This is a genomic window from Massilia sp. SYSU DXS3249, assembly GCF_053668055.1.
The window spans coordinates 1-56168 of the sequence record NZ_JBSIPX010000023.1 but is presented as its reverse complement, the minus strand read 5'-3'; the positions used below and the strand labels follow the sequence as shown (position 1 = coordinate 56168).

The window sequence follows — 56168 nt, the reverse complement described above, 5'->3', positions numbered from 1 at the left end:
AGGTTCTCGTCCGTCGATTTGGCTTCCCACATGGCGGCGAACACTTCCTTGCCGGCCTTGTTCGAGATCGTGCCGTCGGCGATACGCTTGATGAGCAGGGCCAGCTGCGAGGCTTCGACCGGGGACTCGGTAATGTCGACGCCTTCGCGGTTCAGGGTCGAGGAGACGTCGCCCATCATCCAGTTGGCAATCGCCTTCGCGTTTTCCTTGCCGGCCTTCGCCACCACGGCTTCGTAGTAGGTCGCCATGCTCTGCGACGAGGTCAGGATCAGGCTGTCGTATTCCGGCAGGCCGTAGTCGCCGGTGAAGCGCTTGCGCATGGCTTCCGGCAGTTCCGGCATGTCGGCGCGCACGCGCTCGATCCATTCTTCGGAGATGGTCAGCGGCGGCAGGTCCGGGTCGGGGAAGTAGCGGTAGTCCTGCGCGTCTTCCTTCGAGCGCATGGCGCGGGTTTCCTTCTTGTCCGGATCCCATAGGCGGGTCGCCTGCTGGACTTTGCCGCCGTCTTCGATCAGTTCGATCTGGCGCCGCACTTCGTAGTGGATCGCCTCTTCCATGAAGCGGAAGGAGTTCAGGTTCTTGATCTCGCAGCGGGTGCCGAATTCCTGCTGGCCCATCGGGCGCACCGAGACGTTGACGTCGCAGCGGAAGGAACCTTCCTGCATGTTGCCGTCGCAGACGCCGAGCCACATCACCAGGCCGTGCAGGGCCTTGGCGTAGGCGACCGCTTCGGCGGCGCTGCGCATTTCCGGCTCGGAGACGATCTCGAGTAGCGGGGTGCCGGCGCGGTTCAGGTCGATGCCGGTCATGCCGGCATAGTCTTCGTGCAGCGATTTGCCGGCGTCTTCCTCGAGGTGGGCGCGGGTCAGGTTGACGGTCTTCGTCTCGAGCTTGCCGTCCTTCTCGTAGCCGAAGGTGATCGTGCCGCCCTGGACCACGGGGTCTTCGAACTGGCTGATCTGGTAGCCCTTCGGCAGGTCGGGGTAGAAGTAGTTCTTGCGGGCGAAAACCGACTGCGGGGCGATTTTCGCGCCGACCGCCAGGCCGAAGCGGATCGCGCGCTCGACGGCGCCCTTGTTCATCACGGGCAGCACGCCCGGCAGCGCCAGGTCCACGGGACTCGCTTGCGTGTTCGGCTCGGCGCCGAACTGGATCGAGCTGCCGCTGAAGATTTTCGAATTGGTCGTGAGCTGGACGTGATTCTCAAGACCGATGACGACTTCCCATTGCATGGTGTTCTCTCTTTTTCTGTTCGGTTCGCATGAGGCGCGGGCCGTTCATGCGTCACGCGTGGACGGCGGAGCCGTCCACCCTACGATTAGACCCCGGCAGGGGCGCGCTGGTGCCAGTCGGTGACTTGCTGGTACTGGTGCGCGATGTTCAGCAGCTTGGCTTCGGCAAAATAATTGCCGATGATTTGCAGGCCGACCGGGCGCTTGCCGTTCTTCTCGCCTTCGCCGAAGCCGCAAGGGATCGACATGCCGGGCAGGCCGGCCAGGCTGGTCGACAAAGTGAAAATGTCGGCCAGGTAGTTGGCGACCGGGTCGTTGGTTTTCGATCCCGCGTCCCAGGCGACCGTCGGCGCAACCGGGCCCATGATCACGTCGCACTTGTCGGCAAACGCGGCCTGGAAGTCGTCGGCGATCAGGCGGCGGATCTTCTGCGCCTGCACGTAGTAGGCGTCGTAGTAGCCATGGCACAGCACGTAGGTGCCGACCAGGATGCGGCGCTGGACTTCGCGGCCGAAACCTTCAGCGCGCGTTTTCTTGTACATGTCCTGCAGGTCCTTGTACTCGGCGGCGCGGTGGCCGTAGCGTACGCCGTCGAAGCGCGACAGGTTGGACGAGGCTTCGGCCGGGGCGATGATGTAGTAGGTCGGGATCGACAGCGCGGTCTTCGGCAGCGAGATGTCAACCAGGGTCGCACCGAGCTTGACGAACTGTTCCAGCGCGGCGCGCACGGCCGCTTCCACGTCGGCAGCCAGGCCTTCGCCGAAGTACTCCGAAGGCACGCCGATGCGCAGGCCGTTCAACGGCTTGTTCAGGTCGCGCGTGAAGTCTTCATGCCGGTTGCCCTGCTCGAGCGTGAGGCTGGTCGAGTCGCGCTCGTCGTGGCCGACCATGTCGTTGAGCAGCAGGGCGCAGTCCTCGGCGGTCTGCGCCATCGGGCCGCCCTGGTCGAGCGAGGAGGCGAAGGCGATCATGCCGAAGCGCGACACGCGGCCGTAGGTCGGCTTGATGCCGGAGACGCCGCAGAAGGCGGCCGGCTGGCGGATCGAGCCGCCGGTGTCGGTGGCGGTGGCGGCCGGGGCCAGGCGCGCGGCGATCGCGGCGGCCGAACCGCCCGAGGAGCCGCCCGGCACGGCGAGCGCGTCCCACGGGTTTTGCACGGGGCCGAAGGCCGAGTTCTCGTTGGCCGAACCCATCGCGAATTCGTCGCAATTGACCTTGCCCAGCGTGACCATGCCGGCCGCGTTGAAGCGGTCGACCACGGTGGCGTCGAAGGGGCTGACGTAGTTGGCCAGCATCTTCGAGCCGGCAGTCGTGCGCCAGCCGCGCGTGACGAAGATATCCTTGTGGGCGATCGGTACCCCGGTCAGCGGGCCGGCCGTGCCTTCGGCGATGCGCGCGTCGGCGGCAAGCGCCTGGGCCAGCGACAGCTCGCGGTCCACGTGCAGGAAGGCGTTGTGGCTGCTCGCCTCGATGCGGTCGAGGAAGTGGCGGGTCAGTTCCGTACTCGATACCTGCTTCGCGTGCAGCAGCGCCGACAGTTCTTTGATGGTTTTGTTGTGCATGGTGCCTAGTGTTCGTGAATGCGTTGTCGTGAAGGCAGGATTACTCGATTACTTTCGGCACCAGGTACAGGCCGTCCTGTGCCTTGGGCGCCGGCGCCTGGTAGTCGTCGCGGCGGTTTTCTTCGGTCACCACGTCTTCGCGCAGGCGCAGCGGCAGGGCCAGGATGGCGGCCAGCGGGTGCGACAGGGGAGCGACGCCGGCCGTGTCGACGGCCTGCATCTGTTCGGCGAGGGCGAAAATGCCGTTCAACTCGCCCAATGCGGTGTCGGCGTGGGCGTCGTCCAGGTCGAGCTGGGCCAGGTTGGCGATCCGTTTTACGTCTGAAAGAGTCAGGGACATGGCAAACAGCGCGGCCGGGGCCGCGTTCAAAATGTGGTTGGACGGATAACGGAATTGTTCTGTGCGGCTGTTGAACGCCTTGCTACAGTCGATAAAAGCTTGTTAATCCCGTCGATCTCGCTTCAGGAACTGGGGGCTAAAACCCCCTGTTTTCGGCGTTTAATCGGTAAATTATAAGGTAGAATGGCGGGCTAATGCGTGGTCTGCGCCGAATGAGCGCGACCCGCATTAGATAAGAGCGCCTAACAAAACTTCCAGGGCAAGGCGCGTCGCCGAAGACAGTACGACTGTACGGCGAGGCGGCGCAACGCAGCCATGGGAGTTTTGTTAGGTGCTCTAAAGACCGCCGGGCGCAGGCAGGGCCGACGCGGCAAGGACACCCGATTAATTTGCTTACGCGCGCCTTCGCGCATCAGGACACACATGTTTGGTTCTTTACGCAGTTACTTCTCGAACGACCTGGCCATCGACCTGGGTACCGCCAATACGCTGATCTATGTGCGCGGCCAGGGCATCGTGCTGGACGAGCCGTCGGTCGTGGCGATCCGCCAGCAGGGCGGCCCGAACGGCAAGAAAACGATCCAGGCGGTCGGCAAGAAGGCCAAGCAGATGCTGGGCAAGGTGCCGGGCAACATCGAGGCGATCCGCCCGATGAAGGACGGCGTCATCGCCGACTTCACCGTCACCGAAGAGATGCTCAAGCAGTTCATCCGCATGGTGCACGACTCGAAATTCTTCCGCCCGTCGCCGCGCATCATCATCTGCGTGCCCTGCGGTTCGACCCAGGTCGAGCGCCGCGCGATTCGCGAATCGGCCCTCGGCGCCGGCGCCTCGCAGGTGTTCCTGATCGAAGAACCGATGGCGGCTGCGCTCGGCGCCGGCCTGCCGGTATCGGACGCAACCGGCTCGATGGTGGTCGACATCGGCGGCGGCACCACCGAAGTGGGCATCATCTCGCTGGGCGGCATGGTCTATAAAGGTTCGGTGCGTGTCGGCGGCGACAAGTTCGACGAAGCCATCGTCAACTACATCCGCCGCAACTACGGCATGCTGATCGGCGAGCAGACCGCCGAAGCGATCAAGAAGGCCATCGGTTCGGCCTTCCCGGGTTCGGAAGTGAAGGAAATGGAAGTCAAGGGCCGCAACCTGTCCGAAGGCATCCCGCGCGCGTTCACCATCTCGAGCAACGAGATCCTGGAAGCGCTGACCGACCCGCTCAACAACATCGTCTCGGCCGTCAAGAACGCGCTCGAGCAGACCCCGCCGGAACTGGGCGCCGACATCGCCGAGAAGGGCATGATGCTGACCGGCGGCGGCGCGCTGCTGCGCGACCTGGATCGCCTGCTGATGGAAGAGACCGGCCTGCCGGTGCTGGTGGCCGAAGACCCGCTGACCTGCGTGGTGCGCGGCTCGGGCATGGCGCTGGAACACAACGACAAGCTGGGTTCGATCTTCTCGTACGAGTAAGCGAATGAAGCAGGGCTAGTGTGGGCGGGCGCAGGCGAGGAGCCGGCGCCTGCCCATGCGTTCATCCCGCCCCCTCATTCTGGCATTAGGCTCCGGCGGCTGCGCCGCCACTACTGATATTCATGGATTACAGTCCTCCGCCGCTTTTCAAACAGGGCGCCCCGGCACGGGTCAAGGTGACGGTGTTTGCTCTCCTGTCGCTGGTGCTGCTGGTGGTCGACGCGCGCATGCACGTCCTGAGCACCGTGCGCCAGGTGGCCGGCACCATCCTCTACCCATTGCAGATGGCCGCGCTGATGCCGCGCGACGCCCTCTCCAGCATGGGCGGCTATTTTTCCTCGCTCTCGAGCCTGCAGAATGAAGTGCGCGAGCTGAAGAACCAGCAGGTCGCGCAGGCCCAGGCCATGCAGCAGGCCCAGTTCCAGATGGCCGAGAACGCCCACCTGCGGCGCCTGCTCGAAGCGCGCGAATACCTGCCGACCGGCTCGATCATGGGCGAGATCCTGTACGATGCGCGCGATCCTTCGACGCGCCGCATCGTCCTCGACCGCGGCACCCGCAACGGCGTGGAGCTGGGCCTGCCGGTGATCGACAATGCCGGCGTGATCGGCCAGGTCACCCGCGTCTTCCCGTTCACCTCCGAAGTCACCCTGCTGACCGACCGCGACCAGGCCATCCCGGTACAGGTGCTGCGCTCGGGCCTGCGCAGCATCGCCTATGGCCGCGGGCACTCGGGCCTGCTCGACCTGCGCTTCGTAGCGCCCGATGCCGACGTCCAGGTCGGCGACGTGATCGTCACCTCGGGCCTGGACGGGATGTATCCGGCCGGGCTGGCAGTGGCGAAGGTGATGCAGGTCGAGAAGGTCGCGGCCGGCGCCTTCGGGCGCGTGGTCTGCCAGCCGCTCGGCGGCGTCGACCGCCACCGCCAGCTCCTGATCGTGAAATCGGGTGCCACGAAGGCGCCAAGACCCCTCGATCCGCCGGCGCCCGGCGCGCACGCCGCGCGCCGCAACCTGCCGAAGATGGAACCGGTGCCGCTGCCGCCGCTGGCGCCGGCGCCGCTGCCGGCCCAGGGTGTGCCGGCCCAGCCCGGAACCGGGCCGGGCGCCGTGGCCGGCGCTCCCGCATCGACTCCTGCATCGACGCCCGCTACGGTGCCTGCAACGGCGCCTGCGACGGCGCCTGCCGCTGCTGCGCCAGGCAAGGTGTCGCCGGCGCCGGCCGGCGCCGCGCCGAACACGGCCGTCCCTGCCGCAAGCCCGCGCCAGGCGCCGTCCACGAATGGCGCCCAGCCGGCCGCCGGCACGAACGCCGTCCCGCCGCCGGCCGCCAGCCGTCCGGCCGCCGTGCCGACTGCCGGCGTCACCACTTCGCCGCCGGCCCAGCCGGCCATCCGGAAGGAGGGCGCGTAATGCCCGGACACCGCGCCAACTACATCCTGCTGCCGGTCAGCCCGCTGTTCATCGCGTTCAGCCTGACCTGCGCCTTCATGCTCAACCTGCTGCCCTGGGGCCGCTGGACCGGCACGCCCGATTTCGTGGCGCTGGTGCTGGTCTTCTGGGGCATCCACCAGCCGCGCAAGGTCGGCATCGGCGTCGCCTTCGGCATGGGCCTGCTGATGGACGTGCACGACGCCACGCTGCTGGGCGAGAACGCATTAGCCTACACGCTGCTGTCCTACGTGGCGACCATGATCCATCGCCGCGTGCTGTGGTTCCCGGTGGGCACCCAGGCCATGCACGTGTTCCCGCTGCTGCTGCTGGCGCAGGCGATCCAGGTGCTGGTGCACTTCTTCGCCACCGGCCGCTTTACCGGCTGGCTGCATTTCATCGAAAGCGCGGTGGCCGTCGCCCTGTGGCCGGTCATCACCTGGCTGCTGCTGGCGCCGCAACGGCGCGCGGTCGACCGTGACCACACCCGCCCGATCTGATGTTCCTCGTCGACGACCGACACGGCAACTGACTGACGCAGTAAATGACTGAACGCAGTAATGACTGAAATCAAAGATAGCGACCGCGAGATCCACCACTTCCGAATGCGCCTCACCGTGCTGCTGGGACTGGTGTTCGTCTGCTTCGGCATCCTGGTCGCCCGTTTCGTGTGGCTGCAGGTCATCCAGCACGACAAATACCATGCCCAGGCCGAGGACAACCGCATCGCGCTGGTGCCGATCGTGCCCAACCGCGGCCTGATCGTCGACCGCAACGGCGTGGTCCTGGCGCGCAACTACTCGGCCTATACGCTCGAGATCACGCCCTCGAAACTGCAGGCGAACATGGAATCGGTGATCGACGAACTGGCCAAGCTGGTGTCGATCGAGCCGAAGGACCGCAAGCGCTTCAAGCGCCTGCTGGAAGAGTCGCGCAGCTTCGCCAGCGTGCCGATCCGCACCCGCCTGACCGACGACGAGGTGGCGCGCTTCACCGCCCAGCGCTTCCGCTTCCCGGGCGTCGAAGTGCAGGCGCGGCTGTTCCGCCAGTATCCGCTGGGCGAGGTCGCCTCGCACGTGGTCGGCTACATCGGCCGCATCAACCAGAAGGAATCGGATGCGCTGGCCGAGACCGACGACGCCGCCAACTACAACGGCACCGAACACATCGGCAAGGAAGGCCTCGAGAAGCGCTACGAGCGCTACCTCCACGGCACCACCGGCTACGAGCAGGTCGAGCGTTCGGCAGGCGGGCGCGCGATCCGCACGCTGTCGCGCCGGGCGCCGGTCCCGGGCAGCAACCTGATCCTGTCGATCGACATCGAACTGCAAAAGGTGGTCGAGGAAGCCTTCGGCGAGCAGCGCGGCGCGCTGGTGGCGATCGAGCCGGAGACCGGCGACGTGCTGGCCTATGTCTCGCGCCCGGGCTTCGACCCCAACCTGTTCGTCGACGGCATCGACACCCAGAGCTGGAACGAACTCAATACCTCGCTCGACCGGCCGCTGATGAACCGCCCGCTGTCGGGCACCTATCCGCCGGGTTCGACCTTCAAGCCCTTCATGTCGCTGGCCGCCCTCGAGCTGGGCCTGCGCCGGCCCTCGGACGGGATCCGCGACCCCGGCTTCTTCATGCTGGGCGGGCACCGCTTCAACGACGACAAGCCGGGCGGCCACGGCTACGTCGACATGTATAAATCGGTGGTCGAGTCCTGCGACACCTATTACTACCAGCTCGGCCACGAGATGGGCGTCGACCGGATGTCCGCCTTCATGCGTCCGTTCGGCTTCGGCGAGCCGACCGGCATCGACCTCGACCACGAAAAGACCGGCGTGCTGCCGTCCAAGGAGTGGAAGGCGCACCGTTTCCGCCGCAACCGCCAGGCCCAGAAATGGGTGGGCGGCGACACCATTTCGATCAGCATCGGCCAGGGCTTCAACAACTACACGATGATCCAGCTGGCGCACGCGGTGGCCAACCTGGCCAACAACGGCGTGGTCATGAAGCCGCACCTGGTCAAACTGATCGAGGATGGCGCGACGCGCCAGCGCACCCTGACCGTGCCGAAGGAAAGCCGCCGCATCCCGCTCAAGCAGGAGAACATCGACTTCATCAAGCAGACGATGGTGGGCGTGACCCAGGAGACCTACGGTACCGGCTACCGGGCCTTCAGGAACGCCGGCTATGTCTCGGCGGGCAAAACCGGTACCGCCCAGGTGATCGGCCTGAAAGGGCAGAAGTACAACGCCAACGCGATCGACGAACGCCACCGCGACAACGCGCTGTACGTCGCCTTCGCCCCGGCCGACAAGCCGCGCATCGCCTTGGCCCTGGTGGTCGAGAACGCCGGTTTCGGCGCGGCCTCGGCGGCGCCGATCGCGAGAAAAGCACTCGACTACTACCTGCTCGGCAAGCGCCCGGCGCCGCCGAAAACCCCCGACGGCGCCAAGCCGGCGCCGGTGGTTCCCGGCGCGGCCAAACCGAGCACGCCGGCGACGCCGGTCGTCACGGCGGCCGCCGCCGCGCCAACCCGCCACTAGGAGCAAACAGATGGCTTATTATCCGGAGCGGCGTTCTCTCGGCCGCCGCCTGAAGCCGTATTTCAACGTCTTCGACTGGCCGCTGGCCATGATCCTGTTCATGCTGGTCACCACCAGCATGATCACCATGTCCTCGGCCGGCACCGAATTCCCGGGGCGGGTCGAAGCGCAGATGCGTAACTTCATCCTGGCCTTCGCCGTCATGTGGGCGGCGTCGCTGCTGTCGCCGCAAATGCTGATGCGTATCGCGGTGCCCGTCTATACGGTCGGCGTCGCGCTGCTGGTGGCGGTGGCGATGTTCGGCATCATCAAGAAGGGCGCGCGGCGCTGGCTGCACCTGGGCGTCGACATCCAGCCCTCGGAGATCATGAAGATCGCCACGCCGCTGATGATCGCCTGGTATTTCCAGCAGCGCGCCAAGGTGGGGCAGTGGAAGTCCTTCGTGGTGGCGGCCGTGCTGCTCCTGATTCCCTTCGTGCTGATCGCCAAGCAGCCCGACCTCGGCACCGCGCTGCTGGTCGGCGCCTCGGGCTTCTACGTCATCTTCCTCGCCGGCCTGCCCTGGAAAGTGCTGATCGGCCTGGGCGTGGCGGCCGCCGCCAGCATGCCGGTGGCCTGGTCGATGCTGCACGACTACCAGCGCGAGCGGGTGATGACGCTGATCGACCCGACCTCCGACCCGCTCGGCAAGGGCTTCCACATCATCCAGTCGGTGATCGCCATCGGCTCGGGCGGCGTGACGGGCAAGGGCTACCATCAGGGCACGCAGGTGCAGCTCGAATTCGTGCCCGAACAGACCACCGACTTCGTGTTTTCGGTCTATTCGGAAGAATTTGGACTGGTCGGCAACCTATTTCTTTTGGTAATCTATCTGTTGCTGATCGGGCGCGGGGCGATGATTGCCGCCAACGCACCGAACATGTTCTCGCGCCTGCTGGCCGGCGCGATCACGATGATTTTCTTTACGTATGCCTTTGTCAACATGGGCATGGTGAGCGGGATCCTGCCGGTGGTGGGAGTTCCGCTGCCTTTCATGAGCTACGGCGGTACGGCGTTCATCACGCTGGGCCTCGGCGCTGGTATATTGATGAGCATACAACGGCACCGAAAGCTGGTGCAGACCTGAAATGGAGGAGGAGGCAATGACCGCTCCGAGACATCTCCCAGCGGTCATTGCCTTAGCGGCATTGATGACCGGTTGCGGATCGACTGGCGAACACAAAAGCCTGATTCCGCTCCCCTGGAAGCACAAAGCAACAAACCATGGCCCGGTGCTGCCGGCGGCGGGTTCCGGCCGCGGCGGCTACTACAAGGATGACGGCCCCGGCCGCAATATCCCGCCGGGCCTGGAACTGGTCCCCGACGCCGTCGTGCGCGCCGAGCCTTATCACAAGTGGGCAAACCGTCCGTACGAGGTCTTCGGCCGCACCTACACCCCCTTCCTGCACGAGGAACCGTTCACCCAGCGCGGCGTCGCTAGCTGGTACGGGGTCAAGTTCCACGGCCAGCGCACCTCCTCGGGCGAGCCCTACGACATGTACAAGATGACGGCCGCCCATCCGACGCTGCCGATTCCCTCGTACGCCCGCATCACCAGCGTGGCCAGCGGCAAATCGGTCGTGGTGCGGATCAACGACCGTGGGCCCTTCCACGCCAGCCGCGTGGTCGACGTCTCCTACACGGCGGCGTTGAAGCTGGGCCTGCTGGGCAAGGGCAGCCACGAAGTCCAGATCGAGCGCCTGTTCCCGAACGACCCGATCCGCCTGGCCCGCGAACGCCGCGCCGCTACTTCCGAGGCGCAGGCCTTGCCGGCGTCGCCGGAAATCGCCGCGCTGATGCTGGAAGACCGCGTGCAGACCGACAGCGCCGCCGTCGCGCAGGCGCTGCCCCAAGCGGCGTCGACCTCCGCCGCGGCGGCCGGGTTCTACCTGCAGCTGGGCGCCTACAGCCGTGCCGACAAGGCGCGGGAAATGGGCCGCCAGCTGGCTGCTGCGGGTATTGCGCTCGGCAACCTGGAGGTGGCGCCTGCCGGCTCGGTGCACCGCCTGTACGGCGGGCCGTTCGGCTCGCGTGCGGAAGCGCAGCAGGCGGCGAAGGCCTTGCCGTCGCAGTTGGGGTTGAAGCCGATTGTGGTGAGGCGGTAGGGGTTATTGCGGGCGGTGCGGCTGCTCTGGCGATGGCTGAACGCGTGGACGGGAGACCCGTCCACCCTACGTCCCTTCGGTTAGCTTTTGTAGGGTGGGCACTTGTGCCCACGCTGTGCCAACCCAAGCTCTGAACGAATCTCTTATCTGCAAACGTGCAGCACCGCCGCCGGCATCCCGCGTCCGGCGTCGACGATGCGCCGGCGCAGATCGGTATCGATGTCGCGGAAGCGGTAGGCGAAGCGCTGCGATTGCGGGCCGCGCGGCAGGATGCGCACGCCTTGCACGCCCTGTTTCGCCAGCGTCGCCGCATGCACGCGCGCGGCCGCTTCGGTCTTGAAGACGCCCAGCGAGATCGCCCAGCGCAGCGGCGATTCGCCCTGCATCACGAAAAAGCTCGCCACGCCCTGTGCGCGCAGTTCGGCGCTGCGGCGGTCCGCGCCTTCCTTGCCGTTTTGCGGGGGCAGGTAGACCAGGTGGCTGGTCACTTCCTGGAAGGGCACCGTCAGGCGGGTCTGGCGCGCGCCCAGGTCGAGCCGGGCCAGGCGGGTTTCGAAGCGGCGCGCGTCGCCCGGTGCGAACGCGTCGGTTTCGACGCAGGCGACAGGGGGGACGGCCGGCGCGGCCGGCGGCGCCTCGGGTGCGGCCTCGACGGGGGCTTCAGGCGCGGGGGCGGGGACGGCACTGGCCACGGACTGCGCCTGCTCGCCGCTGAGCAGCACCAGCTTGTCGGCGGCGAGCTGGTTGCGCAGGCGCGCCGGCTCGCGCACGCCGGCGTCGAAGCTGCCCAGGAAGCCCCGGCCATACGCGAACACGATCAGGTTCGCGCACAGCAAAGCCCAAAATACGAATCTCACCACGCTTTATTCTCCACTGAGTCCCACCGCGCCCGCTGGCGCCGCCCCGGACAGCAGCACCGCGTGCAGCCCGACCAGCACGATATTATCGGCCATCCGGTGCGCAAGCTTGAGGGCTGGCGCAACATAAGGCGCTGCGCCGCCCGAGACGACGCAGATGCAGTCGCCCCAGGTTGCGGCGTGGCTCGCCACCGCGCGTTCGATCGCCCCGGCCTGGGCCGACAGGCAGCCCGAGACGATGGCGTCGTTGGTGTTGTCCGCGAACAGGGGAGGGAGGGCTGTTCCCGGCGCCACCTGCGGCAGCTGGGCGGTATTTTTCGCCAGGGCGCCAGCCATCAGCGCCAGTCCCGGCAGGATCATGCCTCCCACGAAGCGGCCGTCGGGACTGACCGCGTCCACGGTGGTGGCAGTGCCGCAGGTCGCCACCACCAGCGCCTGGCCGGGCACCAGGGCGCGCGCGCCGATGGCGGCGGCAAAGCGGTCGCAGCCCAGGCGTTCCGGCTCGCGGTAGCCGTTGACCAGCCCGGCGCGCGCCGCGCTGGACGCGAACCATTCGGTGTCGACGGTACCGAGCAGGGCGGCCAGGCGTGCACGCATCTCCGGGCCGGCTACGTTCGAGACGATGGCGCGGGTCACCCCGGCCTGCCGCCAGCCGGCGCCGGCCGCATCCAGGTCGGCGTGCAGGGCCGCGCCCAGCGCGGTCCAGTCGCCCGGCGCGGCGCGCTCGCTTGCCAGCGCCCACTTCACGCGGGTATTGCCCGCATCGACCAGCAACAGCATCAAATCCCTTTCACGCGCAGCGAGACGTCGCCGGCCAGCACCGTGACGCGGCCGTCCGGCGTATCGAGCAGCAGACGGCCGGCATCGTCCACCCCGGCGGCCACGCCTTCCTGCAGCACCGTTCCCCGGTCCAGGATGGTAACGGTCTCGCCCTGCCAGGCATGGCGCAGGTTCCAGCGCGCCACGAAGGCGGGGAAGCCGCCGCGCTCGAATTCGCGCAGGGCCGCCGCCAGGCCGTCGAGCAGGGCGGCCATCAGCGAGTCGCGGTCCATGCGCGCCAGCCAGGGCAGCGAGGCCACGCTGCGGCCGATCTGCGCTTCCAGTTCGTCCGGCATCAGCAGGTTCAGGCCGATGCCGATGACGGCCCAGGTGCCGCCGCTCGGGGCGGCTTGGGTTTCGATCAGGATCCCGGCCAGTTTATCTCCATCGCGCAGCACGTCGTTCGGCCACTTCAGGCCGACCTGCACGCCGAGCCGCTCGAGCGCTTCGGCCAGCGCCACGCCGACCGCCAGCGGCAGACCCGCGAGGCGCGGCAGGCCGCCTTCGACATGCCAGGCCAGGGAAAAGGTGAGCGAGCCTTCGCTCGAGGACAGCCAGCTGCGTCCCGCGCGTCCGCGTCCGGCGGTCTGCCTGCGCGCCACCAGCAGCAGCGGCTCGCGCAGGCCGGCCGCGCGCGCCAGCAGGTCGGCGTTGGTCGAGCCGGTCTCCTCGACCACCTCGACTGCGACGCGCGCATTCGACAGCGCGGCAATCGTCCCGGCGTTCATGCGGCCTCCTTGCGTTCCTTGGTCGGCGCGCGCGAGAACAGCAGGTCGAACAGGGCGTTCGGCAGCACGGCCAGGAGGCGGGCGACCCAGCCCATCTGCCAGGGCAGCACGCGGTAGCTGTCGCCGCGCGCGATGGCTTTGGCGGCTGCGGCGGCGAAGCGTCCGGCGGACATCAGGAAGGGCATGGGAAAGCGGTTGTTGCGGGTCATGGGAGTATCGATGTAGCCGGGGGCGATGGTGACGACGCGGATGCCGGAGCGTTTGAGTTCCAGCCGCAGCGATTCGCAGTAGACGCGTACCGCCGCCTTGGAGGCGCAGTAGGCGCCGGCGCCGCGCATGCCGCGCACGCCGGCGACGCTGCCGATCGCCACCAGCCGGCGCGCGCCGGCCTGCTCCTTCATCGGCGCTATGAAAGGTGCGAAGGTGGCGGCCAGGGCGTTGACGTTGGTGGCGAAGACGGATTCGAAGACGGGCAGGTCGCCCGGCCGCTCGGTCAGGGTGCCGTAGGAGATGCCGGCGCTGGCGATGACGATGTCGGCGCCGCCCGCGGCCAGCAGGAAGTCCCTGGCCGCCGCAGCGAGTGCCGCATGGTCGAGGATGTCGACCGCGTAGGTGCGGTGGCGCTCGGGATGGGGCAGGGTGCGCACCAGCGCCTCCAGGGCTTCGCCACGCCGCGCGAGCAGGCCGAGGGTGGCGCCGCGCGCCGCATATTCGCGCGCCAGCGCCTCGCCTATGCCGCTCGAGGCGCCGGTGATGAAGACCCGTTCGGCGCGGGCCGCTGCCGTCATTTCTTGTCTGCGCTCTTGTCCGACTTCGCTTTCGCCACCAGCGCGTCCATCACCTGCAGCGCATTGGTCTGCAGTTCGGCCTCGTTATGGCCTTGCGAGTGGTCGTGCGACTGGCCCTCGCTCGCCATCGACGGCGAGGTGATGAAGCGGCCGTCGACGGCGACCAGCGGCCAGTGGTCGACCTTGTACTCGTTCATCATGACGGCCGCACGGCGCACCTTGGCCTGGACGCCGAAGGAGTTGTAGGCGTCGACGAAGCGGGCGCGGTCGATGCCGTTCTGGGCAGCCCAACCGATGACTTCTTCGTCCTCGACGAAGCGCAGGCGCTGCTGGTGCATCGCGGCGAAGGCCCTGGCGTGGTACTGGCCGAGGAGGCCAAGGGCGTCCAGCGTATAGAACAGGCGCTGCTGCGGCATGGCGCGCTGGCCGGCCGCGACGTGCACGCGCTTGAAGACGATGTTGGCGCCCTGTTTCTTGACCCAGGCTTCCAGCAGCGGCTCGAAGGCATTGCAGTGCGGGCAGGCGTACGAGAAGAATTCGATGACTTCGACCTGCTTGCCCTCGGGGGTGTCGGCCTTTTGCGGCAGTACCTGGTACTGCACGCCTTCCTTGGGCGCGGCGGCGGGGGCGGCGAAAGCGGCCGCCGACATGCTCAGCAGGGCGGCGGTACATAACAGGCGGCGAAGCGGTTGCATCAGGGTCTCCCTATGAGTTTATTTTTGGTTGCGAACGATTGCTACGTCTATACCGCTGTCGAGCAATTTTGCGCGTGCCTTGTTGACGGCTTCGACCTGGCTGAACGGACCGAGGCGCACGCGGTGCAGCGTGCCGCTGTCGCTGGCGCGGTCGCTGATGGCGGCCTCGAAGCCGAGCAGGGCCAGCTTGGCGCGGGTGGCTTCCGCGTCCGACATCTCGCGGAAGGCGCCGGCCTGCAGGTAATAGATGTACTTGTCGTCGGCGCCCGCTGCCGATGCAACTGCGGGCGCGGCCGGGGCACCGGCCGGCGCCGCAGCCGGGGCCGGGGCAGGGGCGCTGGTCGCCGCCGGTTTCGGGGCGGCCGCTTCGGTCATGCCGGCAATCGCCTGGCCGAGCGGGTCGGACTCGGTGGCGGCGGCCGGGGCAGGTGCCGGGGCGGCAGCAGCAGCCGCGGCGGCAGCGGCCTTGGCGGCTTCGCGGTCGGCGATCTGCTTGTTCGCTTCGCGCGCGGCTTCGCGGTTGCCGTACATCGGCTTGTTCGGGTCGCTCGCCAGGCTCGGCTCGAGGTCGGCCGGGCGGCCCATCTTGTTCGAGCGGTCGGTGAAGGGCGAGGCGCCCTTGGTGATCATCAGCGCGACCACGACCGCAATCCCGAGGCCGATGATCAGGCCGAGGATGAAGCCGGTCAGGGTGCTGCCGCGCTGGCGCAGGAGTGAAGGAGAACGAAGGATCGCGGTCATGGTTGCTTGTTTATGCTTGTGCTGCGTTTTGTGGTTCGGTAGGAGCGCGTTCCATCTTGGCCGGAGCCGACACGCCGATCAGGGCCAGGCCGTTGCGCAGCACCTGGCGGGTCGCCAGGGCCAGGGCCAGGCGCGCCAGCTTGAGCGGCTCGTCGTCGTCGAGCAGCCACTTGTGCGCGAAGTAGTAGCTGTGCAGCTCGCCGGCCAGTTCGCGCAGATAGAACGCGACCTGGTGCGGGCCGAGTTCGAGCTTGGCGCGTGCGAGCATTTCCGGGTAGGCCGCCAGCTTCGACAGCAGGCCTGCTTCGTGCGGCGTGGTCAGCGGCGACAGATCGACGTTCGCCAGCTGGGCTTCGTCGCCGCCCCAGTTCGCCAGCGCCGAGCAGATGCGCGCGTGGGCGTACTGCACGTAGTAGACCGGGTTTTCTTCGCTGGTGGCGAGCGCGACGTCGACGTCGAACACGAATTCGGTGTCGGCCTTGCGCGAGATGAGGAAGAAGCGCACGGCGTCGCGGCCGCGCGTGATGTCGCCGTTGCCCGACCATTCGATCAGGTCGCGCACGGTGACATACGAGCCGGCGCGCTTCGAGATCTTGACCTCTTCGCCGTTCTTCATGACGGTGACCATCTTGTGCAGCACGTAATCCGGGTAGCCCTGCGGGATGCCGATGTTCACGGCCTGTAGGCCGGCGCGCACGCGGGCGATGGTGCCGTGGTGGTCGCTGCCCTGGACGTTGATGGCCTGGTCGAAGCCGCGGCGGAACTTCTGGATGTGGTAAGCGACGTCCGGCACGAAATAGGTGTAGGTGCCGTCGGACTTGCGCATCACGCGGTCCTTGTCGTCGCCGTAGTCGGTGGTCTTGAGCCACAGCGCGCCGTCCTGCTCGTAGGTGACGCCGGCGTCGACCAGGGCCTGCACTGCCTGTTCCACCTTGCCGTCCGCGTACAGCGAGGACTCGAGATAATAGTTGTCGAACTTGACGCCAAATGCTTGCAAGTCCTGATCCTGCTCGTTGCGCAGGTAGGCGACCGCGAAGCGGCGGATCGATTCGAGATCATTGGCGTCGCCGCTGGCGGTGGCCGGCTCGCCGTCGCTGGCGGACACGGTTTTCCCGGCCAGGAAATCGGCCGCGATGTCGGCGATGTAGTCGCCGTTGTAGGCCGACTCGGGCCATTCGGCATCGCCCGGCTTGAAGCCGCGCGCGCGCGCCTGCACCGAGTTGGCGAGGGTGGCGATCTGCACGCCGGCGTCGTTGTAGTAGAACTCGCGGGTCACGTCGTGGCCCTGCGACTCGAACAGCGAGGACAGGGCGTCGCCCAGCGCGGCCTGGCGGCCGTGGCCGACGTGCAGCGGGCCGGTCGGGTTGGCCGAGACGAATTCGATGATCGCATGGTGCCCGGCGCCGGCCGTGCCGCGGCCGAAGGCATCGCCTTGTTCCAGCACCGTGCGCACCACCGACTGCCTGGCGCTCGCGGCCACGCGCAGGTTGATGAAGCCGGGGCCGGCGACGTCGGCCGACTCGACCAGGCCAGCGGCCTGCGGATCGGCCAGCAGGGCGGCGACCAGGCGCGTGGCCAGCTCGCGCGGGTTGGTTTTCAAAGGCTTGGCCAGCTGCATGGCGATGTTGCAGGCGACGTCGCCGTGGCTTGGATCGCGCGGGCGCTCCAGGAGGACGTTGGGGGCCAGGCCGGTGCCGGCAACGATCGGCGCGAGGGCGGCCTCGAAGAGGGCAACGATCTGCTGTTTTTGTTGGGCGAGCATAGGGTGCGTTCGGTAAGTTCGGTGAGGCGGTGGCGCGCGGCCACGGCAGACAGGAGGCCATTATACTGGTTTGCTGCAGCGCCGAATACGCCCCGGGCCGGCCTGCGCAGTCAGGGTTTAAGCCCGGCCAAAGGCGTTACCGTTACAATGTGCCCCTTTCCCGTATTGACCCGCCACCATGACCGACAAGCGCCGCACGCTCACCATCAAGCCCAAGGCCGCCAGCGCCGCCAAGACCCCGGCCAAGCCGGCGAATCCGGCTGCGCAGTATGCCAGGCCGGCAGCGCAGGGTGCCCAGGCGCGGCCGCAGCCGGCGGCCAGGCCGGAAGCGAAGCGCGCGCCGACGTTCGAGCAGAAGCCTGCCGCACCGCTGCCCGACCCGAAGCGCGAGCCGAATCGTGAGCCCAGGCCGGCCGCGCCGGCGCGGCCCAGCCATGAGGTCAAGCCCCACTTCCAGCACGACTACCGCCCGGACCTGCCGGGCGACTCGCTGGCGCTGGCGCTGGCGGGAGCGGCCGCCGCGGTGGCCGCCGTGCGGGCCGGCACCGCGCTGCCGCAGGCCTTGTCCAACGTGTTCTCGAGCTATGACGCCTCGCCCCAGACGCGCGGCGCGATCCAGGACCTGGCCTACCGCACGCTGCGCGGGCTGGGCCGGGCCGATACGCTGCTGGGCCTGATGACGACCAAGGCGCCGGACGTGCCGATGCTCGTCGGCCTGCTGTCCTGCGCGCTGGTACTGCTCGACACCCCTGAAGGCGAGCGGGCCGCCTACGAACCCTTCACCGTGGTCGACCAGGCCGTCACCGCGGCCAGCCGCCATCCCGACCTGGCGCACGCCAAGGCGATGGTGAACGCCGTGCTGCGCCGCTTCCTGCGCGAGCGCGAGGTCCTGGTGGCCGAGGCCCTGACGCAGCCGCTGGCGCAGTGGAACTACCCGCAGTGGTGGATCGACGCTACCCGCGCCGCCTATCCGCGCGACTGGCAAGCCATCCTCGCGGCCGGCAACGGCCACCCGCCGCTGACGCTGCGCGTGAATACCCGCAAGACCACGGTCGAGGACTACCTGCGCCGGCTGGAGGAAGAGGGCATCGGCGCCGACCGGCTCGGCCCCACGGCCCTGCGCCTGAAGCAGGCGGTCAACGTGTCCCAGGTGCCAGGCTTCCACGACGGCCTGGTGTCGGTGCAGGACGCCGGCGCCCAGCTGGCCGCGCCCCTGCTCGACCTGCGGGACGGCATGCGCGTGCTCGACGCCTGCGCCGCCCCGGGTGGCAAGAGCGGCCATATCCTGGAGACGGCCGATGTCGAGCTGACCTCGGTCGACGCCGAGCCGCAGCGCCTGGCGCGCGTGGGCGACAACCTGGGCCGCCTCGGCCTGTCGGCGACGCTGGTGGCGGCTGAAGCCCAGACGAAAGAATGGTGGGACGGCCGTCAATACGACCGCATCCTGGCCGATGTGCCGTGCACGGCGTCGGGCATCGTGCGCCGCCATCCGGACATCCGCTGGCTGCGCCGCAAGACCGACACGCGCCAACTTACAACACTTTCCGCGCAGATACTCGACAATCTTTGGCAGATGCTGCGGCCCGATGGTAAATTGTTGTTTGTGACATGTTCGCTCTGGCCCCAGGAATCCGAGGCGCAGGCGGCCGCGTTCGCGGCACGCCACGTCGACGCCATTCGCCTCGATGCGCCGGGCCAGCTGCTGCCGATGAGTGGCGCCGAGATCGACCATGACGGTCTGTTCTACGCCCTGTTCCAGAAGAAGAAAGGGGCCTGACGTTCCCGCACACCACGAGCTTGCGAAAAAATCCTCCATGGCTGCGTTGCATTCGTCTCGCCGTACAAGGGTACTGTCTTCGACGATGCGCCTTGCCCTGGAGTTTTTTTCACAAGCTCTACGCTCCATTAATTTAGGTTCCGGCCCACCTGTGACTTTACGATTTTTCCGCCTCCTCGCCTGCCAGTTGCTGCTGGTCTTCGCGTGCGCAACGGCGCAGGCGGCCGACGGGATCGACATCACGCTGGCGAAAATCGAAGCCACCGAGGAGGGCTACCGCCTCGCTGCGAACTATTCGTTCGACCTGAACCGCGACCTCGAGGAGGCCCTGCAGCACGGGGTCAAGCTCTACTTCACGACCGAGATCGAACTGGTGCGCCCGCGCTGGTACTGGCGCGACGACCGCGCCGTGGCCGCCAAGCGCACCGTCAGCATTTCCTACGACGTCCTGCTGCGCCAGTACTACGTGTCCGTCCAGGGCAGCGTGCAGCAGACCTACCAGACCCTCGACGAGGCGATGTTCCAGATCCGGCGCCCAAGCCGCTGGCTGATCGCGCCGCGCGGGGCGCTCAAGCATGGCGAGACCTATGAAGTGTCCCTGCGCATGTACATGAACCGCGAGCTGCTGCAAAAGCCGCTCCAGGTCAACGCCTTCAACAATTCGGACTGGCAGCTTGCCTCGAACCGGAAGACCTTCAATTACCGTGCGGAGTAAGGCGTGAACCAGGCCATGCGCTACGCGCTGGTAGTCGGCGGGGCGGTCGTCTCGATCCTGCTGTTCCTGCTCGCCGCAGCCTCCGACAACTCCGGTTTCTTCGACCGCTATTACTCCTGGCTGCTGGGGCTGAACGCGACGATCGCGTTCCTGCTGCTGATCCTGGTGCTGGTCGCCCTCGGGCGCCTGTATTCGCGCTACAAGGCAGGGCGCTTCGGCTCGCGCCTGATGGCGAGACTGGTGCTGCTGTTCGCCGGCATCGGCATCCTGCCCGGGCTGGTCATCTTCATGGTCTCGGTGCAGTTCGTGTCGCACTCGATCGAGTCCTGGTTCGACGTCAAGATCGAGTCCGCCCTGCAGTCGGGCCTGAACCTCGGCCACGCGGCGCTCGACGAATCGCTCGCGGAACTGAGCGCGCGCGGCCAGACCGTGGCGGCCACGCTCTCCGGCCAGGACGACATCGGCACCCGCATGGCGCTGTCGCAGCTGGTCAGCGAAACCGAGGGCATGCAAAGCGCGATGCTGCTCGACGCGAACGGCAGGCTGATGGCCAGCGCCAGCGAAGACCGCCGCGCCGACCTCACCGGCGACCTGCCGAACCAGCAGATGATGCGCCAGGCCGGCATGCCGGGCGGGTATGCGCGTGCCGAGGGAGGCATCGAACTCGACTTCCGCGAGGCGCCCGCCGGCCAGTCGAACGCGCTCGACGCCGTCACCGGCCTGCGCCTGCGCGTGGTGCTCGCCGTGCCCGAGCCGCCCGGGGCGTCGCCGCGCTACCTGCAGCTGATGCAGGCGGTGCCGGTCAACCTCGCCTCGAATGCCGAGGTGCTGCGCAGCGCCTTCTCCGAATACCAGCAGCGTTCCTGGGCGCGCGAGGGCCTGCAGCGCATGTACATCGAAACCCTGACCCTGACGCTGCTGCTGGCTATCTTCGGCGCCATCGGCAGCGCGGTCCTGATCGCGGGGAACCTGGCGCAGCCGTTGCTGGTGCTGGCCGAGGGCACGCAGGCGGTGGCCGAAGGCGATCTGTCGCCGCGCCCGATCGTCGAGACCAGCGACGAACTGGGCACGCTGACGCAATCGTTCAACGCCATGACCGGCCAGCTGTTCGAAGCCAGGAGCGCGGTCGAACGCAACCGCGCGGCCCTGCAAAGCGCCAAGGCCCACCTCGAATCGGTGCTGGCCAATATGTCGGCCGGCGTGCTGGTGCTCGACGCCGAAGGCACGGTCGTCAACTCGAACGAGGCCGCCTGCCGCATCCTGCAGATGGAGCAGTGCCACCTGACCGGGCCGCTCCCGAAGATCGAGGGCCTGGAAACCTTCGCCAACGCGATCACGCGCGCGTTCTCGACGCAAAGCGCGCAGTCGGCCGCCGGCACCTCGCGCCAGCGCACCCACTGGCAGCTCGAGATCGAGATCCCGCGCCGCAGCGGCGCCGCCGGCGCGGACGACCACGACACGACCCTGCTGGCGCGCGGCTCGCGCCTGCCGGTGGGGGTGGGCAGCGGCTTCATCGTGGTGTTCGACGATATCTCGGACGTGATCTCGGCCCAGCGCTCGGTGGCCTGGGGCGAGGTCGCCCGGCGCCTGGCGCACGAGATCAAGAACCCGCTGACGCCGATCCAGCTCTCCGCCGAACGGCTGCAGATGAAGCTCGAGGGAAGGCTCGAAGCAAGCGACGCGGCCCTGCTGGCGCGCGCCACGAGCACCATCGTCAACCAGGTCGACGCCATGAAGCGCATGGTCGACGACTTCCGTGACTACGCGCGCACGCCGCCGGCGGTGCTCGAACCGCTCGACCTGAATGCCCTGATCGAGGAAATCCTCAGCCTCTACCTGGCCGAGGACGCCTCGGACATCATCCACGCCGCGCTCGACCCCGCCTTGCCGCGGGTGATGGGCGACCCGACCCAGCTGCGCCAGGTGATCCACAACCTGCTGCAGAACGCCCAGGACGCGCTGGCCGACCGCGGCGCGGAAGGGGTGACGCCGCGCATCGACATCGCCACCGAGATCATCCACTACACGGGCGCCGACGGCAGGGCCGGCACGGCGGTGCGCCTGGCGATCCTCGATAACGGTCCCGGCTTCGCACCGAAAATCCTGGCGCGCGCCTTCGAACCCTACGTCACCTCGAAAGCGCGCGGCACCGGTCTGGGCCTGGCCATGGTGAAAAAGATCGTCGACGAGCACGGGGGACGCATCGATGTCCAGAACCGTCCGGACGGAAGTGGCGCATCAGTCTTCATTTTGCTGTTAAAGTTAGCACAAGAGGCGAACTTGGCCGAAGTGTAAATCAGGCATAGAATCACGGCTGAAAGCACACTGTGAATCACAACTGTTAAGTCGGGTGGAGACGGAAGGCAACGATGGCAAACATACTCGTAGTCGATGATGAAATGGGCATCCGCGAGCTGCTCTCGGAAATCTTGGGAGACGAAGGCCACGCAATCACGCTGGCAGAAAACGCGCAGCAGGCACGCGAAGCGCGCGCGGCCGGCGCCCCCGACCTGGTCCTGCTCGATATCTGGATGCCCGACACCGACGGCGTCACCCTGCTCAAGGAATGGCAGCGCGACGGCATGCTGACCATGCCGGTCATCATGATGTCGGGCCACGCCACCATCGATACCGCCGTCGAGGCGACCCGCATCGGCGCCCTGAACTTCCTCGAAAAGCCGATCGCCCTGCAAAAGCTGCTGAAGGCCGTGCAGCAGGGCCTGACCCGTGCGCAGGAAGTGGCGCGCGCCCCGAGCCCGCCGCCGCGGCCAAGCATGCCGCCGCCGAACGTCGAACCGGCGCCCGTCTCGAGCCCGATGTATGCGGCCCAGCCGATGCCGGCGCCGCTCAACGGCGCGCGCGTGGGCGTGGTCGGCCATGGCGAGACCCAGGGCTACACCCTCTCGTTCGACCTGCCGCTGCGCGAGGCGCGCGACGCCTTCGAGCGCATGTACTTCGAACACCACCTGGGCCGCGAAGGCGGCAGCATGACGCGCGTGGCCGAAAAGACGGGCCTCGAGCGCACCCACCTGTACCGCAAGCTCAAGCAACTCGGCGTCGAACCGGGCAAGCTCGGCAAGCGCGGCGGATAACACCATGAACGGGCAGGTTCCCCGCTCGCAGGCGGACGGGGAACTCGCCACTCCCGGCTCTTCTACATCTTTCTCATCCGGCTCTTCTTTGCGTCATCCGATTCCTACGACGCTCGTGACCGGCGCTCGCGCAGGCGCGCGCGAAACCGCCATCGCAGGCGCAATCGCAAGCCAGGTTTCCCCTGCTACGCCCCGTAGCGGGCCGGTTGCCGTCATCCTCGAAGGCCTTCCCGATGGCCATGTTGCACTGGAAAATTCCGCAAATCTCATGATCTCGCGCATCGCACCGGGTTGCCTGTGCTGCGCGGGAAATCTGGTGATGCGTGTTACATTGAATCGTCTGCTGCGCCAGCGGCCCACACGCCTGTTCATCGGCGTTGCCGACACGGCGCATCTGGATCAGTTGCGATCATGGTTAAGCAGTGCGCCATACGATCAGCTGTTGGCTCTTACGCCCGACCTCGGTACTTGAAATCGGTCCGGCGAGCCCCACCTCTTCACTGAAGTCGAAGCCAGTCGCCCGCCGCCGCGCGGCTGTCCCGACACTTGATCAAGAGAAGGAGTCATCATGAACATGATCTACAACAGCGAGCAGTACAGCGTGGTCGAATTTGGCGTCGATCGCGACCTCGAAGCCCTGCGCTTCGGCGGTTACGAGATCGTCGACAAGGCCGGCCGTCGCGAAGCATTCATCGGCGGCAAACTGGCACAATCGTTCCGTCGCGACGTCAACAACCTCATTGCGAGCGAGCCGACCATGGAAGAAATCGACGATTTCCTCGGCTCCTACGACACGCTGATGAGCCAGCCGGTGGTGCTGCACTAAGCCCACCCCAGTCAGGCTGGAGGATCACGCTCACGAGCGCCAGGGACGACAACGGGATGCAGGCACCAGCATAGGCCGGTGCCGCGTCCGCCCTGCGCCTCACCCGCTTTACCGCATTACCGCATCTTCGCTTTACCCCTGCATCCATCTCCCTTCCTCTCGCGGCTGCGTTCCATCCGATCGGCATGGTAAGCTGCGCGCCATGTGCCAACTTCTTGCCATGAACTGCAATGTCCCGACCGACATTGTGTTTTCCTTTACCGGTTTCGCCCACCGCGGCGGCCGTACCGATACCCACCACGACGGCTGGGGCATCGCCTTCTTCGAGGGCGCCGGCGTGCGCCACTTCGTCGACCACCAGGCCGCGATCGTCTCGCCGATCGCCGAACTGATCAAGCGTTACCCGATCAAGTCCACCAACGTCATCGCCCACATCCGCAAGGCGACCCAGGGCCAGGTGGCGCTCGAGAACTGCCATCCCTTCGTGCGCGAACTGTGGGGCCGCTACTGGGTGTTCGCCCACAACGGCGATTTGAAGGAATTCCGTCCCCAGCTCGATGGCGCCTTCCGCCCGGTCGGCAACACCGACAGCGAAACGGCCTTTTGCTTCCTGCTGCAGGAATTGCGGCGCCGCTTCGGCGACACGCCGCCCGGCCTGCCGGCGCTGCGCGCAGCCCTGGACGAACTGGTGCAGGAGATTTCAAGCTACGGCACCTTCAACATGATGCTGTCGGACGGCACGGCCCTGTTCGCGCATTGCTCCACCAAGCTCTGCTATGTGGTGCGGCAATACCCGTTCACGGCCGCCTGCCTGTCCGACGAAGACCTGTCGGTCGATTTTTCGCAGGTCACCACGCCGAACGACCGGGTCGCCATCATCGTTACCGAACCGCTGACGACCAACGAAACTTGGACCCAGTTTGCACCCGGCCAGTTGATGCTGTTCGTCGACGGCAGCCCGGTTTCACAGTAGCCGTAACTTCCCGGCATCTTTTTTGTTTCAAAATGATGCCAGCAAGCCACTAATTGCCGGGAATGGGGTAGAGTGGGCGGCTCCACTGTGACTAGGGACCGCGATGACCGATACCGCCAGCCTCGACCAGGCATCCCAGCCTCTGCAACTGCGCAATTTCTACCTGGCGCGTCAGCCGCTGCTCGACCGCAACCAGGCACTGTTCGGCTACGAACTGCTGTTCCGTAACACGCCTGCCAACGCGGCCGAGATCGACTCCGGCCTGGCCGCCACGGCCGACGTGCTGGCCCACGCGGCCCAGCTGGGCCTGCCGCGCGCGATCGGCGACGCGACCGCCTTCGTCAACGTCGACACCGAGGTGTTGATGAGCGATATCTTCTCCTTCCTGCCGCGCGAGCGCACCGTGATCGAACTGGTCGGCTCGGTCGAGGCCAGCGAGCAGGTGATGTGGCGCCTGGCCGAGCTGAGCGGTCACGGCTTCCGCTTCGCCGCGGAGGCAGGGGCCCACGGCAGCCGCCTCGGGCGCCTGCTGCCGCTGCTCGACTTCGTCAAGGTCGACCTGCGCACGATGCCGGTGGTGACCCTGTTAGGTTTGGTGCCCCGCTTGCGCGGCACCGGGAAGCTCCTGATCGCCGAAAAGGTCGAAAGCCAGTCCGAATACAAGACCTGCCTCGACCTCGGCTTCGATTATTTCCAGGGCTTTTATTTTGCGCGGCCCTCGGTGATCGCCGGACGCAAGCTGTCGCCCTCGCAACTGGCGGTGGTCGAGCTGATGAACCTGGTGACCTCGGACGCCGACAACATCGAGGTCGAGCGCGCCATCAAGCGCGACGTGACCCTGTCGATCAACCTGCTGCGCATCGTGAACACCCCGGCGGCCGGCCTGCGCCAGCGCATCGACTCGCTCAGCCAGGCCCTGATCATCCTCGGCCGGCGCCAGTTGCAGCGCTGGCTGCAGATCATGCTGTACGCGGAACCCGGGACGCGCGGTCATGCGAACTCGCCGCTGCTGATGCTGGCCAGCACCCGTGCGCGCCTGCTGGAGATCCTGGCCGGGCGCCTGCGTCCGGCCCAGCCGCGCGTCGCGGACATCGCCTTCACGGTCGGCATCATGTCGCTGATGGACACGCTCTTCTGCGTGCCGATGGCCGACCTGGTCGAGCAGATCCCGGTGGGCGAAGAAGTGAGCAATGCGCTGCTGCACCGCACCGGCTTCTTCGGCGAACTGCTGCGCCTGGCCGAGTCGATCGAGCAGATGGAAGACGGCGCCAGCGCGATGCTGCCGGCCCTGCACGAACTGGCCGACAGCGGCGACGACCTGGTGGAACTCGAAATGGCCGCCTTCGAGTGGAGCGACAAGGTGGTGCGCTACGCGCTATAAATCGTAAGCCAGGCGCGTGAAGGCGCTCAGGCCAAACCCGCCCATTGCTGGTGCAGGTCGGGGTCCGAGCGCAGCTCCCACAGTGCGAACACGATGGTCGCGATGCCGACCACGAGCATGCTGGTGCTCATCGCGCGGTCCGCGACCACGTCCACCAGCCAGGGCGAGGCCGCCACCCAGGCGCCGAGGACGATATTCACGAGCACCGCCCATACATAGGTTTTATACAGGTCGAACACGGCGAGGACCGCGATGATGGTGCCGGCGATGAAGGCGTTGAGCGCCGGCGGCGAGTCGTTCGGGTAGCCCAGCGCCCAGGGCGACACGAAGAGCCAGATGCCCAGCAGCAGGATCGCCCCGTCCTGCCAGCGTTTGGACGATAGATGCCTTGCCATGATGTGTCCCTCCTCGTGCGGGCAGCCCCAGGAACTTGGACAGGCGCGCCAAGGCTTGGTTCAGGAAGTGGTGGCCAGCACCTTGCCTTCCTCCCTGCCGGTCGCGGTGCACGATGCGGCGGCGGACCCCTCGGCCGGGTGCGCCGGCTTGCGCGCAAAGATCCATCCGACCAGGCGGTTGCCCGCGGCGTTGAGCAGCATCGCACAAGGGACGATCAATGCCAGGCTGATCGCGAAATCAGCCAGCGACACACCGGTCGGGCGCACGAACAGGTAATTGTGGATCAGGTAGATCTCCAGCAGGCAGGCTTCCAGCGGTATCAGGAGGCGCAGGGCCACCAGCGGCTTGCCGGGGATGGTCAGGCGCAGCGACAGCGCCAGCGCGAAGACAACCAGCAGGGGCATGTTCAACACATCCAGGCCGGGGCTGAAGCGCGCCGCGACGAGCAGCAACGGCGCGGCCAGCAGCACCGCATTTACCGAGCGAGTGTGCAACGTCAGCTGGTTCACGCCGGCATGGATCCCGAGGACGAAGCCCAGCATGGTCACCCACAGCGCAAAGCTGATCCGGACAAATTCGTTCAGCAGCAGCATGCCGGCGAAGACCATCGCAAGCGCGGCCGTGGTGCGTTTCGACGCCACCAGCATCGGCGCCAATATCGGGTACAGCGCGTAGAAGAAGAGCAGCAGCGTGAAGAACCAGAGTCCGTTCCCGAGCGCGCTTCCGCTAGGACCGAGCAGGTTGAGGATGCCCGACATGCCGGCCACGTGCACCAGGGTATGCCAATGGAGGATGTCGCGGCCTTGTGCCACCAGGAGCAGGGCCAGCACGGCCAGGATGAACCAGTAGCGCACGCCCAGGCGCTGCAGCTTCTTCTTCCAGAAGGCGCGGATGTCCACACTTTCGCCGTAGATGCGCCCGGTGAAGAAGGAGGAGGAAAAGCCGAACAGGAAGAGCGCGACGGTCGCCGCTGGCCACAGGGGCACATCGACGAACCAGTGGCTCGTCACAACCGTGAAAATGGCGATGACCTTGGCTGCCGAAAAATGGAGGCTGACGGAGTTGTCCATGGATTAGGCGCGTAAGGTAGCACGGCATCCACAACCCGTGCGACTTATGCGATATTCATATTAATCAGCCGCTCATTCTCGCACCAGATCGCAGTGTAGTAACGAGCACATTGCTTTATTTCTACATATGTGTCCTTGTTGCAACGCTGGCTAATCGTAAAAAGCCCGGCAACGGGGAGGCCGGGCCGGGCGGACATTAGCATGCTCTTACGCTTACGACAGGTTCGGCGCCAGGTGGCGTTCCACCTCGGCCTTGTCCATGCCGCGGCGGTTGGCCATGTCCGTTACCTGGTCGTCGCCGATCTTGCCGACCACGAAATACTTTGATTCCGGATGGGCGAGATAGAAGCCCGACACCGCCGCGCCCGGATACATGGCATACGACTCGGTCAGCTGCATGCCGATTTCCTCGGCCTGCAGGGTCTCGAACAGCTCCGCCTTTACCGTATGCTCGGGGCAGGCCGGGTAGCCCGGCGCCGGGCGGATGCCGGCGTATTGCTCGGCGATGAGCTGGGCGTTGTCCAGGTCTTCGTTCGCCGCGTAGCCCCACAGGTCGGTGCGCACGCGCTCGTGCAGGTATTCGGCAAAGGCTTCGGCCAGGCGGTCGGCCAGGGCCTTGAGCATGATCGACGAGTAATCGTCGTTCGCCTCTTCGAAGCGCTGTTCGTACTTCTCGATGCCCAGGCCCGCGGTGACCGCGAACATGCCGATGTAGTCCGCCACGCCCGATTCCTTCGGGGCGATGAAATCGGACAGGCACTGGTTCGGGCGCTGCACGCCGTCGACCACCGGCTTCACGCCCTGCTGGCGCAGGCCATGCCAGGTGAAGGCGACCTTCTCGCGGGTTTCGTCGGTATAGATCTCGATGTCGTCGTCGTTCACGCTGTTGGCCGGCAGCAGGGCAATCGCGCCGTTCGCCGTCAGCCAGCGGCCTTCGATGATCTTCTTGAGCAGGGCCTGGCCTTCCTCGAACACCTTCGAGGCCGCCTCGCCCACGATTTCGTCGGTCAGGATGGCCGGGAAGGGACCGGCCAGGTCCCAGGTCTGGAAGAAGGGGCCCCAGTCGATGTAGCGCGCCAGGGTGGCGAGGTCGACGTTCTTGAATACGCGGCGGCCGATGAACTTCGGCTTGACCGGCGCATACTCCAGCCTGGCCTTGTTGGCGCGCGCGTCGCTCAGGGGCAGCATCGGCAGCGCCTTCTTGTTGGCGTGCTGCTCGCGGATGCGCTCGTAGTCCGCCTTGATCTCGGCCATGTACTGCTCGCGCGACTCGCCGGTGAGCAGCGACTGGCCGACCGACACCGAACGCGAGGCGTCCGGCACGTAGACCACCGGGCCGTCGTAGTGCGGCGCGATTTTCACGGCCGTGTGGGCGCGGCTGGTGGTGGCGCCGCCGATCAGGAGCGGGATGCCGCGCTCGCGGAACCACGGGTCGCGCTGCATCTCTTTCGCCACGTGCGCCATCTCTTCCAGCGAAGGCGTGATCAGGCCCGACAGGCCGACGATGTCCGCATTCTCGGCCTTGGCCTTGGCCAGGATGTCGGAGCAGGGCACCATCACGCCCATGTTCACGATCTCGAAGTTATTACACTGCAGGACCACCGAGACGATGTTCTTGCCGATGTCGTGCACGTCGCCCTTCACGGTGGCGATCACGATCTTGCCCTTCGGCTTGGCGACGACGCCCGTACGCTCTTCCTCCCGCGCCTTTTCCTCTTCGATGAAGGGGATCAGGTGGGCCACCGCCTGCTTCATGACGCGCGCCGATTTCACCACCTGCGGCAGGAACATCTTGCCCTGGCCGAAGAGGTCGCCGACGATGTCCATGCCGGCCATCAGCGGGCCTTCGATGACGTTGATCGGGCGCCCGCCCGCATTCAGCACGCCCAGGCGCGCTTCCTCGGTGTCCTCGACGATCCACTGCGTGATGCCGTGCACCAGCGCGTGCGCCAGGCGCTTTTCGACCGGCGCGTTGCGCCATTCCAGGTTCTGCTCCTGCTTGCCGCCGCCTGCCTTCAGGCTGCCGGCGAATTCGATCATGCGTTCGGTCGCGTCTTCGCGGCGGTTCAGCACCACGTCCTCGACGCGCTCGCGCAGCTCGGCCGGCAGGTCGTCGTAGACGCCGACCATGCCCGCGTTGACGATACCCATCGTCATGCCGGCCTGGATCGCGTGGTACAGGAAGACCGTGTGGATGGCTTCGCGCGCCGGGTCGTTGCCGCGGAAGCTGAACGAGACGTTCGAGACGCCGCCCGAGACTTTTGCGTGCGGCAGGTTCTGGCGGATCCAGTGCGTGGCGTTGATGAAGTCGACCGCGTAGTTGTTGTGCTCTTCGATGCCGGTAGCAATCGCGAAGATGTTCGGGTCGAAGATGATGTCTTCCGGCGGGAAGCCCACCTTTTGCACCAGGGTGTCGTAGGCGCGCTTGCAGATCTCGGTCTTGCGCTCGAAGGTGTCGGCCTGGCCCTGCTCGTCGAAGGCCATCACGATCACGGCGGCGCCGTAGCGGCGGCACAAGCCAGCCTGGCGCAGGAATTCCTCTTCGCCTTCCTTCAGCGAGATCGAATTGACGATGGCCTTGCCCTGCACGCATTTCAGGCCGGCCTCGATCACGCTCCATTTGGAGGAGTCGATCATGATCGGCACGCGCGAGATGTCGGGCTCGGAGGCGATCAGGTTCAGGAAGCGCGTCATGGCCGCCTGCGAGTCGAGCATCGCCTCGTCCATGTTGATGTCGATGACCTGGGCGCCGTTCTCGACCTGCTGGCGCGCGACCGACAGCGCCTCGTCGAACTGCTCGTTCAGGATCATGCGCGCAAAGGCTTTCGAACCGGTGACGTTGGTGCGCTCGCCGACGTTCACGAACAGCGAGGTCTCGTCGACCGTGAACGGCTCCAGGCCCGACAGGCGCAGGGCGACCGGCACTTCCGGCACGGCGCGCGGGGTGGCGGTCGAGAGCAGGTCGGCGATCGCCTTGATGTGCTCGGGCGTGGTGCCGCAGCAGCCGCCGGCGATGTTCACGAAGCCGGCGTCGGCGAATTCGCGCAGCAGGGCGGAGGTGTCGGCCGGCAGTTCGTCGAAGCCGGTGTCGCTCATCGGGTTGGGCAGGCCGGCGTTCGGGTAGATGCAGACAAAGGTATCGGCGATCTGCGACAGCTCTTCGGCGTAGGGGCGCATCAGGGCGGCGCCCAGTGCGCAGTTCAGGCCGATGGTGAGGGGCTTCGCGTGGCGCACCGAATTCCAGAAGGCGGCGACGGTCTGGCCCGACAGGATGCGGCCCGAAGCGTCGGTCACGGTGCCGGAGATCATGATCGGCTTGCGGGTCGTTTCCGGATGCGCGTCGAAATACTGGTCGATCGCGAACAGGGCCGCCTTGCAGTTCAGGGTGTCGAAGATGGTTTCGACCAGCAGCACGTCGACGCCGCCGTCGACCAGGCCGCTGACCTGTTCGTGGTAGCTGGCGACCAGCTGGTCGAAGGTGATGTTGCGCGCGGCCGGGTCGTTGACGTCCGGCGAGATCGAGGCGGTCTTCGGCGTCGGCCCGAGGGCGCCGGCCACGAAGCGCGGCTTGTCCGGCGTGCTGTACTTGTCGCAGGCGGCGCGCGCCAGTTTGGCGGACTCGACGTTCATTTCATAGGCCAGGTGGCCCATGTGGTAATCGTCCTGCGCGACGCTGGTGGCGCCGAAGGTGTTCGTCTCGATGAGGTCGGCGCCGGCGGCGAGGTAGCGCTCGTGGATCTCCTGGATCACCTGCGGCTGGGTCAGCGTCAGCAACTCATTGTTGCCCTTCACGAAAAGCTCACGGGTGCCGCTGCCTTCCGGCGCGGCAAAGCTGACAAAGCGCCCTTCGGGGCCGCCCCGGTAAGCGATCTCGTCCAATTTGTATTGCTGGATGATGGTGCCCATCGCTCCATCGAGGACCATGATGCGGCGCGACAGGATCTCGCGCAGCTGGGTTTCGATCGGGGAGAGGGAAGAGGTCGGGGCAGTCATCGGTAGCTTTCAAAGGCGTGCACGCTCGCATGGCAAAGCGGCGCTGCACGGTTGGGGCGGTCTGAAATTATACGTCAATGCAGGGAGTGCGCCCGGCGAGCCCCCGCATTGGCGGCAGATTGTATCGTTATGTGTTTATGCATTTAATTGTTACACGACGTTACAAATCACGCCGCTTTCGCAATCTTATGGATACATACAGCGACGACAATAAACACATGCCATGAACAAACATGGCACGGAATCAACACAGGATGGATAGCATGAACAAAGAGTACGAACCCGATTGGGACCAGCCTGCACTGCACAGCCATGTGCCGGACGCAGCACAGAAACATCAGATGGCCGGTGCAAAACAGATCGTGACGATCCGTCTCGACGTCGATATGCTGGATTGGTTCAAGGCAGCCGGTCCAGGTTACCAGACCCGCATCAACCAGGTCCTGCGCGAACATATGGCAGCGCATCGCGCCGCCGAGACGTTCGGTGAGTAAGCAAGCCTGAAACGAATACGCGCCCGTCGGGCGCGTTTTTTTATTTAGGCAGTGTAGAGCGTTGCACCTTGACCCCGTAGGGTGGACGGGTTCCCAGTCCACGCGTTCAAACAGTGCGGGATAAAAGTTGCGCGTTTATTCTTCTTGCAGTTGAACGCGTGGACGGGAGACCCGTCCACCCTACTTTACTCGAAGCTCATCCCCGCCAGCGGAAAGCTCTTCAAAAACTCCGCCGCCGCCAAACGCTTGCCACCAGGCTTTTGCAACTGCTGCAGGCGCAGGGCGCCCGTGCCGCAAGCCACGACAATCCCCGCCGCATCGGCCGCCAGCACCTGGCCAGGAGTGCCCTGGCCCTCGGCCAGTTCGGCCTGCCAGATCTTGACCGCCGTCCCGTTCACCGTGCCTTGCGCACCGGGGAAGGGATTGAAGGCGCGCACCTTGCGCCACAGTTCAATGGCGGGCAGGGCGAAGTCGAGCTTCGCCTCGTCCTTGCTGATCTTGGCCGCGTAGGTCACGCCTTCCTCGGGCTGTGGCGTGGCGGGCAGGTCGCCCCCTTCCATGCGGTGCAGGGCGTCGACGATCATCGTGGCGCCCAGCGCGGCCAGCTTGTCGTGCAGGCTGCCGGTGGTATCCGCGTCTTCAATCGGGACGCGTTCCATCAGCATCATCGGGCCGGTGTCCAGGCCTTCTTCCATGCCCATGATGGTGACCCCGGTGTCGACGTCTCCGCTTTCGATCGCGCGATGGATCGGCGCGGCGCCGCGCCAGCGCGGCAGCAGGGAACCATGGATATTGATGCAGGGTGCGATGTCGAGCGTGCTGCGCGGCAGGATCAGGCCATAGGCCGCCACCACCATCACGTCGTAGTCCAGTGCTTGCAGCCGCTCAAGGGCCGCCTGGGCCTCGGCGGCGCGCTGCGCGTCCTTGCTGTCGGTGCGCAGCGACAGCGGCTGCAGCACCTCGATGCCGTGCTCGAGCGCCACCTGCTTCACGCTGGAAGCCTGCAATTGCATGCCGCGCCCGGCCGGACGGTCGGGCTGGGTCAGTACCAGCGGGATCTCGAACCCGGCGCCGATGAGGGCGCGCAGGGCGACAGCGGCAAACTCCGGCGTGCCGGCGAAAACGACTTTCATGCGCGCCGCCTCAGTAGCGACGGCCGGCAGCTTTCAGGGCCGCTTCGCGTTCCATGCCGCGCTCTTCCTTCTGCAGCTTGGCCTTGATGCGGTTGCGTTTCAGGGGCGACAGGTATTCGACGAAAACCTTGCCCATCAGGTGGTCCATCTCGTGCTGGATGCACACGGCCAGCAGGCCTTCGCAGTCGAGTTCGAAGAACTCGCCCTTGGCGTTTTGCGCGCGCACTTTCACGCGTGCCGGACGCTCGACGCCGTCGTAGATGCCCGGCACCGACAGGCAGCCTTCGTCGTAGACCTGTTTTTCGTCGCTGGCCCAGGTGATCTCGGGATTGACGAAGACCAGCAGCTCGTCATGCGTCTCGCTGGTGTCGATCACGACCACGCGCTCGTGCACGTCCACCTGGGTGGCGGCCAGGCCGACGCCGGGTGCGTCGTACATGGTCTCGGCCATGTCCGCGACCAGCTTGGCGAGTCGCTCGCCGAATTCGGTGACCGGCTGGGCAACCTTGTGCAGGCGTGGATCGGGGTAGCGCAGGATCTTCAGGAGGGCCATATCGGGTGTTCAGTAATAGATTGATATAAGTATTGTCGCAAGCACAAACATGACCTTGGCGCGAGCAGGAATGCAACACATTGCCCCGTCAGCAGGACGCGGTTTGTCTTGCTAGTTCAAGGATTTGTGTGCAGAATTTGATTCAGTTGGGCAACCTTTTGATCCGCTGGTGCGGTAAGGGAGCTTCAGATCAAAGCTTCAACCCGTGCTGTCTCTTGCGCCGCGGCTGGCCGAGGTGATGAGCGCAGCCCGCAATTCCGTTGTCAATGCCGCACTTTACGGACGTCTTCAATGAAAAATTTTAGCACAGTCGTGACCCGCGCTGCTGCCGCAGCCCTCGTCGCGTGTGTCGTGGCCGGCCCCGTCCAGGCTGCCGAATGCAGCTTCAAGCCGAATGCCCCGGACCAGCATGTGGTTGTCAAGGGCGATACCCTGTGGGACATTTCCGGTACCTTCCTCCAGCATCCGTGGTGCTGGCCGCAAGTCTGGGGCCTGAACCGTGCCGAGATCCGCAACCCGCACTGGATCTATCCGGGCCAGATCGTCTACTTCGACCGCGCGCGCGGCCGCCTGTCCCTGAACCGTCCGGGTGGCGATGGCGCCGGCGACGCTCCATTACTTCGCCTGTCGCCGCAGGTGCGCAGCGAAGCGCTGGGCCGCCAGGCGATCGATGCGATTCCCGCCGGCGTCATCGAACCCTATCTGACCCAGCCGCTCGTGATCGAGAAGGACGCGCTGGCCGGCGCGCCGCGCATCGCCGCCTCGGAAGAGGGCCATTTGTACCTGGGCAACGGCGACCGCGTGTATGTGCGCGGCGACCTGCAGGGCGCGACCGAGTTCCAGGTGTTCCGCCCGGGCGGTCCATTGAGGGATCCGCAGACCGGCGCCGTGCTGGCCCATGAAGCCAGCTACCTCGGCACCGTCAAGCTGGCCAAGGCCGCCGCGCCCGGCGTCGACGTGCACACCTTTACCGTCTCGAGCTCGGTGCGCGAGATGGGCGTGGGCGACCGCCTGATGCCGACCCCGCCGGCCGCCGTGCGCAACTACGTGCCGCATGCGCCGGAGACCGCCATCGATGCGCGCGTGATGTCGATCTACTCGGGCGTGAGCTACGCCGGCCAGAGCCAGGTCGTCACTGTCAACCGTGGTTCGATTGACGGGCTCGATGTCGGCTCCGTTTTGCAGCTCTATCATCTCGGGAAGACGGTGGTCGATCCGGAAGCGAAGGGCTTCCTCGGCTTTGGCCGCGCAAAGATGAAACTTCCCGATGAGCAGTATGGCAGCCTGTTCATCTTCCGAGTGTTCGGGCGTGTTTCCTACGGCCTGATCATGCAAGTGACGGCGCCGGTGCAAGTCGGCGACGTGGCGAAATCACCGGAGTAATTTCACCGTGCAGGACACGGACCCTATCCCCACCAGACGCATCGACGAGCTCACCGACTGGCTGCGCCTGGAAAGCGCAAGCGGGGTAGGGCCGCGTAGCGCTCAGGCGCTGCTGGCCGCCTTCGGCTCGCCGCGCGCCATCTTCCAGGCCGGCTACGCGGCGCTCGCCGCCCACGTCAGGCCGGCCATCGCGCGCAGCCTGTGCGCGCCGCCCTCCGCCGAGATCCGGGCGCAGGCCGAGGCCACGCTGGCCTGGACCAGTATTCCTTCGCAGCACCTGCTGGCGCTGGGCGACCCCGCTTATCCCGAAGCGCTGGCCAACATTACCGATCCGCCGCTGCTGCTCTATATAAAAGGGCGCATCGACCTGCTGGCGCATCCCGGCCTCGCCATCGTTGGCAGCCGCAACGCCACCGCGCAGGGCAAGGCGAATGCGGCCGCCTTCGCGCAGGCGCTCTCAAGCCAGGGCGTGTGCGTGGTCTCCGGCCTCGCGCTCGGGATCGATGCCGCCGCCCACGAAGGCGCGCTGCGCGGCCCGGGTTCCACCATTGCCGTGGTCGGCACCGGTGCCGACCTGTCCTATCCGGCGCGCAACCGGGCGCTGTCCGAACGCATCGCCGTCGAGGGCGCCATCGTCAGCGAATACCCGCTGGGTACGCCGCCCAACGCCGGCAACTTCCCGCGCCGCAACCGGATCATCAGCGGCCTGGCGAGCGGCGTGCTGGTGGTCGAGGCGGCGGCGCAGTCGGGGTCCCTGATCACCGCGCGCGTCGCCGGCGAACAGGGGAGGGAAGTGTTCGCCTTGCCCGGTTCCATCCACGCGCCGCTGGCCAAGGGTTGCCACAAGCTCATCCGCGACGGCGCGCGCCTGGTCGAAACCGTGGACGAGGTACTCGAAGCGATGCGCATCTCGCCGCTGGCCGCGCTGCCCGCGCCCACGACGGCGGCCGTGCCCACCGAAACCGACTGCACCGGACTGCTGGCCCAGCTCGGGCACGATGCGCTCGAGGTCGACGCCCTGCTGGCACAGACCAACATGAGCGTCGGCCAGCTGAGCATGGGCTTGCTGGCGCTGGAAATGGCGGGGATGATCGAGAGACTTCCGGGCGGCAAAGTACAGCGCGTGATTGCTTGATGGAGCGATGCGCGATGCATATCGGGCAGGCCTTGAAAAAAGCACGTCACATCGATAATTACTTACCAGCCTATATGAACCGATAAGGCCGAAAAACGACGAAATCCGTTCGCCGGATGCGCACGCGCGCAGCAAGCTTGTACCAGTGCGAGCTTAGCTGCTACAGTAGCGTCACTATGTTCGACATCCTGGTCTACCTCTACGAGACGTACTATCGTCCCGAAGCCTGCCCCGAGCCGGCAGCACTGGCACGCAAGCTCTCCGCCGTCGGCTTCGACGACTTCGAGATCTGCGAGGCGATCGATTGGCTGACGGGCCTCACCGAAATGGCCGGCGAAGAGCTGGCCGACGTGACGGCCTCCACCGGCACCCGTTATTACGTGGACGAGGAATACAACGAGCTCGGTAGCGCCGCGATCGGTTTCATCCAGTTCCTGGAAAGCGCCAAGCTGCTCACGCCGGTGCAGCGTGAAATCGTCATCGAACGTGCGCTCGCGGTCGACGAGTCGCCTGTGACCCTCAGCAAGCTGAAGATCATCATCCTCATGCTGATGTGGAGCCAGAACAAGGAGCCGGATGCGCTCATCTTCGACGACCTGTTCGGGTCGGACGACGAGCAGATTCCCCGCTGCCTGCACTGAGATCAAGGACGAACCTCGCTTCGACAACCTGCCGCAATTGCGGCAGGTTGCATTTCAGGGGTAGGTCCTCCTCTGCTTAACTGAGACGGCCTGTTTCAGTTCCTATCCTCCCGACTTGCGCGACTTGTAGTCCGACGCCGGCTGTTCCGGATGGCCGCGTCCGCTCGAACCGGCTGCGCCCGACTGGCGCGCATTGCCGGCCAGTGGAGACGCTTCCGAACCGCCGTGCTGTCCCTGCTCGAGTCCGCCGTAACCGGACTGCTGCGACATGCCGAGCCGTTCCTGCTCGGCGCGCGCCCGCATGCGCTGGGCCTGCTGGCGCGCGCTGCGTCCGCCCAGCTGCGAACCCGGTCCGCCGCGCGAACCGGCGTCGCCGCCCTGGCGGGCACCCAGCGCCGCGGCACTGGCCTGGCGGTTGCCGTTGCCGTTGCCGGGTCCCGAGCCGGGCGCGCGGCCCTGCTGGCTGCCCGGGGCCACCGGCACCATTTTTTCGCGCGATACGCTGCGGCCGTGCTCGTTCACCATGCCCTTGTGTTTGTCGCTCATGTCATTGCTCCCGTAACGGCGCGTCAGCACGCGCCAACAGGGCGATCATGCGCGCCCCGCAGCCCGGCCTGTATCGGAATGCCGATGGTTGCGTTGTAGGAAAGCGCCCACTTTCAATGATGGGCCAAAGCGGGGCGCGGCTGGGGCAAACGCCCGGCAAACTTTCTTGCACTGCACAACAAAGGTGCAGAGGCTACTTGCGAACAGCGCGATAACGCGCTTATCATTGGCCGCTCATTCAGGACTGTTACCAACAAGACACTAAGCATCGTGAATTGCCGTCGCGCCATTCGACAGGAAGTCGACGGCTGATGCGATAACTTGCAATTCAGAACACGCCAGACCACGGTCCGGCCGCGAAGCCTGTATGATGCGCAGGCCTTACACCTAATATAAGTACGACGAGAATTTTTATGACCAAAACCCTCATCATCGCCGAGAAGCCCTCCGTCGCGAATGATATCGCCAAGACGCTGGGCGGCTTCACCAAGCACGATGAGTACTTCGAGAACGACGAATACGTCCTCTCGTCCGCCGTCGGCCACCTGCTGGAAATCGCGGTGCCGGAGGAATACGACGTCAAGCGCGGCAAATGGAGCTTCACCCACCTGCCGATGATTCCGCCTCACTTCGCGCTCAATCCGATCGCGAAGACCGAGTCGCGCCTGAAGGTGCTGAACAAGCTCATCAAGCGCAAGGACGTCACCACCCTGATCAACGCATGTGACGCCGGGCGCGAAGGGGAACTGATTTTCCGCCTGATCGCGCAACATGCGAAAGCGAAACAGCCGGTCAAGCGCCTGTGGCTGCAATCGATGACGGCCAACGCGATCCGCGAAGGTTTCAAGCAGCTGCGCAGCGATGAAGAGATGCTGCCGCTGGCCGACGCCGCGCGCTGCCGCTCGGAAGCGGACTGGCTGATCGGCATCAACGGCACCCGCGCGATGACCGCCTTCAACTCGAAGGAGGGCGGCTTCTACCTGACCACCGTGGGCCGGGTGCAGACGCCGACCCTGTCGATCGTGGTCGAGCGCGAAGAAAAGATCAAGAAATTCGTGCCGCGCGACTACTGGGAGGTGCGCGCCGAGTTCGTCTGCGCCGCCGGCGTCTACGAAGGCCGCTGGCTCGACCAGAATTTTAAAAAGGACGAGAACGACCCCGAGAAGCGCGCCGAGCGCCTGTGGAGCAAGACGGCCGCCGACTCGATCGCCGCCGCCTGCCGCGGCAAGCAGGGCGTCGTCACCGAGGAATCGAAGCCGACCACCTCGATGGCGCCGGCCCTGTTCGACCTGACCTCGCTGCAGCGCGAGGCCAACGGCCGCTTCGGCTTCTCGGCCAAGAATACGCTGGGCCTGGCCCAGGCGCTGTACGAAAAGCACAAGGTGCTGACCTACCCGCGTACCGATTCGCGCCACCTGCCGGAAGACTACATCGGCACCGTGAAGTCGACGATGGAGTCGCTGGCCGAGAACCACAACTACCACCAGTTCGCCAAGCAGGTCAGCAAGAACGGCTGGGTCAAGCCAAATAAACGCATCTTCGACAACACCAAGATCTCGGACCACTTCGCGATCATCCCGACCGGCGTCGCCCCGAAAAACCTGACCGAGCCGGAACAAAAGCTCTACGACCTGGTCACGCGCCGCTTCATGGCCGTCTTCTTCCCGCCGGCCGAGTTCCTGGTCACGACCCGCTTCACCGAAGTGTCGGGCCACCAGTTCAAGACCGAGGGCAAGGTCATGACGAATCCGGGCTGGCTGGCCGTCTACGGCAAGGACACGACGGGCGACGACAAGGATGGCGCCACCCTGGTCCCGGTTGCGAAGGGTGAGAAGGTCCTGACCGACAAGATCACGGCGAACGGCCTGGTCACGAAACCGCCCGCGCGCTATACCGAAGCGACGCTGCTGTCGGCAATGGAAGGCGCCGGCAAGCTGGTCGACTCCGACGAACTGCGCGACGCCATGGCCGGCAAGGGCCTCGGCACCCCGGCCACGCGCGCGGCCATCATCGAGGGCCTGCTGACCGAGAAATACCTGATTCGCGAAGGGCGCGAACTGATCCCCACCGCCAAGGCGTCGCAGCTGATGACGCTGCTGCGCGGCCTGGGCGTGAACGAGCTGACCGCGCCGGAACTGACCGGCGAGTGGGAATACAAGCTGTCGCAGATGGAGAAGGGCAAGATTTCGCGCGAAGAATTCATGCGCGAGATCGCCCAGATGACGCAGATCATCGTCAAGCGCGCCAAGGAATACAACAACGACACGATTCCCGGCGAGTACGCGACCCTGAAGGCGCCATGCCCGAATTGCGCCGGCGTGGTCAAGGAAAACTACCGCCGCTTCGCCTGTACCAAGTGCGACTTCTCGATGAGCAAGACGCCGGGCAGCCGCCAGTTCGAGATCGCCGAGGTCGAAGAGCTGCTGGAAAAGCGCACCATCGGTCCGCTACAGGGCTTCCGCTCGAAGATGGGCCGTCCGTTCGCGGCCATCCTGCGCATCGTACGCGATGAAGAGATCAGCAACTTCAAGCTCGAGTTCGACTTCGGCCAGGACCAGGAAGGCGGAGAAGACGGCGAGGGCGTCGACTTCACCGGCCAGACCGCACTCGGACCCTGCCCGAAATGCTACGGCGGCGTCTACGAGATGGGCCTGGCGTACGTGTGCGAGAAGAGCGTGGCCAAGCCGAAGACCTGCGACTTCCGCAGCGGCCGCATCATCCTGCAGCAGGAAATCCTGCCCGAGCAGATGGCCAAGCTCCTCAACGACGGCAAGACCGACCTGCTGCCGGGCTTCGTGTCGCAGCGCACGCGCCGCCCGTTCAAGGCCTTCCTGACCCGCGCCAAGGACGGCAAGATCAGCTTCGAGTTCGAGGAGCGCAAGGCCAAGCCGGGCGCCAAGACCAAGGCGGCCGCGAACGACGAGGGCGAGGGCGACGTCGCGGTGGCGGCCAAGGTGGCGAAGAAGCCGGCGGCGAAAGCGGCGGCGAAGACGGCTGCAAAACCGGCTGCCAGGAAGGCGCCCGCCAAGCGCGCGTCGGCGGCGAAGAAGTAAGCCGGCGAAGTCAGCCGGCGAAAAAAAAACCGCAGCCATCGCGCTGCGGTTTTTTTATGCTTTACTGAATATTCTGTTTATACGGTTAACGAAAAACCGTCGACGCCCTTACCCGGCAAGCATGGCCATCGTTGCGCCAGCGCGCAACGTATGGTGCGGCGGGAGATTATTCCTGCCAGTCCTGCAGCGCGCGGATCGCCGCTTCGCCGTTGCGGATCGCCTTCACGCGGCGGATGACTTCTTCGCGCCAGGCCTCGTCGGCATCCCGGCCGTCCGCATCCACATCCTTCAGCAGCATGCGCAGCACTTCGTGCTTTTCATCAGCGTTCAAGAGCTGAATTTTCTCGCAGACTTCGGCAAACAGGGTCGACATTATAAGCCTCACTGATAATAGTGTTTTGATGATATCGCGAGTTTTAACGATTGTCGACAATAACCATGTTATCAGTTGGTTTCTTGTCAATCAGCTTGTGATCGGGGTCGATCCCGGCGCGCGCCGGGCGGCCGTCGACGACGAAAGTCAGGCTCAGCTTCCCGTCGCGCACGATGCGGCGCTCGCGCAGCAGCGGCTTGCCATCGCGGTCGTCGACGCCGAATTCGATGCTGTCGGCCAGCGGCATCGGCTGTTCGACCGGGCCGCCGGCGCGCAGCTTGGCGGCGCTGGCGCGCAGCGTCACCTCGTATTTGCCGTCGGCGCGCAAGCGTGCGGCGGCGTAGTCGGCGCGGTTTTCGTAGAACACAATGGCATCGAACAGGTCGTCCACCAAGTAGGCCTGGGCCGGTGCGGCGACGGCGCGCAGGGCGGCCGCCAGCTCGGGCATGCCTGGCGCCCGGCCTCGCATGCTGTCGCGCAGCAGCCCGCGCAGCACCGCGTTCACCCGCTCCTCGCCCAGCACGTCCTGCAGCAGGTAGAGCGCCATGCCGCCCTTGCGCTGGCCCAGCCAGGCTTCGTCGGTGCGCGCCTGCGCCAGCGGCAGTTCGCGCCGGTTGGCCAGCGCGCGCCCCATCAGGTAGGCGTGCAGGTCGTGGCGCAGGTAGCGCCGCATGGCCGGCGCGCCGAGGCTGCGCCGTACCGCCATCAGCGCCGTGTACTCGGCCAGGCTGTCGGCCAGCACGCCGTCCGGCAGCTGCTGGCCCCACCACTGGCGCGCCGTGGTCCATGCGCCCATGTAGAAGGGATAGTCGATGCCGCGCTGGGAGGCCGCCTCGAAGCGCGCGATGAAGGCGCCGTCCTCGGGCAGCGCCAGCATGCCGGGGAAGGCGCGCGCCTCGCCGCTGGCGCGCGGCGTCTCGACCAGGCGCAGGTCGTGCAGGCCGTAGGGGCCGAACTGGCGCGTGCCGTAGTCGAGCACCGTGCTTGCGCCGCGCAGCATGCGGTCGACGTTGCGGTCGTGCCGGGGCTGGAAATAGGCGTCGATGGCGACGTCCTGCCAGCGCTCGTGGCGCACCGCATAGCGGCTGGAGGCGACCGCGTAGTCGCCCAGGATCGGGGCCTCGGCCCGGTAGCGGAAGTGGCGCCGCCCCTGCGCGATCCACTCGCGTTCGAGCGCGCCCGGGGCCACCGCGATCTGGTCGACCGCCGTGCTGATGGTGGCGGAGAAGGCCATGGGATAGGAGGACTGCTCCGGCACGCCCGCGTGGCCGCGGCCGTCCTGCGCAGTCGCTTGCGTGCCGAGCCGGTGGCGGCGGCGGTCGCGCGGGTCGCGCAGTTCGACCGCGCGCTGGTAGCCGATGCGCGGCAGCGCCTCGTGGGTGAACCAGGTGGCGTTGGCGCCGACCGGCGTGTCGCTGCCGATGCCGAGCAGCCCGCCGGGCGCGGCGCTGAGGTCGAAGTCGAGGACCAGGCGAGCGCCCGGCGCCAGCGGCGTGGCCAGCCGGTAGTGGAAGAAGCCGTGTACTCGGTCGGCGGTGACCAGTTGCGCGGGCGCCGACAGGCGGCTGGCGAGGTCGGCCCCCGGCGGCTGGTACAGGATCAGGTCGCGCATCGGCGCCTGGCTTCGGTTCACGAGTTCGTAGCGCCCCTTGATCGCCAGCGTGCGCGTGCGCGGATGGATGTCGACCTGCAGCGCCACCGCCGCCGGCAGCGGCTGGGGCAGGCCGGCAAAGCGCCGGTAGCGCGCCTCGTACTCGGCGCGCACTGCCTCGGCGCTGCGCGTCATGCGGTAGTTGCCGGCCACGTCGAGCTCATACCACAGCAGCGCGCCGCTGCCCGCGAACAGCAGCAGGCCGGCGCCGAAGGCGGCGAGGATGGGCAGCGTCAGCTGCTGGCGCGCCATGCGCAGGCGGCTGCGCAGCTCGGCGTTCACGCCGCGCGGCCACAGCACCACGCTCGCCACCAGCAGCATCAGGGCGGCGCCGCCCCAGTACAGCTGCAGCACGCGCTCGCGCAGCAGGTGGTGGCCGAAGCCGTTCATGCTCGAATAGTCGAGCTGCGGGAAGATGCCCAGCAGCGGGTGGTCGATGCCGCGGCCCTGGGCGGCGATGATGGCAATCTGGGTCGCTGCCAGCAGCGCGTAGCCCAGGTATTTGCGGCCGCACAGCGCCTGCAGCGCGATGGACAGTACCGCCAGCAGCGCGTATTGCGGCAGCAGGATCGTGAACAGGAACTGCAGGTACAAGCCCGGTTCGAGCGCGAACCAGCCGCGAAACACCTGGCTCAGCATCGTGCACAGCATGGCCAGGAACAGCAGCAGCGCCTGCATGGCCACCAGCGCCAGGGTCTTGGAGAGCGGCGCCAGCCAGCCCGGCAGCGGCAGCGCGTCGTACAGCTGGGAGGTGCGGGCATCGCGCTCGCGCCACACCAGCTGGGCGGCGTAGAAGGCGGTCACCAGCGGGACGAACAGCCCGTAGGTGTCGCGGATCAGTTCCAGCATCTGGTACGTCACCGGATGGGTGATGGCGCCGTGCAGCAGGCCGGTTTCGGAGGTGCCCATCACGACCAGCGCCATGCCGCTCAGGGCGATCAGCGCGAAGGGCAGCGTGGCGATCGACTGGCGCAGGTGCAGGACGCTTTCGCGCACCAGGAGGCGCCCCAGGCTGCGGCGCGCGAAGTCCGGCTTTTCGCGGGTGTTGACGGCCGCCTGCGACAGGCTGGGCGCCGCCTCGCTGTCGCCGCGTGGGTCGCGCGCGCGCGCTTCCAGGATGCCGACCAGGTGCAGGCGCCAGTAGCCGAGCAGCAGCACCGCCAGCCCGAAGCCGCCCCAGATCAGGCGGTTCGCCAGGTACACGCCGTCGGGCAGGACCGGCCGCGTGTTGCGTGCGGCGATCGGCCAGTACTCGGTCAGCTGTACCAGCGCCGTGGTGCCGAAGGGGTCGATCAGGGAGGCGAGCAGCTTGTAGTCGAAGTCGCGCGCCAGCGAAGGCGCGATCGTGTAGCCGATGGTCAGCACGATGCTCGCCACGTACACCGGCAGCATGCGCCGCGACAGCGCCGCCAGCACGAAGAAGGTCGCGCCGAAGATGAAGACGTTGGGCAGCAGCGTGAACAGCCAGGGCAGCAGGTAGTGGCTCAGCTGGTTCGGACCGAGCCGGTCGGGATCGATGCCGGGCACGAAGCTGCCCAGCCATTCGCCGAGCGGGATGCCGGCGAACACCAGGGCCAGCACGGCGAAGGCGCCGAGGAAGCGCCCGAAGACGTAGGCGCTTTTCTTGATCGGCGCGCTGAAGAAGAAGTGGTGCATGCCGTGCTCGAAGTCCTGCTGCACGGCGCGGCCCATGATGGCGGCCACCACGATCACGCCGGCGCAGCCGAGGAAGGCGCTCGACAGCGCCAGTTGGCGCGGTCCGTTGATGAGCACGCGCGCGCCGAAGGCCACCACCGTGTCCTTGAACACGCCGCCGGCGGCGGCCGTCCACAGCATCGCCAGCGCGATGAAGGCGGCCAGGCAGACCCAAGTCGACAGCATCCGCGCACGCTGGCGCAGCTCGAACCCGGCGACGACGAGCAGCGCGTTCACGTCAGCAGTTCCCGGCTTGGTAATTATGGCGCCCGGCGATGGTGGCGAAATACACGTCCTCCAGGCTGGCGTGGGCCGGCTCGAAGCCCATGCCCGGGTCGCCCTCGGCATACACGTGGATCAGCGTGCGGCCGGCGCGCAGGCGCGTCGAGATCACCGCGTGCTGCTTCTGGAACAGCGGCAGGTCCGCCTTGTCGACGAAGCGCGCCCAGATGCATTCCTCGATGCCTTCGATCAGGCGCGCCGGCTCGCCGCACAGCAGCACATGGCCCTTGTTGATGATCGCCATGTTGGCGCACAGGTCGGCCACGTCGGACACGATGTGGGTCGACAGCAGCACCGTCTTGTCGGCGCCGATGTCGGCCAGCAGGTTATGGAAGCGCACTCGCTCCTGCGGGTCGAGGCCGGCCGTCGGCTCGTCGACGATGATCAGTTGCGGGTCGCCGATCAGGGCCTGCGCGACGCCGAAGCGCTGGCGCATGCCGCCCGAGAAGGTGCCCAGCTTCTGGTGGCGCACCTCGAACAGGTTGGTTTGCTGGAGCAGGCCGTCGACGACCTCGCGCCGCCGGTGTTTATTTGCGATGCCCTTCAGCTGGGCGAAGTGGTCGAGCAGCTCCCAGGCCGTCACGCGCGGGTAGACGCCGAAGTCCTGCGGCAGGTAGCCGAGCATGCGGCGCACCTCGTCCTTCTCGTCGAGCACGTCGATATCGTCGAGGAAGACCGAGCCGCTGTCGCACTCCTGCAGGGTCGCGAGGATGCGCATCAGGGTCGACTTGCCGGCGCCGTTCGGCCCCAGCAAGCCGAACATCCCGGGCGGGATGTTCAGCGTGACCTTGTCCAAAGCCACCACGCCATTGGCGTAGGTCTTGGACAGATTGCGGATGCGTAATTCCATGCGGACTCCAGGTGAACTTGGCAGGGCGTTTACTTTCATTTCCGCCAAGCCTTTTTGACGCTTGCATTGTATGCGCTAACGGCTGACTCAGGCGGGCCGATGCGACGCGCGGCGCATACCGCCGCCCAGAGTGCGCAAAAGCGGGAGTGGGAGGAGGGAAGACGATGCGGAGAACTCGCGCGCGGCGGGCGGGCGACCCGGGGCATATAATGTCGTTTTTCCATGCATAACTGGAATCCTATGTCAGCGAACCGTTTTATCAGCCCACTCGACGACCTGATCGTCGGCTTCGACAAGGCGCTGCGCGTGGTCGGCGGCGTGGCCGCGTCCTCGCGCCCGAACCCGGCCGCCCATGCGCTCGACTGCGAACTCGACGAGCGCGAGCAGCGCCATAGCGCCGGCCTGATGCGCGTGAACCACGTCGGCGAAGTCTGCGCCCAGGCGCTCTACGACTCGCAGGCGCGCCACGCGCAGACCCCCGGCATGCGCGCCCAGTTCGAGCAGGCCGGCCGCGAGGAAGAGGACCACCTGGCCTGGACCGCGCAGCGCCTGTCCGAACTCGGCTCGCAGCCGAGCGTGCTCAATCCGCTGTGGTATGCGGGCGCCTACGCGATGGGGACGGTGGCCGCGAAGCTCGGCGACGCACGCAGCCTCGGCTTCGTCGTCGAGACCGAGCGCCAGGTCGAGGCCCACCTGAACAGCCACCTCGATTCGCTGCCGCTCAAGGACGCGAAATCGCGCGCGATCGTCGAGCAGATGCGCCAGGACGAAGCCGCGCACGGCTCGGCCGCCGAGGCGCTGGGCGCCGAAGAGATGCCGGTGCCGGTGAAGCTGGCCATGCGGGCGATGGCGAAGGTGATGACGACGACGGCGTATTACCTGTAGGGTGGGGTAATTGAGGCCAATGGCCTCAATTACGTGCCCACGCGGAACCATGCGCTGCGATGCGCTGTTTGGATCGATAACGTTGGCGCGGTCGAAAACCGTCCTCCGGATCACGCGCTAACTTGACGCTTGCGAACGCTGCCAACACCGTTCATGCGTCCGCGTGGGCACGGGGTGCCCACCCTACGTGTTACGCTTCGACGATCTCGAACGAATAGCTCATCTCCGCCGTCTTGGCCATCATGATCGAGGCCGAGCAGTACTTCTCGTGCGACAGCTTGACGGCGCGTTCGACCGCCGCCGGCTTCAGGTTGCGGCCGCTGATGATGAAGTGGAAGTTAATCTTCGTGAACACCTTGGGGTCGGTCTCGGCGCGTTCGGCCTGCAGGGTGACGTCGCAGCCGATCACGTTCTCGCGGCCGCGCTGCAGGATCAGGACCACGTCGTAGGCCGTGCAGCCGCCGGTGCCGACCAGCAGCATCTCCATCGGCCGCGGCGCCAGGTTGTGGCCGCCGCCCTCGGGCGCGCCATCCATCGCCACCATGTGGCCCGATCCGGTCTGGGCGCGAAAACTCATGCCCGAGGGGCCGTTCCAGCTGACTTTGACTTCCATGTGCGTTTCTCCGATGTGATGGGTGGCCATATTGTAAAACAGCCCACCGCGGCGTGCCGGGGTGGGCTGTTGATCGAGGCGGAACCGGGTCAGACCGCCAGCACGTAGCGCTCGCTCTTCATGCGCCAGCTGGCAAACGCCATCACCGCCAGCATCGGCACCGCCGCGCTGAAGAAGGTCAGCACGAAGGGCAGGGCGCCGACTTCCACGCCTTTCGACATTTCGCGCAGCAGGGTCTGGTTCGACAGCATCGGCACGGCATACATCCAGGCCGCCGTTTTGAGTTCCATCATCGACACCACGACGCCCGGAATCATCGGCAGGAACAGCACGATGCTGAGCAGGCTCTGCGCTTCCTTGAAGGACTTCGCGTTCATCGCCAGCGCGATCTGCAGGGCGGCCGCCAGCAGCGCCAGCGGCAGCGCGACGATGCAGACCAGGGCCACGTCGATCCAGTTCAGGCTCCAGGTCATGCCCAGCTCTTCCAGCGGCAGCCAGGACAGCACCACGTGCGACAGGATCAGTTCGCAGGTCAGGCCGATCACGGCCAGCGCCCCGGCCATCAGCCACTTGCCGGTGACGATTTCCCAGGCGCGCGCCGGCTGCGCCATCAGCACTTCCATCGAACGCCGCTCGCGCTCGCCGGCGGTGCTGTCGACCGCGGCCGACATGCCGCAGAAGAAGGCGGGGAAGAACAGCATGCTGAGCATGCTGCCGATCAGGCCGGCCGAGCGCGAGGCGTTGGTGCCGGTGTCGTAGCGCTGCACCTGGATCGGCGCCAGCGTCGCCGGCGAGACCCCGTGCGCCAGCAGGCGCGCGCTGGCGACGTTGGCGCCGTAGGCTTCGAGCACGTCCTCGACGTCGCGCCGCTGCGAGCCCGTCTCGGTGGCCGAGTCGTACCACAGCTCGATGCGCGCCGGGCGCATGGCCGCGTAGTTGTCGGTGAATTTGTCGGACAGGCGCAGCACCCCGGCCACCTTGCCCTTCTGGAGCAGGGCCTCGATCGCCGCTTCGTCCATCGGCGCGGTGTCGATCACGGTGATGTTCTTCTGCTTGAGCTGGGCCATCAGCGTGGGCGCCTTGCTCGCGCCGATGACGGCCAGTTCGATGCCTTCGCGCTCGGAGCGGGTGTTGCGGTCGATGAGCTGGTTGAGCAGGAAGCCGAACATCAGCGGATACATCAGCGTCACGAACAGCAGCAGCCCGACGTTGCGCTTTTCGCGCATCGTCTCGCGCATCTCTTTGAGGAAGATGGTCAGGAAGGCGGGCTTCATGCGGCGATCCCTTCTTCGCCCACCAGGCTGACGAATGCGTCCTCGAGGTTCTCGATGCCGGTGCGCCGGCACAGTTCGAGCGGCGCGCCCTGGGCCACCGTGTGCCCCTTGGCGATGACGATCACGTCGTCGCACAGGTGGGTCACTTCCTGCATCACGTGGGTGGCCATGATGACGCAGCAGCCGTCCGCGCGCAGGGCCGTCAGGGCGCGGCGCAGGGCGCGCGTGCTCATCACGTCCAGGCCGCGGCTCGGCTCGTCGAGCAGCAGGTTGCGCGGGCGGTGCAGCAGCGTGCGCGCCAGCGCCACCTTGATGCGCTGGCCCTGCGAGAAGCCCTTGGTGCGGCGCTCGAGGATGTCGTCCATCGCCAGCAGTTCCGAGACCTCGTCGATGCGGCTTTTCAGCGCCGCGCCGCCCATGCCGTTGAGCTCACCGAAATAGCTGAGGTATTCGCGCGTGGAGAGGCGTTCGTAGAGGCCGAACTGGTCGGTCAGGAAGCCGATGTTGCGGCGGACCGACAGCGGATCCTTTGCCGGGTCGACGCCGTCGACGGCGATCGTGCCGTGGTCGCGCTTGAGCAGGCCCACCAGGGTGCGCAGCAGGGTCGTCTTGCCGGCGCCGTTGGGGCCGAGCAGGGCCGTGATCTGGCCGTCGCGCGCGCTGAAGCTGACGCCGCCGAGGGCGTGCACGTCGCCGAACTGTTTACGTACATCGTGAACTTCGATCATGAGTGGCTCGATTCAGGGTTGCGGCCCGGCGCTGCCGAGCTGGAAGGTCGGGGGCGGGATCTCGGCCAGGCAGCTGGCGTCGAGCGCGGCGCCCGGCTTGTCGAGGAAGGTGCGCAGCAGGCGCGGCGCGCAGCCGAGCTGGGAGACGCCATGGCCGACGTTGGCGACCACCACGTGGCGCGCATTGCGCATGTGGCGCTTGGCGCTTTCGGCGCGCCGTGGCGCGGTCACCGGATCGAGCGCACCCGAGAGCAGCAGGGCCGGCGCCTCGATCATCGTGGGCGCGACATAAGGCACGGCCGGCACGTTCATGGTCTTGCACATGGCCGGCATGCGCGTGGCCCAGGCGCGCGTGATGAGGGCGTCCTCTTCCTTCATCAGGGCCGGGTTCATGCGCGGCACGTCCTCGGCGCAGACCACCGCCAGGTGCAGCAGGAAGGCGCTGGTCGACTCGGTACTGAAGTCGCCGCCCAGGTTCTGGCGCGCGATGAAGGGTTCCCAGCGGCCCTGGTAGGCGCTGTGGATCAGGAAGGGCAGGCGGCGGGCGTCGGCCGGCGAGTACAGGATGCCGTGCACGGTGCCGGTGAAGCGCGGCGCGGTCATCGTGATGGTAGCCGGCTGCGCGGTGCGCGGGTCGGTGATCGAGAGCTTGATGCCGGCTTCGGCACGTGCGGCCAGGCTCTCGAACTCGGCGCGCAGGTTCGGGTAGGCCTTGTTGCAGAGCGCGTCCTTCGCGCACTGCTCGAACAGCTTGTCGAGGGCGGCCTGGCCGTCGCGCCCGCCGGCCGGGATGACCTGCTCGGGCGCGGCCACGCCGTCCAGGACCAGCGCACGCACGCTGGCCGGGAAGGCGCGCGCATAGGCCTGCCCTAGGCGGGTGCCGTAGGAGCCGCCGAAGACGTTGACCTTGCCGTAGCCGAGCGCGCGCCGGACTTCCTCGATGTCGCGCGCGGCGTTGGCCGTGGTATAGGCCGCGAACGGGGCGCGGCTGCTCTTGATGCACTTGTGGATTTCGGCTTCCAGTTCGGCTTCGCTCATCGTCTCGTGCTCGGGCCGGCTCTCGCAATCGAGCTTGCCCGACAGGCCGGTGCCGCGCTGGTCGATGAAGACGATGTCGCGCGTGGCGCGCACCCGCCGGAAGGCGGTCGGGAGGGTGCTGATCACTTCGCTGCCGGCTTGGCCGGGCCCGCCGGCAAGCACGAACAGCGGGTCGCTGCGCGTGCCTTCGCGAAATGCCGGCGCGACGGTGACGTGGATGTTGAGGCTGCCGGCCGCCGGTTTGGTGTAGTCGAGCGGCACCGGGACGGCGAGGCAGCGCAGCGCGCCTTCGGCGCCGGGCAGGTGGCAGGTGCGGGCCGCAGGCTTGGCCGGCGCCGCTGCGGGCGCGCCGGACGCTGCGCCGTTGGCCGAGGCGCCGGCCGACAACAGCAGCGCCAGCAGCGGCAGGATGGAACGTGTTTTCACGAAGACTCCTCAGATAGTTGACCAATAGTAATTTGCTATCGTTTGGATGGTCAACAAATAGTTACTGCAAGAAATGGTTCAGCCGAGTCTAGCCCGCTACGCAATAGATTAATTGTTTTGTGTCATCGCATGGGAGGGAAAGCGGCAGGACAGGAAGCGGGGATGCGACAGCCCTTTGGCCGGCACCTTGACCGCGCACGGCTGGGTGAGGTATGATCGTCGGCTTTCCATTTGCTCTGGAAAAGACAATAAGGATGAGTCCGCAGCGACAATTGCGGAACCGCCATTTGAGCAATTTACCTATTTAGGAAGTCAACATGAAAACTTTTTCCGCTAAGGGCCATGAAGTCCAGCGCGACTGGTTCGTGATTGACGCGACGGACTTGGTCCTCGGACGTGTTGCCAGCGAAGTGGCACTCCGACTGCGCGGCAAACACAAGCCAGAATTCACTCCTCACGTCGATACCGGTGACTACATCGTCGTCGTCAACGCAGGCAAGCTGCGTGTGACCGGCACGAAGGCCACCAACAAGACCTACTACCGTCACTCGGGCTACCCGGGCGGTATCTACGAAACCAACTTCCTGAAGATGCAACAGCGCTTCCCGGGCCGTGCCCTGGAAAAGGCTGTCAAAGGCATGCTGCCGAAGGGCCCACTGGGCTATGCAATGATCAAGAAGCTGAAAGTGTACGCGGAAGGTACCCACCCGCACGCAGCACAGCAACCACAAGCACTGACCCTCTAAGGAACTGACATGATCGGTAACTACAACTACGGCACCGGCCGTCGCAAGAGTGCAGTCGCTCGCGTGTTCATCAAAGCTGGCACCGGCCAGATCATCGTGAACGGCAAGCCTGCTGCGGATTACTTCTCGCGCGAAACCGGCCTGATGGTCATTCGTCAGCCGCTGGAACTGACCGGCAACGTCGAGCGTTTCGACATCAAGGTCAACGTCCATGGCGGCGGCGAGTCGGGCCAGGCTGGCGCCGTCCGTCACGGCATCACCCGCGCTCTGATCGACTACGACGCAGGCCTCAAGGGCGACCTGGCACGTGCCGGTTTCGTCACCCGTGACGCCCGTGAAGTCGAGCGTAAGAAAGTCGGCCTGCGTAAAGCACGCCGCGCCAAGCAGTTCTCGAAGCGTTAATCGTTTCACGCAGCCTTGTGCTGCGGCCTGCTGGTTGTACGAAAGTACAAAAAAAGCCGCCTTCGGGCGGCTTTTTTTATTCCCCTGCAATTGTTGACTCCCGGTAGCGTACGGCGCGGCTGCGCCTGCCACGGTAAGCTACCCGTTGGATATGACGCAGGAGCAGTAAATGGCAAGCAAGAGAATCAGTCTCGGACTGCAGGGTGGCGGCTCGCTCGGCGCCTTCGGGTGGGGCGTGCTCGACCGCCTGCTGGCCGACGAGCGGCTCGAGATCGCTGCGATCAGCGGCACCAGCGCGGGCGGCGTGAATGCCGCCGTGGTGGCCGACGGGTATGCCCGAGGCGGCGGGCGGGAAGGGGCGCGGGCGGCGCTGCAGCGCTTCTGGCACGGCCTGAGCGCGACCGGCGCGATGCTCAGCCCGGCGCGGCCGACGCCGATCGACTGGGCAATGGGCGGCGGCACCCTGGCCACTTCTCCCGGCTACCAGCTGATGCAGCTGTTCAGCGGCGTGCTGGCGCCGCCGGCCTCGCCGCTCAGCATGAACCCGATGATCCCGGTGCTGGCGTCGCTCATCGATTTCGAGCGCGTGCGCGACTGCTCCGAGCTCGAGCTGTTCATCCCGGCCACGAACGTGCGCAGCGGCAAGGGCAGGGTCTTCACGCGCGATGAACTCGACGCGCGCGCGATCGCGGCCTCGGCCTGCCTGCCCTACGTGTTCACGCCGGTCGTGATCGACGGCGAAGCCTACTGGGACGGCAGCTTCGTCGGCAACCCTTCGCTGTCCCCGCTGGTCGGCAAGGGCCCGGGCGACATCGTGATCGTCCAGAACAATCCCGTCGCCCGTCCCGGCCTGCCGATGACGATGAGCGACATCCAGAGCCGCACCAGCGAGATCGCCTTCAACATCAGCTTCGTGCGCGAGGTCAGCGCCATCCGCCACATCGGCGCGCTCGTCGACGCCGAGAACAGCGACGTCGTGCACGCGGCCGCCGTGCGCCTGCACCTGATCAGCGGCAATGAGGAGTTGCAGCAGTTGGACTTGTCGAGCAAGTTCAACACCGAGCTGCCTTTCCTGCAGCGCCTGCGCGCACTGGGCGTGGCGACGGCGGAGCGCTGGCTGAAGGAGAATTTCGACCTGATCGGCAAGATGTCGACGCTCGATCCGATCCCGGTGCATGACGCCGAGCTGTTGACGGGGACCGATGCCTGAACAGGCGCCATGCAATATTTGCAATACTCGCTCCGGATGCAAATAATGTTTGCAAGGCCAGTACCGGGGCCATCGCGCCGCCTCTACCGGCAAGACTGTTAAAATTGCACCTCGGCCCGCACCGGGCATCATTTATATGAAGGATTCAGACATGATCAAAGTTGGCATCGTTGGCGGAACTGGTTACACGGGCGTGGAACTGCTGCGGCTGTTGGCCGTCCACCCCGGCGTGGAGCTGACGGCGATCACCTCGCGCAAGGAAGACGGCCTGCCGGTCGCCGACATGTTCCCGTCGCTGCGCGGACGCGTCAATCTCGCCTTCTCGGCGCCGGACAAGGCCGACCTGACCCAGTGCGACGTGGTCTTCTTCGCCACCCCGCACGGCGTCGCCATGGCGCAAGCCCCGGCGCTGCTGGCGGCCGGCGTGAAGGTCATCGACCTGGCCGCCGACTTCCGCCTGAAGGACCGCGCGACGTTCGAGAAGTGGTACAAGATCGAGCACACTGCGGCTGACCTCATCGAGGAAGCCGTGTACGGCTTGCCGGAACTGAACCGCGACGACATCAAGCAGGCGCGCCTGATCGCCAACCCGGGCTGCTACCCGACCACGATGCAGCTGGGCTTCGTGCCGCTGCTCAAAGCCGGCCTGATCGACGCCGGCAACCTGATCGCCGATGCGAAATCGGGCGTCTCGGGCGCCGGCCGCAAGGCGGAAATCGGCACGCTGTTCTCGGAAGCGAGCGACAACTTCAAGGCCTACGGCGTGGCCGGCCACCGCCACACGCCGGAAACCTCGGCCCAGCTGCAGCGCTTTACCGACCAGAAAGTCGGCCTGATCTTCACGCCGCACCTGGTGCCGATGATCCGCGGCATGCACGCCACCCTGTACGCGCGCCTGACCAAGGACATCGACGACGCCGCCCTGCAGGCGCTGTTCGAAGCCGAGTACAAGGACGCGCCATTTGTCGACGTGATGCCTTTCGGCTCGCACCCGGAAACGCGCTCGACGCGCGGCTCGAACATGCTGCGCCTGGCGGTGCACCGCCCGGACGGCGGCAACACGGTCGTCATCTTGGTGGTGCAGGACAACCTGGTGAAAGGCGCGTCCGGCCAGGCCGTGCAGTGCATGAACCTGATGTTCGGTTTCGAGGAAACGACCGGCCTGGAACAGATCGCGCTGCTGCCGTAATCGGCAGTGAAACAGCGTCGGCGGCCCGGCTTGCCGACGCTTTCAAATAATGCTTGACCCTGACACCAGTGTCAGGCCCGAGCATACGGGTTCCGCACGATACCGTGCACCTTACAAGGAACCCACATGAAGTCTTCCACTCTCCTGCGCGGCCTCGGCGCCGCCGCTTTTGCCACACTCGTCGCCGCTTCCCTGATCCTGCCGGCGGCAGCCCAAACCCCACCCAACCGCCTCGGCGCCACCGCAGCCTGCGGCAATGCGGTGCCCGACGAGGACAGCCGCAGCCCCGAGACGCTGGTGCAGGCGCTCTACGAGATCGTGTCCGGACCGGCCGGCGCCCGCAAGGACTGGGCGCGCATGGGGCGCCTGTTCGCGCCCGGCGCCCTGGTCACGCCGACGCTGCACGGCAGCGGCTTCCTGGCCGCGCCTCAGCGCCCCGACCAATTTGCCGAGCTCAACGAGAAAATCTACGGCCAGCGCGCCTTTTATGAGCGCGAGCTGGCGCGCCGCATCGAACGCTACGGCCACATCGCCCACGTCTGGAGCAGTTTCGATGCGCGCGACAGCCTGGACCTGCCGCCGCGCGCACGCGGGGTCAATAGCTTCCAGGTGATGGACGACGGCAAACGCTGGTGCATCCTGTCGGCCACCTGGGATATCGAAAACGCGGAACACCCGCTGCCGCCGCACTTCGAGCGTGCGGAAGGAGCACGTTGATCAGTAGGGGCCGCCCTGGCGGCGCTGCTCGTGCAGGTAAGCGAGGCGCTCGGCCGCGCGCTGGCGCAGTTGCTGCAGTTCCGCAATGCGCTCGTCGAGTTCGCCCAGCTTGCTGTCGTACATCGCCATCACCTCGCTGCACAGGGCGCGCATGTCCTGCGGGACAGGGGAGAGCATCGAGGCGACCGGCCGGATCTGCTCGAGCGTGAAGCCGTTGCGCAGCAGGATGCGGATGCGTTGCACGTATTCGACGGCGGATGGCTCGAACACGCGATAGCCGTTGTCGCGGCGTTTCGACACCAGCAGTCCGCACTGTTCGTAATGGCGTAGCGAACGCACGCTGGCGCCGGTCTGCTGGGCAAGTTCGCCGATCGTGAGCATGGTCGGTGGCAAAGTAGTTGGCCGAAGCCTACATTATAGCCATGGCATCCTTGCCAGGAAAGCAAGACCATCGGGCGACCCGGCCTGCCCGGTTCGAGCTAGATCAAGGTAGCAAAAGTTGATAACGGTAAATTGACCGATGCACTAATTGGTTTCTGCGTCGCTACTTTTTTTCTCTCACAGGGGTGCCACCATGTTCGGTCGCAACGCAAAAAGCGAAATTGACAGCCTGATCGGCATCGCCGCCCGCATCGAGGGCGACCTGCTGTTCAGCGGCGGCCTGCGCATCGACGGCGAGGTCCATGGCAACGTGATCGCCAGCGAAGGCGCGGACAGTGTTCTGATCGTCTCCGAGCACGCGCGCATCGAGGGCGAGGTACGTTGCGCCAACCTGGTGGTGAACGGTTTCATCGCCGGCTCGGTGCATTCCACGGAACTGCTTGAATTACAGCCGAAAGGCCGCATACATGGGGATGTCCGTTACAAGCTGCTCGAGATGCACGGCGGCGCGCTGGTGACCGGCAAGCTCACGCACCAGCCGGCCGGCGAGCCGGTGTTTCACCTGGCAGTGGCAGAGGCGTCGGGAGCATGAGCATCAGCGTGAGCACCGCGAACCGTCTATAATGGAATAAATTTGAATCCAATCAGGAGTTTATCCCATGACTGCAGTGGCCGAAGTAGTTGACTTTGACACCATCCCGACCCCCATCGTCTTCACCGACAGCGCTGCCGAAAAAGTGGCGCAACTGATCGAAGAAGAGGGCAATCCCGACCTGAAACTGCGCGTCTTCGTGCAGGGCGGCGGCTGCTCGGGCTTCCAGTACGGCTTTACCTTCGACGAAATCGTCAACGACGACGACACCACCATGGAGAAGAACGGCGTGCAACTGCTGATCGACTCGATGAGCTACCAGTACCTGGTCGGCGCCGAAATCGACTACAAGGACGACCTCGAAGGCGCCCAGTTCGTCATCAAGAACCCGAACGCCACCAGCACCTGCGGCTGCGGCTCGTCGTTCTCGGCGTAAAACAGGCGTACAGCCCGGCCTGGCCGGGCGTGAAAACAACAATCCGGGCGCTGCCCGGATTTGTTTTTTGTGCGGCCCGCGAACAGTGCCGGAGGGCGTAGGGTGGACGGCTTTGCCGTCCACGCGTTCAGCTCACCTTTGAACAGAGGTGTAGCGAGTAGGGTGGGCTCTCGAGCCCACGCTGTCTGGCCATCTGCACCCAGGCGTCTTCTGCTCTAGTGCCACAGCATGCTTATCGCAGTAAATGTATTCGCGAGGTAGCGTATTGTGATCCCGTGTGGGCTCGAGAGTGTTTAGCACAGAGACATAGGTAACACCTGTCTAGAGACATAGGTAACACTTTTATGATCATTGCACAGCCAACAAATGGAGTGTGCGATGCCCTGGAAAGAGAGTTCCCAAATGTCCTCCAGACTC

51 protein-coding genes (1 of these 51 running past the window's edge) are annotated in these 56168 nt (G+C 66.1%); 27 read left to right on the top strand and 24 right to left on the bottom strand.

Annotated features, from left to right (window positions below; translation table 11 throughout):
• The 3 genes from gatB to gatC all read right to left on the bottom strand — a co-directional run.
• Positions 1 to 1232, bottom strand: the 5' portion of a protein-coding gene (gene gatB, locus ACWCIA_RS20905) for an Asp-tRNA(Asn)/Glu-tRNA(Gln) amidotransferase subunit GatB (RefSeq protein ID WP_454166430.1). It extends 229 nt beyond the left edge of the window; the window shows 1232 of its 1461 coding nt (coding positions 1-1232); its start codon is at positions 1230 to 1232; the stop codon falls past the left edge of the window.
• Between the two features lie 86 nt (positions 1233 to 1318).
• Entirely contained in the window at positions 1319 to 2794 is a 1476-nt protein-coding gene (gene gatA / locus ACWCIA_RS20900) for an Asp-tRNA(Asn)/Glu-tRNA(Gln) amidotransferase subunit GatA (protein WP_454166429.1), read from the bottom strand.
• 40 nt (positions 2795 to 2834) lie between these two features.
• Positions 2835 to 3134 (bottom strand): Asp-tRNA(Asn)/Glu-tRNA(Gln) amidotransferase subunit GatC, encoded by a 300-nt coding sequence (gatC, locus tag ACWCIA_RS20895; RefSeq protein WP_454166428.1) that lies wholly within the window; start codon positions 3132 to 3134, stop codon positions 2835 to 2837.
• Positions 3135 to 3557: 423 nt separating this feature from the next.
• Between gatC and ACWCIA_RS20890 the strand changes: the two genes are divergently transcribed.
• The 6 genes from ACWCIA_RS20890 to ACWCIA_RS20865 all read left to right on the top strand — a co-directional run bounded on the left by ACWCIA_RS20890 (position 3558) and on the right by ACWCIA_RS20865 (position 10712).
• Positions 3558 to 4601: a rod shape-determining protein gene (locus ACWCIA_RS20890; protein WP_193687199.1), complete on the top strand. Its 1044-nt coding sequence runs from the start codon at positions 3558 to 3560 to the stop codon at positions 4599 to 4601.
• A 122-nt stretch (positions 4602 to 4723) separates the two neighbouring features.
• A complete protein-coding gene (gene mreC / locus ACWCIA_RS20885; RefSeq protein ID WP_454166427.1) occupies positions 4724 to 6013 on the top strand; it encodes a rod shape-determining protein MreC in 1290 nt (429 codons plus the stop codon).
• A complete protein-coding gene (mreD, locus tag ACWCIA_RS20880) occupies positions 6013 to 6531 on the top strand; it encodes a rod shape-determining protein MreD (RefSeq protein WP_454166426.1) in 519 nt (172 codons plus the stop codon). Before mreC ends, mreD begins: the two co-directional genes overlap by 1 nt.
• A gap of 60 nt (positions 6532 to 6591) precedes the next feature.
• Positions 6592 to 8568, top strand: a complete 1977-nt coding sequence (mrdA, locus tag ACWCIA_RS20875) for a penicillin-binding protein 2 (RefSeq protein ID WP_454166425.1) — start codon at positions 6592 to 6594, stop codon at positions 8566 to 8568.
• 10 nt (positions 8569 to 8578) lie between these two features.
• Positions 8579 to 9694, top strand: coding sequence for a rod shape-determining protein RodA (gene rodA / locus ACWCIA_RS20870; protein ID WP_454166424.1), 1116 nt, complete (start codon positions 8579 to 8581; stop codon positions 9692 to 9694).
• Positions 9695 to 9839: 145 nt separating this feature from the next.
• On the top strand, positions 9840 to 10712 hold the full coding sequence (locus tag ACWCIA_RS20865) for a septal ring lytic transglycosylase RlpA family protein (RefSeq protein WP_454166423.1): 873 nt from the start codon (positions 9840 to 9842) through the stop codon (positions 10710 to 10712).
• 143 nt (positions 10713 to 10855) lie between these two features.
• Here ACWCIA_RS20865 and ACWCIA_RS20860 read toward each other — a convergent pair whose 3' ends face one another.
• The 7 genes from ACWCIA_RS20860 to argS are packed head-to-tail and all read right to left on the bottom strand — an operon-like array spanning position 10856 to position 17102.
• Positions 10856 to 11569 (bottom strand): SPOR domain-containing protein, encoded by a 714-nt coding sequence (locus ACWCIA_RS20860; RefSeq protein ID WP_454166422.1) that lies wholly within the window; start codon positions 11567 to 11569, stop codon positions 10856 to 10858.
• 6 nt (positions 11570 to 11575) lie between these two features.
• The gene (locus tag ACWCIA_RS20855; protein ID WP_454166457.1) at positions 11576 to 12349 is read right to left on the bottom strand and encodes a type III pantothenate kinase; all 774 of its coding nucleotides are present in this window, start codon (positions 12347 to 12349) and stop codon (positions 11576 to 11578) included.
• On the bottom strand, positions 12349 to 13116 hold the full coding sequence (locus ACWCIA_RS20850; protein ID WP_454166421.1) for a biotin--[acetyl-CoA-carboxylase] ligase: 768 nt from the start codon (positions 13114 to 13116) through the stop codon (positions 12349 to 12351). The genes ACWCIA_RS20855 and ACWCIA_RS20850 overlap by 1 nt, the downstream gene beginning before the upstream one ends.
• Positions 13113 to 13904, bottom strand: a complete 792-nt coding sequence (locus ACWCIA_RS20845) for an SDR family oxidoreductase (RefSeq protein WP_454166420.1) — start codon at positions 13902 to 13904, stop codon at positions 13113 to 13115. The genes ACWCIA_RS20850 and ACWCIA_RS20845 overlap by 4 nt, the downstream gene beginning before the upstream one ends.
• Positions 13901 to 14599: a thiol:disulfide interchange protein DsbA/DsbL gene (locus ACWCIA_RS20840; RefSeq protein ID WP_454166419.1), complete on the bottom strand. Its 699-nt coding sequence runs from the start codon at positions 14597 to 14599 to the stop codon at positions 13901 to 13903. The genes ACWCIA_RS20845 and ACWCIA_RS20840 overlap by 4 nt, the downstream gene beginning before the upstream one ends.
• Before the next feature lie 18 nt (positions 14600 to 14617).
• Positions 14618 to 15340, bottom strand: coding sequence for an SPOR domain-containing protein (locus ACWCIA_RS20835; protein WP_454166417.1), 723 nt, complete (start codon positions 15338 to 15340; stop codon positions 14618 to 14620).
• Positions 15341 to 15350: 10 nt separating this feature from the next.
• Positions 15351 to 17102 (bottom strand): arginine--tRNA ligase, encoded by a 1752-nt coding sequence (gene argS / locus ACWCIA_RS20830; protein ID WP_454166415.1) that lies wholly within the window; start codon positions 17100 to 17102, stop codon positions 15351 to 15353.
• Positions 17103 to 17280: 178 nt separating this feature from the next.
• Here argS and rsmB point away from each other — a divergent pair, with 178 nt between their 5' ends.
• The 8 genes from rsmB (at position 17281) to ACWCIA_RS20790 (ending at position 25866) form a co-directional block, all read left to right on the top strand.
• Positions 17281 to 18879 carry a 16S rRNA (cytosine(967)-C(5))-methyltransferase RsmB gene (gene rsmB / locus ACWCIA_RS20825; protein WP_454166413.1) on the top strand — a complete coding sequence of 533 codons (1599 nt, stop codon included), beginning with the start codon at positions 17281 to 17283 and terminating at the stop codon, positions 18877 to 18879.
• 151 nt (positions 18880 to 19030) lie between these two features.
• The gene (locus tag ACWCIA_RS20820) at positions 19031 to 19594 is read left to right on the top strand and encodes a DUF4390 domain-containing protein (protein ID WP_454166412.1); all 564 of its coding nucleotides are present in this window, start codon (positions 19031 to 19033) and stop codon (positions 19592 to 19594) included.
• Positions 19595 to 19597: 3 nt separating this feature from the next.
• Positions 19598 to 21889 (top strand): ATP-binding protein, encoded by a 2292-nt coding sequence (locus ACWCIA_RS20815; protein ID WP_454166410.1) that lies wholly within the window; start codon positions 19598 to 19600, stop codon positions 21887 to 21889.
• A gap of 74 nt (positions 21890 to 21963) precedes the next feature.
• Positions 21964 to 22686: a response regulator gene (locus ACWCIA_RS20810; protein WP_454166409.1), complete on the top strand. Its 723-nt coding sequence runs from the start codon at positions 21964 to 21966 to the stop codon at positions 22684 to 22686.
• Positions 22687 to 22690: 4 nt separating this feature from the next.
• Positions 22691 to 23158, top strand: coding sequence for a GTPase (locus ACWCIA_RS20805; RefSeq protein WP_454166407.1), 468 nt, complete (start codon positions 22691 to 22693; stop codon positions 23156 to 23158).
• 96 nt (positions 23159 to 23254) lie between these two features.
• Entirely contained in the window at positions 23255 to 23512 is a 258-nt protein-coding gene (locus ACWCIA_RS20800) for a BTH_I0359 family protein (RefSeq protein WP_027865841.1), read from the top strand.
• Positions 23513 to 23714: 202 nt separating this feature from the next.
• Complete coding sequence (locus ACWCIA_RS20795) at positions 23715 to 24485, top strand: class II glutamine amidotransferase (RefSeq protein WP_454166405.1); 771 nt, start codon at positions 23715 to 23717, stop codon at positions 24483 to 24485.
• A 103-nt stretch (positions 24486 to 24588) separates the two neighbouring features.
• Positions 24589 to 25866 carry an EAL and HDOD domain-containing protein gene (locus tag ACWCIA_RS20790; RefSeq protein WP_454166404.1) on the top strand — a complete coding sequence of 426 codons (1278 nt, stop codon included), beginning with the start codon at positions 24589 to 24591 and terminating at the stop codon, positions 25864 to 25866.
• 26 nt (positions 25867 to 25892) lie between these two features.
• On the opposite strand, the gene ACWCIA_RS20785 is transcribed toward ACWCIA_RS20790, so the two are convergent.
• The 3 genes from ACWCIA_RS20785 to metH form a co-directional block, all read right to left on the bottom strand.
• Complete coding sequence (locus tag ACWCIA_RS20785) at positions 25893 to 26261, bottom strand: SPW repeat protein (protein WP_454166402.1); 369 nt, start codon at positions 26259 to 26261, stop codon at positions 25893 to 25895.
• Positions 26262 to 26321: 60 nt separating this feature from the next.
• Positions 26322 to 27332 (bottom strand): hypothetical protein, encoded by a 1011-nt coding sequence (locus ACWCIA_RS20780; RefSeq protein WP_454166400.1) that lies wholly within the window; start codon positions 27330 to 27332, stop codon positions 26322 to 26324.
• A gap of 213 nt (positions 27333 to 27545) precedes the next feature.
• Positions 27546 to 31325, bottom strand: a complete 3780-nt coding sequence (gene metH / locus ACWCIA_RS20775; protein WP_454166398.1) for a methionine synthase — start codon at positions 31323 to 31325, stop codon at positions 27546 to 27548.
• A gap of 263 nt (positions 31326 to 31588) precedes the next feature.
• Here metH and ACWCIA_RS20770 point away from each other — a divergent pair, with 263 nt between their 5' ends.
• A complete protein-coding gene (locus ACWCIA_RS20770; RefSeq protein WP_454166397.1) occupies positions 31589 to 31819 on the top strand; it encodes a BrnA antitoxin family protein in 231 nt (76 codons plus the stop codon).
• Positions 31820 to 32004: 185 nt separating this feature from the next.
• On the opposite strand, the gene fmt is transcribed toward ACWCIA_RS20770, so the two are convergent.
• Positions 32005 to 32952 (bottom strand): methionyl-tRNA formyltransferase, encoded by a 948-nt coding sequence (fmt, locus tag ACWCIA_RS20765; protein ID WP_454166396.1) that lies wholly within the window; start codon positions 32950 to 32952, stop codon positions 32005 to 32007.
• A gap of 10 nt (positions 32953 to 32962) precedes the next feature.
• Positions 32963 to 33505 (bottom strand): peptide deformylase, encoded by a 543-nt coding sequence (gene def / locus ACWCIA_RS20760; protein WP_454166394.1) that lies wholly within the window; start codon positions 33503 to 33505, stop codon positions 32963 to 32965.
• A 291-nt stretch (positions 33506 to 33796) separates the two neighbouring features.
• On the opposite strand from def, the gene ACWCIA_RS20755 reads away from it, so the two are divergent.
• The 3 genes from ACWCIA_RS20755 to ACWCIA_RS20745 all read left to right on the top strand — a co-directional run bounded on the left by ACWCIA_RS20755 (position 33797) and on the right by ACWCIA_RS20745 (position 36664).
• The gene (locus tag ACWCIA_RS20755) at positions 33797 to 34888 is read left to right on the top strand and encodes a LysM peptidoglycan-binding domain-containing protein (RefSeq protein WP_454166392.1); all 1092 of its coding nucleotides are present in this window, start codon (positions 33797 to 33799) and stop codon (positions 34886 to 34888) included.
• Between the two features lie 7 nt (positions 34889 to 34895).
• Positions 34896 to 36023 carry a DNA-processing protein DprA gene (gene dprA, locus ACWCIA_RS20750; protein WP_454166390.1) on the top strand — a complete coding sequence of 376 codons (1128 nt, stop codon included), beginning with the start codon at positions 34896 to 34898 and terminating at the stop codon, positions 36021 to 36023.
• A gap of 176 nt (positions 36024 to 36199) precedes the next feature.
• Complete coding sequence (locus ACWCIA_RS20745; RefSeq protein ID WP_379747256.1) at positions 36200 to 36664, top strand: DUF494 family protein; 465 nt, start codon at positions 36200 to 36202, stop codon at positions 36662 to 36664.
• A gap of 102 nt (positions 36665 to 36766) precedes the next feature.
• Here the strand turns inward: ACWCIA_RS20745 and ACWCIA_RS20740 are convergent, their stop codons facing one another.
• Complete coding sequence (locus tag ACWCIA_RS20740; protein WP_454166388.1) at positions 36767 to 37210, bottom strand: hypothetical protein; 444 nt, start codon at positions 37208 to 37210, stop codon at positions 36767 to 36769.
• A gap of 413 nt (positions 37211 to 37623) precedes the next feature.
• Between ACWCIA_RS20740 and ACWCIA_RS20735 the strand changes: the two genes are divergently transcribed.
• Positions 37624 to 40263: a DNA topoisomerase III gene (locus tag ACWCIA_RS20735; protein WP_454166386.1), complete on the top strand. Its 2640-nt coding sequence runs from the start codon at positions 37624 to 37626 to the stop codon at positions 40261 to 40263.
• Between the two features lie 166 nt (positions 40264 to 40429).
• Here ACWCIA_RS20735 and ACWCIA_RS20730 read toward each other — a convergent pair whose 3' ends face one another.
• The 3 genes from ACWCIA_RS20730 to ACWCIA_RS20720 are packed head-to-tail and all read right to left on the bottom strand — an operon-like array spanning position 40430 to position 45114.
• Entirely contained in the window at positions 40430 to 40636 is a 207-nt protein-coding gene (locus ACWCIA_RS20730) for an addiction module protein (protein WP_454166384.1), read from the bottom strand.
• Positions 40637 to 40679: 43 nt separating this feature from the next.
• On the bottom strand, positions 40680 to 44219 hold the full coding sequence (locus ACWCIA_RS20725; RefSeq protein WP_454166382.1) for a hypothetical protein: 3540 nt from the start codon (positions 44217 to 44219) through the stop codon (positions 40680 to 40682).
• 1 nt (position 44220) lies between these two features.
• The gene (locus tag ACWCIA_RS20720; RefSeq protein WP_454166380.1) at positions 44221 to 45114 is read right to left on the bottom strand and encodes an ABC transporter ATP-binding protein; all 894 of its coding nucleotides are present in this window, start codon (positions 45112 to 45114) and stop codon (positions 44221 to 44223) included.
• 240 nt (positions 45115 to 45354) lie between these two features.
• Between ACWCIA_RS20720 and coq7 the strand changes: the two genes are divergently transcribed.
• On the top strand, positions 45355 to 45999 hold the full coding sequence (gene coq7, locus ACWCIA_RS20715) for a 2-polyprenyl-3-methyl-6-methoxy-1,4-benzoquinone monooxygenase (protein WP_454166378.1): 645 nt from the start codon (positions 45355 to 45357) through the stop codon (positions 45997 to 45999).
• A gap of 190 nt (positions 46000 to 46189) precedes the next feature.
• Here the strand turns inward: coq7 and ACWCIA_RS20710 are convergent, their stop codons facing one another.
• The 4 genes from ACWCIA_RS20710 to ACWCIA_RS20695 form a co-directional block, all read right to left on the bottom strand.
• Positions 46190 to 46612, bottom strand: coding sequence for an OsmC family protein (locus tag ACWCIA_RS20710; RefSeq protein ID WP_454166376.1), 423 nt, complete (start codon positions 46610 to 46612; stop codon positions 46190 to 46192).
• 89 nt (positions 46613 to 46701) lie between these two features.
• Positions 46702 to 47886 (bottom strand): ABC transporter permease, encoded by a 1185-nt coding sequence (locus ACWCIA_RS20705; protein WP_454166375.1) that lies wholly within the window; start codon positions 47884 to 47886, stop codon positions 46702 to 46704.
• The gene (locus tag ACWCIA_RS20700) at positions 47883 to 48614 is read right to left on the bottom strand and encodes an ABC transporter ATP-binding protein (RefSeq protein ID WP_454166373.1); all 732 of its coding nucleotides are present in this window, start codon (positions 48612 to 48614) and stop codon (positions 47883 to 47885) included. Before ACWCIA_RS20700 ends, ACWCIA_RS20705 begins: the two co-directional genes overlap by 4 nt.
• A gap of 12 nt (positions 48615 to 48626) precedes the next feature.
• Positions 48627 to 50078, bottom strand: coding sequence for an alpha/beta hydrolase (locus tag ACWCIA_RS20695; protein WP_454166371.1), 1452 nt, complete (start codon positions 50076 to 50078; stop codon positions 48627 to 48629).
• A 317-nt stretch (positions 50079 to 50395) separates the two neighbouring features.
• Between ACWCIA_RS20695 and rplM the strand changes: the two genes are divergently transcribed.
• The 5 genes from rplM (at position 50396) to ACWCIA_RS20670 (ending at position 54342) form a co-directional block, all read left to right on the top strand.
• Entirely contained in the window at positions 50396 to 50824 is a 429-nt protein-coding gene (gene rplM, locus ACWCIA_RS20690) for a 50S ribosomal protein L13 (protein WP_056338863.1), read from the top strand.
• A 9-nt stretch (positions 50825 to 50833) separates the two neighbouring features.
• Positions 50834 to 51226: a 30S ribosomal protein S9 gene (gene rpsI / locus ACWCIA_RS20685; RefSeq protein ID WP_136223188.1), complete on the top strand. Its 393-nt coding sequence runs from the start codon at positions 50834 to 50836 to the stop codon at positions 51224 to 51226.
• A gap of 169 nt (positions 51227 to 51395) precedes the next feature.
• The gene (locus tag ACWCIA_RS20680) at positions 51396 to 52436 is read left to right on the top strand and encodes a patatin-like phospholipase family protein (RefSeq protein WP_454166368.1); all 1041 of its coding nucleotides are present in this window, start codon (positions 51396 to 51398) and stop codon (positions 52434 to 52436) included.
• 151 nt (positions 52437 to 52587) lie between these two features.
• Entirely contained in the window at positions 52588 to 53625 is a 1038-nt protein-coding gene (gene argC / locus ACWCIA_RS20675) for an N-acetyl-gamma-glutamyl-phosphate reductase (protein WP_454166366.1), read from the top strand.
• A gap of 126 nt (positions 53626 to 53751) precedes the next feature.
• Positions 53752 to 54342: a hypothetical protein gene (locus ACWCIA_RS20670; protein WP_454166364.1), complete on the top strand. Its 591-nt coding sequence runs from the start codon at positions 53752 to 53754 to the stop codon at positions 54340 to 54342.
• Here the strand turns inward: ACWCIA_RS20670 and ACWCIA_RS20665 are convergent, their stop codons facing one another.
• Positions 54343 to 54723, bottom strand: coding sequence for a MerR family transcriptional regulator (locus ACWCIA_RS20665; RefSeq protein WP_454166362.1), 381 nt, complete (start codon positions 54721 to 54723; stop codon positions 54343 to 54345).
• A 193-nt stretch (positions 54724 to 54916) separates the two neighbouring features.
• Here ACWCIA_RS20665 and ACWCIA_RS20660 point away from each other — a divergent pair, with 193 nt between their 5' ends.
• Positions 54917 to 55315 carry a bactofilin family protein gene (locus tag ACWCIA_RS20660; protein WP_454166360.1) on the top strand — a complete coding sequence of 133 codons (399 nt, stop codon included), beginning with the start codon at positions 54917 to 54919 and terminating at the stop codon, positions 55313 to 55315.
• A 67-nt stretch (positions 55316 to 55382) separates the two neighbouring features.
• Positions 55383 to 55751, top strand: coding sequence for an iron-sulfur cluster insertion protein ErpA (erpA, locus tag ACWCIA_RS20655; protein WP_379747225.1), 369 nt, complete (start codon positions 55383 to 55385; stop codon positions 55749 to 55751).
• Positions 55752 to 56168 lie beyond the last annotated feature (417 nt).

What these genes read in the sequence shown, in the direction of transcription:
- gatA (WP_454166429.1), bottom strand. Translation starts at nt 2,794, where the DNA reads ATGCACAACAAAACCATCAAAGAACTGTCGGCGCTGCTGCACGCGAAG.
- gatC (WP_454166428.1), bottom strand. Translation starts at nt 3,134, where the DNA reads ATGTCCCTGACTCTTTCAGACGTAAAACGGATCGCCAACCTGGCCCAG.
- ACWCIA_RS20890 (WP_193687199.1), top strand. Translation starts at nt 3,558, where the DNA reads ATGTTTGGTTCTTTACGCAGTTACTTCTCGAACGACCTGGCCATCGAC.
- mreC (WP_454166427.1), top strand. Translation starts at nt 4,724, where the DNA reads ATGGATTACAGTCCTCCGCCGCTTTTCAAACAGGGCGCCCCGGCACGG.
- mreD (WP_454166426.1), top strand. Translation starts at nt 6,013, where the DNA reads ATGCCCGGACACCGCGCCAACTACATCCTGCTGCCGGTCAGCCCGCTG.
- mrdA (WP_454166425.1), top strand. Translation starts at nt 6,592, where the DNA reads ATGACTGAAATCAAAGATAGCGACCGCGAGATCCACCACTTCCGAATG.
- rodA (WP_454166424.1), top strand. Translation starts at nt 8,579, where the DNA reads ATGGCTTATTATCCGGAGCGGCGTTCTCTCGGCCGCCGCCTGAAGCCG.
- ACWCIA_RS20855 (WP_454166457.1), bottom strand. Translation starts at nt 12,349, where the DNA reads ATGCTGTTGCTGGTCGATGCGGGCAATACCCGCGTGAAGTGGGCGCTG.
- ACWCIA_RS20850 (WP_454166421.1), bottom strand. Translation starts at nt 13,116, where the DNA reads ATGAACGCCGGGACGATTGCCGCGCTGTCGAATGCGCGCGTCGCAGTC.
- ACWCIA_RS20845 (WP_454166420.1), bottom strand. Translation starts at nt 13,904, where the DNA reads ATGACGGCAGCGGCCCGCGCCGAACGGGTCTTCATCACCGGCGCCTCG.
- ACWCIA_RS20840 (WP_454166419.1), bottom strand. Translation starts at nt 14,599, where the DNA reads ATGCAACCGCTTCGCCGCCTGTTATGTACCGCCGCCCTGCTGAGCATG.
- ACWCIA_RS20835 (WP_454166417.1), bottom strand. Translation starts at nt 15,340, where the DNA reads ATGACCGCGATCCTTCGTTCTCCTTCACTCCTGCGCCAGCGCGGCAGC.
- argS (WP_454166415.1), bottom strand. Translation starts at nt 17,102, where the DNA reads ATGCTCGCCCAACAAAAACAGCAGATCGTTGCCCTCTTCGAGGCCGCC.
- rsmB (WP_454166413.1), top strand. Translation starts at nt 17,281, where the DNA reads ATGACCGACAAGCGCCGCACGCTCACCATCAAGCCCAAGGCCGCCAGC.
- ACWCIA_RS20810 (WP_454166409.1), top strand. Translation starts at nt 21,964, where the DNA reads ATGGCAAACATACTCGTAGTCGATGATGAAATGGGCATCCGCGAGCTG.
- ACWCIA_RS20805 (WP_454166407.1), top strand. Translation starts at nt 22,691, where the DNA reads ATGAACGGGCAGGTTCCCCGCTCGCAGGCGGACGGGGAACTCGCCACT.
- ACWCIA_RS20800 (WP_027865841.1), top strand. Translation starts at nt 23,255, where the DNA reads ATGAACATGATCTACAACAGCGAGCAGTACAGCGTGGTCGAATTTGGC.
- ACWCIA_RS20795 (WP_454166405.1), top strand. Translation starts at nt 23,715, where the DNA reads ATGTGCCAACTTCTTGCCATGAACTGCAATGTCCCGACCGACATTGTG.
- ACWCIA_RS20790 (WP_454166404.1), top strand. Translation starts at nt 24,589, where the DNA reads ATGACCGATACCGCCAGCCTCGACCAGGCATCCCAGCCTCTGCAACTG.
- ACWCIA_RS20785 (WP_454166402.1), bottom strand. Translation starts at nt 26,261, where the DNA reads ATGGCAAGGCATCTATCGTCCAAACGCTGGCAGGACGGGGCGATCCTG.
- ACWCIA_RS20780 (WP_454166400.1), bottom strand. Translation starts at nt 27,332, where the DNA reads ATGGACAACTCCGTCAGCCTCCATTTTTCGGCAGCCAAGGTCATCGCC.
- metH (WP_454166398.1), bottom strand. Translation starts at nt 31,325, where the DNA reads ATGACTGCCCCGACCTCTTCCCTCTCCCCGATCGAAACCCAGCTGCGC.
- ACWCIA_RS20770 (WP_454166397.1), top strand. Translation starts at nt 31,589, where the DNA reads ATGAACAAAGAGTACGAACCCGATTGGGACCAGCCTGCACTGCACAGC.
- fmt (WP_454166396.1), bottom strand. Translation starts at nt 32,952, where the DNA reads ATGAAAGTCGTTTTCGCCGGCACGCCGGAGTTTGCCGCTGTCGCCCTG.
- def (WP_454166394.1), bottom strand. Translation starts at nt 33,505, where the DNA reads ATGGCCCTCCTGAAGATCCTGCGCTACCCCGATCCACGCCTGCACAAG.
- ACWCIA_RS20755 (WP_454166392.1), top strand. Translation starts at nt 33,797, where the DNA reads ATGAAAAATTTTAGCACAGTCGTGACCCGCGCTGCTGCCGCAGCCCTC.
- ACWCIA_RS20745 (WP_379747256.1), top strand. Translation starts at nt 36,200, where the DNA reads ATGTTCGACATCCTGGTCTACCTCTACGAGACGTACTATCGTCCCGAA.
- ACWCIA_RS20740 (WP_454166388.1), bottom strand. Translation starts at nt 37,210, where the DNA reads ATGAGCGACAAACACAAGGGCATGGTGAACGAGCACGGCCGCAGCGTA.
- ACWCIA_RS20735 (WP_454166386.1), top strand. Translation starts at nt 37,624, where the DNA reads ATGACCAAAACCCTCATCATCGCCGAGAAGCCCTCCGTCGCGAATGAT.
- ACWCIA_RS20730 (WP_454166384.1), bottom strand. Translation starts at nt 40,636, where the DNA reads ATGTCGACCCTGTTTGCCGAAGTCTGCGAGAAAATTCAGCTCTTGAAC.
- ACWCIA_RS20720 (WP_454166380.1), bottom strand. Translation starts at nt 45,114, where the DNA reads ATGGAATTACGCATCCGCAATCTGTCCAAGACCTACGCCAATGGCGTG.
- coq7 (WP_454166378.1), top strand. Translation starts at nt 45,355, where the DNA reads ATGTCAGCGAACCGTTTTATCAGCCCACTCGACGACCTGATCGTCGGC.
- ACWCIA_RS20710 (WP_454166376.1), bottom strand. Translation starts at nt 46,612, where the DNA reads ATGGAAGTCAAAGTCAGCTGGAACGGCCCCTCGGGCATGAGTTTTCGC.
- ACWCIA_RS20705 (WP_454166375.1), bottom strand. Translation starts at nt 47,886, where the DNA reads ATGAAGCCCGCCTTCCTGACCATCTTCCTCAAAGAGATGCGCGAGACG.
- ACWCIA_RS20700 (WP_454166373.1), bottom strand. Translation starts at nt 48,614, where the DNA reads ATGATCGAAGTTCACGATGTACGTAAACAGTTCGGCGACGTGCACGCC.
- rplM (WP_056338863.1), top strand. Translation starts at nt 50,396, where the DNA reads ATGAAAACTTTTTCCGCTAAGGGCCATGAAGTCCAGCGCGACTGGTTC.
- rpsI (WP_136223188.1), top strand. Translation starts at nt 50,834, where the DNA reads ATGATCGGTAACTACAACTACGGCACCGGCCGTCGCAAGAGTGCAGTC.
- ACWCIA_RS20680 (WP_454166368.1), top strand. Translation starts at nt 51,396, where the DNA reads ATGGCAAGCAAGAGAATCAGTCTCGGACTGCAGGGTGGCGGCTCGCTC.
- argC (WP_454166366.1), top strand. Translation starts at nt 52,588, where the DNA reads ATGATCAAAGTTGGCATCGTTGGCGGAACTGGTTACACGGGCGTGGAA.
- ACWCIA_RS20670 (WP_454166364.1), top strand. Translation starts at nt 53,752, where the DNA reads ATGAAGTCTTCCACTCTCCTGCGCGGCCTCGGCGCCGCCGCTTTTGCC.
- ACWCIA_RS20665 (WP_454166362.1), bottom strand. Translation starts at nt 54,723, where the DNA reads ATGCTCACGATCGGCGAACTTGCCCAGCAGACCGGCGCCAGCGTGCGT.
- ACWCIA_RS20660 (WP_454166360.1), top strand. Translation starts at nt 54,917, where the DNA reads ATGTTCGGTCGCAACGCAAAAAGCGAAATTGACAGCCTGATCGGCATC.
- erpA (WP_379747225.1), top strand. Translation starts at nt 55,383, where the DNA reads ATGACTGCAGTGGCCGAAGTAGTTGACTTTGACACCATCCCGACCCCC.